This is a genomic window from Arenicella chitinivorans, from assembly GCF_014651515.1.
Taxonomy (GTDB): Bacteria; Pseudomonadota; Gammaproteobacteria; order Arenicellales; family Arenicellaceae; genus Arenicella; species Arenicella chitinivorans.
Genome location: NZ_BMXA01000009.1, coordinates 1 through 57,671 on the forward strand (window position 1 = coordinate 1; position 57,671 = coordinate 57,671).

36 protein-coding genes (1 of these 36 running past the window's edge) are annotated in these 57,671 nt (G+C 49.7%); 20 read left to right on the top strand and 16 right to left on the bottom strand.

The window, feature by feature from the left end; translation table 11 throughout:
* Positions 1 to 378: 378 nt before the first annotated feature.
* Complete coding sequence (locus IE055_RS16665) at positions 379 to 1,347, bottom strand: transposase (RefSeq protein WP_189402827.1); 969 nt, start codon at positions 1,345 to 1,347, stop codon at positions 379 to 381.
* A gap of 254 nt (positions 1,348 to 1,601) precedes the next feature.
* Here IE055_RS16665 and IE055_RS16670 point away from each other — a divergent pair, with 254 nt between their 5' ends.
* Complete coding sequence (locus IE055_RS16670; protein WP_189402828.1) at positions 1,602 to 2,696, top strand: CNNM domain-containing protein; 1,095 nt, start codon at positions 1,602 to 1,604, stop codon at positions 2,694 to 2,696.
* On the opposite strand, the gene IE055_RS18125 is transcribed toward IE055_RS16670, so the two are convergent.
* Positions 2,643 to 3,089 carry an NYN domain-containing protein gene (locus tag IE055_RS18125; RefSeq protein ID WP_373299251.1) on the bottom strand — a complete coding sequence of 149 codons (447 nt, stop codon included), beginning with the start codon at positions 3,087 to 3,089 and terminating at the stop codon, positions 2,643 to 2,645. The genes IE055_RS16670 and IE055_RS18125 overlap by 54 nt on opposite strands.
* 119 nt (positions 3,090 to 3,208) lie before the next feature.
* Between IE055_RS18125 and IE055_RS16675 the strand changes: the two genes are divergently transcribed.
* From IE055_RS16675 to IE055_RS16695, 5 genes are all read left to right on the top strand, one after another.
* Complete coding sequence (locus tag IE055_RS16675) at positions 3,209 to 3,823, top strand: hypothetical protein (protein WP_189402829.1); 615 nt, start codon at positions 3,209 to 3,211, stop codon at positions 3,821 to 3,823.
* 630 nt (positions 3,824 to 4,453) lie between these two features.
* The gene (locus tag IE055_RS16680; protein ID WP_189402830.1) at positions 4,454 to 8,761 is read left to right on the top strand and encodes a choice-of-anchor Q domain-containing protein; all 4,308 of its coding nucleotides are present in this window, start codon (positions 4,454 to 4,456) and stop codon (positions 8,759 to 8,761) included.
* An 18-nt stretch (positions 8,762 to 8,779) separates the two neighbouring features.
* A complete protein-coding gene (locus IE055_RS16685; protein WP_189402831.1) occupies positions 8,780 to 9,109 on the top strand; it encodes a hypothetical protein in 330 nt (109 codons plus the stop codon).
* Positions 9,110 to 9,609: 500 nt separating this feature from the next.
* Positions 9,610 to 13,980 carry a choice-of-anchor Q domain-containing protein gene (locus IE055_RS16690; RefSeq protein ID WP_189402832.1) on the top strand — a complete coding sequence of 1,457 codons (4,371 nt, stop codon included), beginning with the start codon at positions 9,610 to 9,612 and terminating at the stop codon, positions 13,978 to 13,980.
* An 18-nt stretch (positions 13,981 to 13,998) separates the two neighbouring features.
* Positions 13,999 to 14,322 carry a hypothetical protein gene (locus tag IE055_RS16695; RefSeq protein ID WP_189402833.1) on the top strand — a complete coding sequence of 108 codons (324 nt, stop codon included), beginning with the start codon at positions 13,999 to 14,001 and terminating at the stop codon, positions 14,320 to 14,322.
* Between the two features lie 504 nt (positions 14,323 to 14,826).
* Here IE055_RS16695 and IE055_RS16700 read toward each other — a convergent pair.
* Together IE055_RS16700 and IE055_RS16705 are read right to left on the bottom strand one after the other, a co-directional pair.
* Positions 14,827 to 19,764 (bottom strand): Ig-like domain-containing protein, encoded by a 4,938-nt coding sequence (locus IE055_RS16700; protein WP_189402834.1) that lies wholly within the window; start codon positions 19,762 to 19,764, stop codon positions 14,827 to 14,829.
* Positions 19,761 to 20,333 carry a hypothetical protein gene (locus IE055_RS16705; RefSeq protein WP_189402835.1) on the bottom strand — a complete coding sequence of 191 codons (573 nt, stop codon included), beginning with the start codon at positions 20,331 to 20,333 and terminating at the stop codon, positions 19,761 to 19,763. Before IE055_RS16705 ends, IE055_RS16700 begins: the two co-directional genes overlap by 4 nt.
* Positions 20,334 to 21,907: 1,574 nt before the next feature.
* Here IE055_RS16705 and IE055_RS16710 point away from each other — a divergent pair.
* The 9 genes from IE055_RS16710 to IE055_RS16750 all read left to right on the top strand — a co-directional run bounded on the left by IE055_RS16710 (position 21,908) and on the right by IE055_RS16750 (position 32,667).
* A complete protein-coding gene (locus tag IE055_RS16710; RefSeq protein ID WP_189402836.1) occupies positions 21,908 to 22,444 on the top strand; it encodes a MarR family winged helix-turn-helix transcriptional regulator in 537 nt (178 codons plus the stop codon).
* Between the two features lie 564 nt (positions 22,445 to 23,008).
* Complete coding sequence (locus tag IE055_RS16715; RefSeq protein ID WP_189402837.1) at positions 23,009 to 24,256, top strand: cytochrome P450; 1,248 nt, start codon at positions 23,009 to 23,011, stop codon at positions 24,254 to 24,256.
* 181 nt (positions 24,257 to 24,437) lie between these two features.
* Entirely contained in the window at positions 24,438 to 26,885 is a 2,448-nt protein-coding gene (locus IE055_RS16720; RefSeq protein WP_189402838.1) for a TonB-dependent receptor, read from the top strand.
* Between the two features lie 133 nt (positions 26,886 to 27,018).
* Positions 27,019 to 27,435 (top strand): nuclear transport factor 2 family protein, encoded by a 417-nt coding sequence (locus tag IE055_RS16725; RefSeq protein ID WP_189402839.1) that lies wholly within the window; start codon positions 27,019 to 27,021, stop codon positions 27,433 to 27,435.
* 42 nt (positions 27,436 to 27,477) lie between these two features.
* Positions 27,478 to 29,124, top strand: a complete 1,647-nt coding sequence (locus IE055_RS16730; protein WP_189402840.1) for a long-chain fatty acid--CoA ligase — start codon at positions 27,478 to 27,480, stop codon at positions 29,122 to 29,124.
* Entirely contained in the window at positions 29,121 to 30,575 is a 1,455-nt protein-coding gene (locus IE055_RS16735) for a coniferyl aldehyde dehydrogenase (protein WP_229794342.1), read from the top strand. Before IE055_RS16730 ends, IE055_RS16735 begins: the two co-directional genes overlap by 4 nt.
* 53 nt (positions 30,576 to 30,628) lie before the next feature.
* Complete coding sequence (locus tag IE055_RS16740; protein WP_189402841.1) at positions 30,629 to 31,012, top strand: hypothetical protein; 384 nt, start codon at positions 30,629 to 30,631, stop codon at positions 31,010 to 31,012.
* A 46-nt stretch (positions 31,013 to 31,058) separates the two neighbouring features.
* A complete protein-coding gene (locus IE055_RS16745) occupies positions 31,059 to 31,379 on the top strand; it encodes a 2Fe-2S iron-sulfur cluster-binding protein (protein WP_189402842.1) in 321 nt (106 codons plus the stop codon).
* A gap of 49 nt (positions 31,380 to 31,428) precedes the next feature.
* Positions 31,429 to 32,667 carry an NAD(P)/FAD-dependent oxidoreductase gene (locus IE055_RS16750; protein ID WP_189402843.1) on the top strand — a complete coding sequence of 413 codons (1,239 nt, stop codon included), beginning with the start codon at positions 31,429 to 31,431 and terminating at the stop codon, positions 32,665 to 32,667.
* Between the two features lie 318 nt (positions 32,668 to 32,985).
* Here IE055_RS16750 and IE055_RS16755 read toward each other — a convergent pair whose 3' ends face one another.
* Entirely contained in the window at positions 32,986 to 33,912 is a 927-nt protein-coding gene (locus IE055_RS16755; protein ID WP_189402844.1) for an alpha/beta fold hydrolase, read from the bottom strand.
* A 167-nt stretch (positions 33,913 to 34,079) separates the two neighbouring features.
* Between IE055_RS16755 and IE055_RS16760 the strand changes: the two genes are divergently transcribed.
* The 3 genes from IE055_RS16760 to IE055_RS16770 are packed head-to-tail and all read left to right on the top strand — an operon-like array spanning position 34,080 to position 35,975.
* Positions 34,080 to 34,508: a tautomerase family protein gene (locus tag IE055_RS16760; protein WP_189402845.1), complete on the top strand. Its 429-nt coding sequence runs from the start codon at positions 34,080 to 34,082 to the stop codon at positions 34,506 to 34,508.
* A 42-nt stretch (positions 34,509 to 34,550) separates the two neighbouring features.
* On the top strand, positions 34,551 to 35,348 hold the full coding sequence (locus IE055_RS16765) for an SDR family NAD(P)-dependent oxidoreductase (RefSeq protein WP_189402846.1): 798 nt from the start codon (positions 34,551 to 34,553) through the stop codon (positions 35,346 to 35,348).
* A 33-nt stretch (positions 35,349 to 35,381) separates the two neighbouring features.
* Positions 35,382 to 35,975, top strand: coding sequence for a TetR/AcrR family transcriptional regulator (locus IE055_RS16770; protein ID WP_189402847.1), 594 nt, complete (start codon positions 35,382 to 35,384; stop codon positions 35,973 to 35,975).
* A 150-nt stretch (positions 35,976 to 36,125) separates the two neighbouring features.
* On the opposite strand, the gene IE055_RS16775 is transcribed toward IE055_RS16770, so the two are convergent.
* Positions 36,126 to 37,493, bottom strand: coding sequence for a hypothetical protein (locus tag IE055_RS16775; protein WP_189402848.1), 1,368 nt, complete (start codon positions 37,491 to 37,493; stop codon positions 36,126 to 36,128).
* 246 nt (positions 37,494 to 37,739) lie between these two features.
* Here IE055_RS16775 and IE055_RS16780 point away from each other — a divergent pair, with 246 nt between their 5' ends.
* Positions 37,740 to 38,384 carry a TIGR02466 family protein gene (locus IE055_RS16780; protein WP_189402849.1) on the top strand — a complete coding sequence of 215 codons (645 nt, stop codon included), beginning with the start codon at positions 37,740 to 37,742 and terminating at the stop codon, positions 38,382 to 38,384.
* A gap of 199 nt (positions 38,385 to 38,583) precedes the next feature.
* On the opposite strand, the gene IE055_RS16785 is transcribed toward IE055_RS16780, so the two are convergent.
* The 3 genes from IE055_RS16785 to IE055_RS16795 all read right to left on the bottom strand — a co-directional run bounded on the left by IE055_RS16785 (position 38,584) and on the right by IE055_RS16795 (position 41,853).
* On the bottom strand, positions 38,584 to 39,645 hold the full coding sequence (locus tag IE055_RS16785; RefSeq protein ID WP_189402850.1) for a DUF6807 domain-containing protein: 1,062 nt from the start codon (positions 39,643 to 39,645) through the stop codon (positions 38,584 to 38,586).
* A gap of 164 nt (positions 39,646 to 39,809) precedes the next feature.
* On the bottom strand, positions 39,810 to 41,045 hold the full coding sequence (locus IE055_RS16790) for a hypothetical protein (protein ID WP_189402851.1): 1,236 nt from the start codon (positions 41,043 to 41,045) through the stop codon (positions 39,810 to 39,812).
* 58 nt (positions 41,046 to 41,103) lie between these two features.
* A complete protein-coding gene (locus IE055_RS16795) occupies positions 41,104 to 41,853 on the bottom strand; it encodes a JmjC domain-containing protein (protein ID WP_189402852.1) in 750 nt (249 codons plus the stop codon).
* Positions 41,854 to 42,052: 199 nt separating this feature from the next.
* Between IE055_RS16795 and IE055_RS16800 the strand changes: the two genes are divergently transcribed.
* Positions 42,053 to 43,474 carry an MBL fold metallo-hydrolase RNA specificity domain-containing protein gene (locus IE055_RS16800; RefSeq protein WP_189402853.1) on the top strand — a complete coding sequence of 474 codons (1,422 nt, stop codon included), beginning with the start codon at positions 42,053 to 42,055 and terminating at the stop codon, positions 43,472 to 43,474.
* Positions 43,475 to 43,513: 39 nt separating this feature from the next.
* Here the strand turns inward: IE055_RS16800 and IE055_RS16805 are convergent, their stop codons facing one another.
* From IE055_RS16805 to IE055_RS16835, 7 genes are all read right to left on the bottom strand, one after another.
* The gene (locus IE055_RS16805) at positions 43,514 to 44,827 is read right to left on the bottom strand and encodes an aminotransferase class V-fold PLP-dependent enzyme (RefSeq protein WP_189402854.1); all 1,314 of its coding nucleotides are present in this window, start codon (positions 44,825 to 44,827) and stop codon (positions 43,514 to 43,516) included.
* Positions 44,828 to 44,900: 73 nt separating this feature from the next.
* On the bottom strand, positions 44,901 to 45,662 hold the full coding sequence (locus tag IE055_RS16810) for a DUF2182 domain-containing protein (RefSeq protein ID WP_189402855.1): 762 nt from the start codon (positions 45,660 to 45,662) through the stop codon (positions 44,901 to 44,903).
* Positions 45,659 to 47,194 (bottom strand): tyrosinase family protein, encoded by a 1,536-nt coding sequence (locus tag IE055_RS16815; protein WP_189402856.1) that lies wholly within the window; start codon positions 47,192 to 47,194, stop codon positions 45,659 to 45,661. The genes IE055_RS16810 and IE055_RS16815 overlap by 4 nt, the downstream gene beginning before the upstream one ends.
* A gap of 282 nt (positions 47,195 to 47,476) precedes the next feature.
* Positions 47,477 to 52,261: a beta strand repeat-containing protein gene (locus IE055_RS16820; protein WP_189402857.1), complete on the bottom strand. Its 4,785-nt coding sequence runs from the start codon at positions 52,259 to 52,261 to the stop codon at positions 47,477 to 47,479.
* A 258-nt stretch (positions 52,262 to 52,519) separates the two neighbouring features.
* Positions 52,520 to 54,508: a BCCT family transporter gene (locus tag IE055_RS16825; RefSeq protein WP_189402858.1), complete on the bottom strand. Its 1,989-nt coding sequence runs from the start codon at positions 54,506 to 54,508 to the stop codon at positions 52,520 to 52,522.
* A 21-nt stretch (positions 54,509 to 54,529) separates the two neighbouring features.
* Positions 54,530 to 56,455, bottom strand: coding sequence for a tetratricopeptide repeat-containing sulfotransferase family protein (locus tag IE055_RS16830; RefSeq protein ID WP_189402918.1), 1,926 nt, complete (start codon positions 56,453 to 56,455; stop codon positions 54,530 to 54,532).
* 127 nt (positions 56,456 to 56,582) lie between these two features.
* Positions 56,583 to 57,671, bottom strand: the final stretch of a protein-coding gene (locus IE055_RS16835; RefSeq protein WP_189402859.1) for a TonB-dependent receptor. Its footprint extends 1,497 nt past the window's final position; the window shows 1,089 of its 2,586 coding nt (coding positions 1,498-2,586); its start codon lies beyond the right edge, outside the window — the gene reads right to left on this strand; its stop codon occupies positions 56,583 to 56,585.

Consider the following 57,671-nt stretch of genomic DNA (forward strand, 5'->3'; position numbering starts at 1 on the left):
TTCGGCTTGCCATAACCGCGCTGAGCTTCGATATCCGCCTGTCTCATAAGGCGCAACACTCGGTCTCCACACAAAACACACAAAAGGACACCCATCATAAGAATGACTTGAAAACACGTCTCCAGTCCCAACTTATCGCGCGAGCTTGATCAAGCTGCTTTGGGTAGATTTAGCACTTAAACCACACAAAAGGACACCCATCATAAGAATGACTTGAAAACACGTCTCCAGTCCCAACTTATCGCGCGAGCTTGATCAAGCTGCTTTGGGTAGATTTAGCACTTAAACAGCAGAGTTGCGGTCTTAGACAACAATTTCCATATTCAAGACGAGCGAAGGCCTCGCTTTAAGCGATCCGGTCGACTATTTGTGGATGCCTCAGCCTAACAGCTGGCGATGGTTAACCGTCGAGGGGATTCGTTGATAGTGTTTGTCGGAACATACCTGCCTGACGATGTGCTCTGAACCGACCCAATGCTGGAACTGGGTCTCAAATTGGGTCGTGAGCACTTGCCAGGCATCGGAATTCAGACCGAGTCGCTCTAGAATAGGCGGCAGCTCCGATGCAATCGCGCCACGTTTGTCTTGCCTCATAATTCGGCCCGTCCAGTCGACAAGTTCGATATAGTCGGCTAACTTGAATGGCAGTCCGTTTCCATCGGCTCTGATGCCGGTGAAGTCTTCTAGATTCCTTTGGGTAGCCTGGCTATTGAGTGAATCAATCCGGGCTTTGATACTGGTGTGATTCGATGTTTCAGGCGTTTTCGCCATCTTGGCTCGAATCGGGTTGAGATCAACGTACGCCATACAAGACAACAACGCGCGCTCATCCAGTAACGCTTGGCTCTTGAATCGCCCCTCCCAAAACCGGCCGGTGCAGTCGTCTTCTTTGTTCGCCTCACGCGCGATGAATTCATTCACGATGCGCATATACCACGAGATATCGCATAGCCTGGACCGCCACGTTTCGACGTCTTCCAACAAACGCTCATAGAGCACTGGATCAAGCGCATCCCCGTTCATAAAGCGTTGCGAAAGCACGCTTCCGGCGAACAATGAATGCCAACGACGAATCACCTCACGGTCCGACCACGCCTCGGCCAACTCGGGTTGAACTCGCAATACCACGTGGTAGTGGTTACTCATCACGGCGTACGCACACAGTTTGATGGCGAATGCGTTAGCGGTCTCATGCAATTTATCTTCGAGCCATTGACGCCGATGTTCATAGCTGGTGCCTGAGTATCGATCGACACCACATAAATAGGCACGCCGAACGCAACGCGCTACACAGTGGTAATACGGTGTGTCGGCCAACGACACAAGAGTGCTTCTTGGTAAGGTCATAACCATCCTTGTTTATTCATCCTTGAATAACTTTATTCTGTCAGGGAAGCGGGTTTATGACAAGATTGACAAGATGGTTATGATGGGTGTCCCAGAAAGACCTGATGATTACCGCACTTGCATCACTAACAAAATTTCAGCAATACAAAGATTTGATATGATGCATGGCAGCGTTCCGTTCATTGCCGCCATATTTTTGACAGTAGTCACTCCCCAGCGTTGAGTCAAACCCCCAAACTGAATAGAGTCACATAATGTATTCGCTATTAATCACTTTCTTCGTTCTTGCGATTTTCTTTTCTTTCTTGTGCTCACTATGGGAGGCGGTGCTGCTTAGTATTACGCCGACCTACGCTCGTATTCAACAACAAAAAGGCACGGCTACTGGCAAGTATCTCAACGCGTTTAAGCAGGACATTGATCGTCCGTTATCCGCTATTTTGACGCTGAATACGATTGCTCATACGGTAGGTGCAATTGGCGTCGGCGAGCAAGCTGCGGCAATATGGGCTGAAAGTAATCCACTGATTACTCGTTTGGTCGTGCCGGCCGCCATGACTCTGGCTGTTTTATTATTATCTGAGATTGTGCCCAAGACTATCGGCGCACTCTACTGGCGCAAGCTGGCAGGCTTTACCGTTGCTTCGCTACGATTTCTGCTGGTTGTATTAGCGCCGCTGGTGTGGATGAGCCAGCTGCTAACAAAGTTACTCAAGACCGATGGCCACGGCGCTGTGCTGACACGGAATGATTTTTTGGCAATGACAGAAATGGGCGCTGAGGAAGGTGTGTTGGAGGCTATCGAATCGAAGATGCTAGGTAGCATGTTGCGCTTTCAAGGGATCACCGCGAGCGACGTAATGACTCCGCGCACGGTGGTATCGGCTACGCCCGAAGAACAAAGTATTGGCGACTATTACAACTCGCGTAAAAGTACTCAGTTTTCACGTATTCCTACCTTCACGCAGAACAATAAAGATCAAATTTCTGGTTATATTTTGAAAACGGACGTGATGGAAGCGATGATCGAAGGGCGTAAAAATGATTCCATGGCAAGCTTAAAACGCGAGATCATTGCCATTGATCAAAATTTTGCATTGACTGAGCTGTTTAATACTTTGATGCAACGCACAGAACACATCGCCGTGGTACTCGATGACTTCGGCGGTATGGCCGGTATTGTCACGATGGAAGACGTGATTGAGACCATGTTGGGTATGGAAATAATCGATGAGACCGATACCGCGACCGACATGCGAGTGCTCGCGCAAGGCCTTAGGAAAAAGCGAGCCAAATTACTGGGTGCTATCGACACGGCAGTCATCGACGACAGCTTGAGTAAAGACTGACTGAGCCGGATAGCGACGGCAGATATGATTGATATAAACGCCGTAAGAAAAATATACTAAGTTTTCCCACGGCTTCAAATTGGTCTTCTTCCAGTTGCCATAAGCCTTGCGGACTGTAACCACACGGTATCGTACTACCTCGCTGAGTATGTCGTCGAATCGGCAAGCTGGCGCTTTGTCCGCGTTAATAAACAGGGCTATTTTTTGTTGGGACTCTTCCTTATTATGTCCTACGATACCAGTGCTACTGCGATTAGAGCGGTAATTTCGAAGTGTGCTAAACCGCAGGGTAGAGGCGTTGCGTGCGCGTCTAATTAGGGCTGATGGGCCGTAATGGCCTGTAATGGCAACTTCAGGTAAATCTTCTATGCTATGACTGTTGCAGCATCGCATCAACCAAGGCAACGGTATTCTGATTTAGTTAAAAGCGATGAAAACGTCTAACTAACAGGGTAGTTCGCCTGTTTTATTCAACACGGTGGTTATTTAAAATGACACATAGAACGATTAGAATGAAAACGATTGCAAGCCCCCAAAAAGCGGCACGCAAACACACAGCAAGGTACCTCAGCGCAGTGCTAAGCTTTATTATCGCGGTCCTACCTTTGGGCAGCTTCGCAGCCGATACCGTTAAAGAGAGGCGGCAGGCTTATTTACTTGAATGTTCTGAGTCGCTTGAGTCTACGGGCAGAAATAAGCGCGACTCAGGGGATATTTGTAATTGCTTGGCCAAGGCGATTACGCAGACCTTGACCGAGGAAGAGTATCGAACCTTCCGTATGGGTGACTACTCTAGGGTGTTAGGGGCGGCAGATAAAGAGGCTGAGCAATTGGCGAAGTGTGGCGAGCTAGCAAAACAAACAGGGGTCGAGAATACCGCCGCGCTAAAAGCAAGCCAAACCTATTCTAGCGCTGTTTGCACCACCTTTGGCGCAACGCTTACCTATTCATGCAAAAGGACTATCACGGGCGGACACGCTTGGTGCTTTATGCACAATAACTGGGGTTGGGACGACGGAGATATTCTCTGTACCGGTGCGCCTGCAGACTCTAGTTGTACCAGTGATACGGTCCAGTTTGGAATCATTCCAACTCTGCTACCACCTACTTGTGAGTTCAGTAAATAGTGATTAGGTTGTTGTAAGCCGCACGAACCCAAAGAGCGGTGTCTGGCGACTAACAATCAAGGTTCGCTCGAATAAAACGGGTATTTAGAAATCCTATCTATACCAACGCAGCCTGGCTGCAAATAGTCGGCGAACAGCATTGAATCCAAAATCTCTCAGCTCGTTGAGAGTTAGGCCACCGCTCGGCTTGGCGTTAGTGAGGTATTCATAGAGGTCTTGCTGATGATCTACGGCTCTGTGGTGTCGTGGGCACTCGTTGCCTGAGGTGGTGGCACCATAACCAGCAGGTAAAGATACCAATCAGTCAATCAGCCACGTAAGGTTACTTTTCGCGCGGATCACTATTTAGTGGAAGTATGAAGGCGGTTTCAATGAACAGGCACCGCAAGCTTAGTAATTTACGCGCGCAGCGAACTCGTTCTTGAGCGGTCAAATCATTGCGTAATCAGCGGCGAAAATAGGAAAGGCTTTGGTTTTTTCAGCGGGTTTTCCTTAACGAACGCTCAGACTAAAGTACGATTGCCACAACTGAAAGGTAGCCGTAGTATTACACGCATTGAAAATATTAGACAATTGGCTGCAACGCGCAAGCGTAACTAGCCATGAATCTACTACACAGCCGAAATTACCATGCCGCCATTAAACTGCATTAATAAAACCGCATTAGCTATGGCGATTGGCCATGCATTGAGCACGCCACTGCAGGCTGCCACCATTGAGGTCACATCAAACGCTGATGACGGCACCAACTGCACTTTGCGTGAGGCAATTAATACCGTCAACAGTGGCTCTGATCAAACCAACGGTTGCAATATTGATGTTACTAACGACGCCTTGGGCAGCAACGACATTATTCAATTTGCCCCCAACGTGGCGGGGCAAACCATTACGCTGGCGGGTAGCGAATTAACGGTTACCAGTAGCGTGAGCATTAACCCCAATGGCGCTAACACCGGTACCTCCACCACGATTGACGCCAACAAAGCCTCACGGGTAATGAGCGTTACTAGCGGCACCGTGCAACTCGATCATTTGGTGATTAGCGGTGGTCTCGTAGAGAATGGTGGCGGCTTGTACGCCACAGGTACGGCAAGCGTCAGTATCAGCAATAGCACGCTGTCGGGTAATTCGGCATTAGAGGGCGGCGGGTTGGTCGCCATAGATACGGCCAGCGTCAGTATCAGCAATAGCACGCTGTCGGGTAATTCCGCAGCTGGTGGCGGCGGCTTGGTCGCCCGAAACTCGTCAAGCGTCAGTATCAGCAATAGCACGCTGTCGGGTAATTCAGCCGGTTTTGATGGCGGCGGGTTGTACGCCAAAAATACAGCAAGCGTCAGTATCATCAATAGCACGCTGTCGGGTAATTCGGCTTTTTTGTGGGGCGGCGGCTTGGACGCCAAAAATACAGCAAGCGTCAGTATCAGCAATAGCACGCTGTCGGGTAATTCGGCTCGCTTTGGCGGCGGCGGATTGCAGGTCCAACACACGGCAAACGTCAGTATTAGCAATAGCATCATCGCTAATTCCGCAAGCGGTGCGTGTTTTAATGGGGGATCAGGTACAATAGCCATTGCCACCGACAGTATCGTGGATGACACAAGCTGTAGTGGCGCGTCCTTTGCTAACCCACTGCTTGAGCCATTAGCCGACAATGGCGGCCCCACGTTAACCCATGCTTTGATGAGTGGTAGCCCAGCAATTAATCGAGCCACCGGAGCGGGTGCCACCAGTACCGACCAACGCGGTTTTGCGGCGGTCGGCACGCGCGACATTGGCGCGTTTGAATTTGGTGTGATGGATCCAAATGCCAAACTAAACCTAACCGTCACCAGCACCGCCGACGACAACGGCGCTGGGTGTACCCTGCGAGAAGCAATCGCCACCACCAACGCGCGGGGTGATTTAGATAACGGGTGTTTTAATATTGGCTCACAACCTGATGATCACATTATTCAATTTGCGCCCAACGTGGCGGGGCAAACCATTACGCTGGCGGGCAGCGAATTAACGGTTACCGGTAGCGTGAGCATTAACCCCAATGGCGCTAACACCACGATTGACGCCAACCAAGCCTCACGGGTGATGAGCGTTACTAGCGGCACCGTGCAACTCGATCATTTGGTGATCAGCGGGGGCAATGCACTTAATGGCGGCGGCTTGAACGCCACAGGTACGGCAAGCGTCAGTATCATCAATAGCACGCTGTCGGGTAATTCAGCTGATGGAGGCGGCGGCGGGTTGCTCCCCCGAGAGTCGGCCAGCGTCAGTATCAGCAATAGCACGCTGTCTGGTAATTCGGCTCGCTTTGGCGGCGGCTTGACCGCAGTAGGTAGGTCAAGCGTCAGTATCATCAATAGCACGGTGTCGGGTAATTCAGCTGATAGTGATGGCGGCGGCTTGGACATCACAGCCTTGGCAAGCGTCAGTATCATCAATAGCACGGTGTCGGGTAATTCAGCTGGTTTTGATGGCGGCGGCTTGAGCGCCCAATCTATCTCAAGCGTCAGTATTATCAATAGCACGCTGTCGGGTAATTCGGCTGGTGATGACGGCGGCGGCTTGAACGCCCTATTCCATACAAGAGTCAGTATCATCAATAGCACGCTGTCGGGTAATTCGGCGAGTAATTCGCCTGGTGGTGGAGGCGGCGGCTTGCACGCCCGAGAAAGGGCAAGCTTCAATATCAGCAATAGCATCATCGCTAATTCCACAGGCGGTGCGTGTTTAAATAGGGGAACAGGCACAATAGCCATTGCCACCGACAGCATCGTGGATGACTCAAGCTGTCGTGGCGCGACCGTTGCTGACCCACTGCTCGAGCCATTAGCCGACAATGGCGGCCCCACGTTAACCCATGCTTTGATGAGTGGTAGCCCAGCAATTAATCGAGCCACCGGAGCGGGTGCCACCAACACAGATCAACGCGGTTTTGCGGCTGTTGGCACGCGCGACGTTGGCGCGTTTGAATTTGGTGTGATGGATCCAAATGCCAAACTAAACCTAACCGTCACCAGCACCGCCGACGACAACGGCGCTGGGTGTACCCTGCGAGAAGCAATCGCCACCACCAACGCGCGGGGTGATTTAGATAACGGGTGTTTTAATATTGGCTCACAACCTGATGATCACATTATTCAATTTGCCCCCAACGTGGCGGGGCAAACCATTACGCTGGCGGGCAGCGAATTAACGGTTACCGGTAGCGTGAGCATTAACCCCAATGGCGCTAGCACCACGATTGACGCCAACCAAGCCTCACGGGTAATGAGCGTTACTAGCGGCACCGTGCAACTCGATCATTTGGTGATTAGCGGTGGTAGCGCAAGCGTAGGCGCAACTCGAGGCGGCGGCTTGTACGCTGGAGACTGGTCAAGCGTCAGTATCAGCAATAGCACGCTGTCGGGTAATTCGGCTTCTGTTGGCGGCGGGTTGCACGCCCAAGACTCGGCAAGCGTCAGTATCAGCAATAGCACGCTGTCGGGTAATTCGGCTCGCTTTTACGGCGGCGGGTTGCACGCGCAAGACTCGGCAAGCGTCAGTATCAGCAATAGCACGCTGTCGGGTAATTCGGCTCATTCTCGTGGCGGCGGCTTGTACGCCGAATACTCGGCCAGCGTCAGTATCATTAATAGCACGCTGTCGGGTAATTCGGCGGTTTTTGGTGGCGGCGGGTTGGTCGCCACAGATACGGCAAGCGTCAGTATCAACAATAGCATCGTCGCTAATTCCGCAGGCGATGCGTGTGACGGTATAGGTATTATAGCGATTGCCACCGACAGTATCGTGGATGACACAAGCTGTCGTGGCGCGACCGTTGCTGACCCACTGCTTGAGCCATTAGCCGACAATGGCGGCCCCACGTTAACTCATGCCTTGTTGAGCGGTAGCCCAGCGATCAACCCTGGTTCTAGTGTCAACCCCACCAGCACCGACCAACGCGGTTTTGCGGCGGTCGGCACGCGCGATGTTGGCGCGTTTGAGGCACAGCAGCTTAGCGTGTCAGTGTCACCAGACGTCATGCCTGAAAATGGCGGCGCGAGTACCGGCACCGTCACGCGCTCAGTGTTAATTGACCGACCACTTGAGGTTAATCTTGCCAGTAGCGATCTAAGCTCAGCCATGGTGCCCACGAGCGTGGTGATTCCGGCGGGTGAGGCATCTGCCACGTTTGCGATTTCTGCGGTTGACGATACTCTGGCCGACGGCAATAGCATCAGCACCATTTCGGTGAATGCCATCGGCTATGTGGTTGGTTCCGCGACCGTAACCGTCGTTGACAATGACACGCCCAGTTTAGGGTTAACACTCAACAGCTCATCAATCAGCGAGAGCGGCATAACGGTGGCGACTGTTAGCCGCAATACTCCGACTAACACCGCGCTTAACGTCAGCTTAAGCAGCAATAACCCGACTCGACTAGTAATCCCCGCCACGGTTGAGATTCCGGTCGGCGCGGCGTTTGTTAATTTCAATATCACCGGCATCGATAACACCACACTCGATGCCGACCAATTGGTCACCATTACCGCCAGCGGCCTCGGCAGCGTAACAGCTAACTTGTTGGTGACCGACGACGATGACGATGACACAGATGGCATCGCTGATAATGCTGACAACTGCCCAAGCACGCCTAACCCGAATCAAGACGATTTTGAGGGCGACGGGATAGGCGACGCATGTGACAATGATATTGACGGTGATGGTATGTCAAACCAATACGAGCTCGACAACGGCTTAAACCCGCGTAATTCGTTCGACCGAGACGCCGATCCCGATGGTGATGGCTTTACTAATTTAGAAGAGTTTGAGTTTTCAACCGACCCGAATGTGCCGAACCCTGATGATGACAACAATGGCATTCCGGATGACGCACCAGTGGCTACGCCGCAACGCCGATTCCCACTCCCGGCTATCTTGCCGTTGTTATTAGACGAATAAAAACGAGTAACAATAATAATGAAGACCTCAAACAAACCACGCCCAGAACAAGTCATTCGCCGCCGCCGTCACCTTGTTGGTGTCTCAACCGCAGCGCTGCTATCACCATTGTGGAGCAAGCCACTGATCAACGCGGTGATTTTACCGGCTCACGCACAAACCAGTATGTGTGTTACCGATATTACGGTTGGCGGCCCGTTGGCGGGTAACGCTTCTGGTGCAACAAGCTGTCAAGCGGCGTGCGAAGCCGAAGCGAGTAGCCGCGGGGCGCTACTGTGCGACGTGCGCGAAACCGACACCGGCAACGGCAACGGCATCGATTGTGCGTGTGACCTTGATTTGAGCTAGCCGCTGCCTTACCGATGCTGGTCAACAAAACTGATCATGCAAACCAACAGAATGTAACGCCCTTGATGCATCGAGCCTTGCTGCGAAATAAGGTCCTGGTGTTGATGCTTGAGTTATAACGAAATAGAGAGAGAGAGGAATAAACCTGCAGAATAAACCTGGACAGCCATCTCTAAAGAGAGGTTTCGGGCTGCTTCAACTCGTACTTTATTGTTATTACTCTTAAGAGATTGTGAATCGCGCATGGTTACCAAATATATTGTTGCTGCCCAGGCCATTAAAAATATAAAAGGACACCCATCATAAGGTTAGGATTCAGCGGCGAAAATAGGAAAGGCTTTGGTTTTTTCAGCGGGTTTTCCTTAACGAACGCTCAGACTAAAGTACGATTGCCACAACTGAAAGGTAGCCGTAGTATTACAAGCATTGCGAATATTAGACAATTGGCTGCAACGCGCAAGCGTAACTCGCCATGAATCTACTACACAGCCGAAATTACCATGCCGCCATTAAACTGCATTAATAAAACCGCATTAGCTATGGCGATTGGCCATGCATTGAGCACGCCACTGCAGGCTGCCACCATTGAGGTCACATCAAACGCTGATGACGGCACCAACTGCACTTTGCGGGAGGCAATTAATACCGTCAACAGTGGCTCTGATCAAAGCAACGGTTGCAATATTGATGTTACTAACGACGCCTTGGGCAGCAACGACATTATTCAATTTGCCCCCAACGTGGCCGGGCAAACCATTACGCTGGCGGGTAGCGAATTAACGGTTAGCAGTAGCGTGAGCATTAACCCCAATGGCGCTAGCACCACGATTGACGCCAACAAAGCCTCACGGGTAATGAGCGTTACTAGCGGCACCGTGCAACTCGATCATTTGGTGATTAGCGGTGGTCTCGTAGAGAATGGTGGCGGCTTGTACGCCACAGGTACGGCAAGCGTCAGTATCAGCAATAGCACGCTGTCGGGTAATTCCGCATCTGATGGCGGCGGCTTGTATGCCACAGATACGTCAAGTGTCAGTATCGTCAATAGCACGCTGTCGGGTAATTCCGCAGCTGGTGGCGGCGGCTTGGTCGCCCGAAATTCGTCAAGCGTCAGTATCAGCAATAGCACGCTGTCGGGTAATTCGGCTGATTTTGGCGGCGGCTTGGACGCCCGAAACTCGTCAAGCGTCAGTATCAGCAATAGCACGCTGTCGGGTAATTCGGCTTTTTTGTGGGGCGGCGGCTTGGACGCCAAAAATACAGCAAGCGTCAGTATCAGCAATAGCACGCTGTCGGGTAATTCGGCTCTCTTTGACGGCGGCGGATTGCAGGTCCAACACACGGCAAACGTCAGTATTAGCAATAGCATCATCGCTAATTCCGCAGGCGGCGATGCGTGTGCCGGTTCAGGTATCGCGATTGCCACCGACAGCATCGTGGATGACTCAAGCTGTAGTGGCGCGACCGTTGTTGCTGACCTACTGCTTGAGCCATTAGCCGACAATGGCGGCCCCACGTTAACTCATGCCTTGTTGAGCGGTAGCCCAGCGATCAACCCTGGCTCTAGCGTCAACCCCACCAGCACCGACCAACGCGGTTTTGCGGCGGTCGGCACGCGCGACATTGGCGCGTTTGAATTTGGTGCTATGGATCCAAATGCCAGGCTAAACCTAACCGTCACCAGCACCGCCGACGACAACGGCGCTGGGTGTACCCTGCGAGAAGCAATCGCCACCACCAACGCGCGGGGTGACTTAGATAACGGGTGCTTTAATATTGGCGAACAAACCGATGATCACATTATTCAATTTGCCCCCAACGTGGCGGGGCAAACCATTACGCTGGCGGGCAGCCAATTAACGGTTACCAGTAGCGTGAGCATTAACCCCAATGGCGCTAACACCGGTACTAGCACCGCCACTACCACCACGATTGACGCCAACCAAGCCTCACGGGTGATGAGCGTTACTAGCGGCACCGTGCAACTCGATCATTTGGTGATCAGCGGGGGCAATGCACTTAATGGCGGCGGCTTGAACGCCACAGGTACGGCAAGCGTCAGTATCATCAATAGCACGCTGTCGGGTAATTTGGTTTTTAGGTATGGCGGCGGCTTGTTCGCCACAGATACGGTAAACGTCAGTATCAGTAATAGCACGCTGTCGGGTAATTCGACTTTTTCATATGGCGGCGGCTTGAACGCAGCAGGTACGTCAAGCGTCAGTATCATCAATAGCACGCTGTCGGGTAATTCGGCTGGTTTATATGGCAGCGGCTTGGACGTCCGAGACACGGCAAGCGTCAGTATCAGCAATAGCACGCTGTCGGGTAATTCGGCTGATTTTGGCGGCGGCTTGTACGCTGGAGACTCGTCAAGCGTCAGTATCATCAATAGCACGCTGTCGGGTAATTCGGCTTCTGTTGGCGGCGGCTTGGGCGCTGGAGACTCGGCCAGCGTCAGTATCAGCAATAGCACGCTGTCGGGTAATTCGGCTCTCGCTGGCGGCGGGTTGTTAGCCCCAGGCACGGCAAGCGTCAGTATTAGCAACAGCATCATCGCTAATTCCGCAGGCGGCGATGCGTGTGCCGGTTCAGGTATCGCGATTGCAACCGACAGTATCGTGGATGAATCAAGCTGTAGTGGCGCGACCGTTGTTGCTGACCTACTGCTTGAGCCATTAGCCGACAATGGCGGCCCCACGTTAACCCATGCTTTGATGAGTGGTAGCCCAGCAATTAATCGAGCCACCGGAGCGGGTGCCACCAACACAGATCAACGCGGTTTTGCGGCTGTTGGCACGCGCGACGTTGGCGCGTTTGAATTTGGTGTGATGGATCCAAATGCCAAACTAAACCTAACCGTCACCAGCACCGCCGACGACAACGGCGCTGGGTGTACCCTGCGAGAAGCAATCGCCACCACCAACGCGCGGGGTGATTTAGATAACGGGTGTTTTAATATTGGCTCACAACCTGATGATCACATTATTCAATTTGCCCCCAACGTGGCGGGGCAAACCATTACGCTGGCGGGCAGCGAATTAGCCATTACCCGCAGCGTGAGCATTAATCCCAATGGCGCTAGCACCACGATTGACGCCAACAAAGCCTCACGGGTAATGAGCGTTACTAGCGGCACCGTGCAACTCGATCATTTGGTGATTAGCGGTGGTAGCGCAAGCGTAGGCGCAACTCGAGGCGGCGGCTTGTACGCTGGAGACTGGTCAAGCGTCAGTATCAGCAATAGCACGCTGTCGGGTAATTCGGCTTCTGTTGGCGGCGGCTTGTACGCTGGAACCTTGGCAAGCGTCAGTATCAGCAATAGCACGCTGTCGGGTAATTCGGCTCGCTTTTACGGCGGCGGGTTGCACGCCCAAGACTCGGCAAACGTCAGTATCAGCAATAGCACGCTGTCGGGTAATACCGCTCGTAATAGTGGCGGCGGCTTGTACGCCGAATACTCGGCCAGCGTCAGTATCATCAATAGCACGCTGTCGGGTAATTCGGCGGTTTTTGGTGGCGGCGGGTTGGTCGCCACAGATACGGCAAGCGTCAGTATCAGCAATAGCACGCTGTCGGGTAATTCGTCTGATATTGGTGGCGGCGGGTTGTACGCTGGAGACTCGGCCAGCGTCAGTATCAACGATAGCATCGTCGCTAATTCCGCAGGCGATGCGTGTTTCGGTTCAGGTATAGCCATTGCAACCGACAGCATCGTGGATGACTCAAGCTGTCGTGGCGCGACTGTTGCTGACCCACTACTCGGCCCATTAGCCGACAATGGCGGCGCCACGTTAACTCATGCCTTGTTGAGCGGTAGCCCAGCGATCAACCCTGACTCTAGTGTCAACCCCACCAGCACCGACCAACGCGGTTTTGCGGCGGTCGGCACGCGCGACGTTGGCGCGTTTGAGGCTCAGCAGCTTAGCGTGTCAGTGTCACCAGACGTCATGCCTGAAAATGGCGGCGCGAGTACCGGCACCGTCACGCGCTCAGTGCTAATTGACCGACCACTTGAGGTTAATCTTGCCAGTAGCGACCTAAGTTCAGCCATGGTGCCCACGAGCGTGGTGATTCCGGCGGGTGAGGCATCTGCCACGTTTGCGATTTCTGCGGTTGACGATACTCTGGCCGACGGCAATAGCATCAGCACCATTTCGGTGAATGCCATCGGCTATGTGGTTGGTTCCGCGACCGTAACCGTCGTTGACAATGACACGCCCAGTTTAGGGTTAACACTCAACAGCTCATCAATCAGCGAGAGCGGCATAACGGTGGCAACTGTTAGCCGCAATACTCCGACAAACACCGCGCTTAACGTCAGCTTAAGCAGCAATAACCCGACTCGACTAGTAATCCCCGCCACGGTTGAGATTCCGGTCGGCGCGGCGTTTGTTAATTTCAATATCACCGGCATCGATAACACCACACTCGATGCCGACCAATTGGTCACCATTACCGCCAGCGGCCTCGGCAGCGTAACAGCTAACTTGTTGGTGACCGACGACGATGACGATGACGCCGATGGCATCGCTGATAATGCTGACAACTGCCCAAGCACGCCTAACCCGAATCAAGACGATTTTGAGGGCGACGGGATAGGCGACGCATGTGACAATGATATTGACGGTGATGGTATGTCAAACCAATACGAGCTCGACAACGACTTAAACCCGCGTAATTCGTTTGACCGCGACGCCGATCCCGATGGTGATGGCTTTACTAATTTAGAAGAGTTTGAGTTTTCGACCGACCCGAATGTGCCAAACCCTGATGATAATAACGATGGCATTCCGGACGACGCACCAGTGGCTACGCCGCAACGCCGATTCCCACTCCCGGCTATCTTGCCGTTGTTATTAGACGAATAAAAACGAGTAACAATAATAATGAAGACCTCAAACGAACCACGCCCAGAACAAGTCATTCGCCGCCGCCGTCACCTTATTGGTGTCTCAACCGCAGCGCTGCTATCACCATTGTGGAGCAAGCCACTGATCAACGCGGTGGTTTTACCGGCTCACGCACAAACCAGTATGTGTGTTACCGATATTACGGTTGGCGGCCCGTTGGCGGGTAACGCTTCTGGGGCAACAAGCTGTCAAGCGGCGTGCGAAGCCGAAGCGAGTAGCCGCGGGGCGCTACTTTGCGACGTGCGCGAAACCGACACCGGCAACGGCATCGATTGTGCGTGTGACCTTGATTTGAGCTAGCCGCTGCCTTACCGATGCTGGTCAACAAAACTGGTCATGCAAACCAACAGAATGTAACGCCCTTGATGCATCGAGCCTTGCTGCGAAATAAGGTCCTGGTGTTGATGCTTGAGTTATAACGAAATAGAGAGAGAGAGAGGAATAAACCTGCAGAATAAACCTGGACAGCCATCTCTAAAGAGAGGCTTCGGGCTGCTTCAACTCGTACTTTATTGTTATTACTCTTAAGAGATTGTGAATCGCGCATGGTTACCAAATATATTTTTGCTGCCCAGGCCAATTTGGTATCAAGGATCAAGTATTGAGTGGGTGTCCACGCATCCAGGTGCTCATCGTCAAATAATAACAAGAAACTCGTCAGTGATTTAATTGCCGCGCTGGCCATCCGCCAGCAGTAGTCTTGGTATCAGCATCTCGGTGTGGTATAGCGCAGGCGTGACCGAATAACCATGTGGTTATCGTCACTCGGTCACGCCAGGTGCGAACAGTAATCACTTGAAGAACTTAGTACACCTTCAATGCACCTGGGAGAGAGTCATAATACGCTAACCGAGATTCTATATAGCTTACTAAATTTGCGTAATTATTCACTACCTGTGGAAGAAGATCTGACGCAGGCGGGTTATACGATAAGCTTGGGTTCTGCTGATACATAGCCCGATAACAAATCATAGCCGCTAGAAAGTACACCGTCGGTACACCGTGTGGCGCATCATCTTCATATAATTGTTCAAACGATACACCATTCATATACGGTTCATTGGTAATAATATCGGCAATAATTGGGCCCACAGGTATAGTTCGCACGTTGTAGTCTGGACGCTGCGCGGCAATTAGGTTCTGGTACTCAACATGCCAATCATAGTAATGACCAGTACTGGTGTATTGATTGTATGTAGCGAAATCGTTGTCGCTCATCTGGTTACCGTTTTGCACCATAATGCCGAGCATCGACGGTTCAGGCCAGTGCATATACAGCATGATGTCTGTACTCGGTTCTTCTTGCTCCACAAAATCAAGTACTCGGTACGTATCGCTCAGATACTGATTTGGTGTGAGGTACTCTTGCTCAAAATTACTCGGCATAAATAGGGTATGCGTGTAATCACGCCCACCAAAGCCATCGGTTGCCCACCACGGCCACGGATTTTCGTCGGTGTTGTTAGTCGGATAATCGAACACGGCATCAGGGTTGGGCGGAATCGATGTATAACTTAGCTGACCGAATTGACCGTTACCTCCAGCAATAGTGTTACTCGCCTGAGCCAATAGACCCAACCAATAGCCGGCATTCTTTTCACCATGATTGAATAAAGAGTGGCCAAACACAAAATACGTGACTTGGTCTAGATTGCTCGCCTCCTCAAGTGTGGTCACAGACAACGCCATTGAGACAGCTGAACGGTTATCAGCCTCGTCTATTGCCATTACCGTCAATGAATAGGTGGTCGATGGATCTAACGAATTAATTGATGCGCTGGTAGTAGTACTGCTGGACACTTCTGAGCCGTTAACAAAAACTGCATAGCGGCTTACACCAACATTATCGCTGGCAGCATTCCATGAAAATGTAACCGAGTTCGAGGTCACAGTGTCAGCGTTCAAGCCCGTTGGGGCGGTCGGTGGTTGAGTATCGCTGCCAGGCGCAAAAACCTCATCGTCATCAATATACATGTCACGATCGATGGAACTAATAAAAGTAATTAAGTCGGCTTCTTGCGTGCCACTGAAGCTTTGCTGATGCGCGCCACGATCGAAAACATCACTTAATGTCGCCGCAGAACCGTCATGAAAATAGGGCGCACTTTGCCACAATTCTATGAGTGACGGTGTACGAATCGCGGTTAGTAGTCCACCGAGCCGACTACCTGAATCACTGGTGATTGTGCCCACATCGTGTGACCGTCCATCACGGAACGCATTACCACTATGACAAGACGCGCAACCGCGCTCATTGAATTCGATTTGCCCACGCAATGCAGCCGGTGTGAGTTCGCCAACATAAGTTCGATACGGCGACCGACTCACGGTTTTTTTGCCGAGACTGGCCACGTACGCCGCCAATGCATCTAAGTCAGGTGAACGGTTACTCGTGGCAAAATCGAGTGGTGACTGCCCAGTGAATGTGACGCCATCAATTAGACCCGTACCCGCATTGAGTTGCTCAATTTGCAATTCAAAATCTTGCACTTCGTCAAAGTTAGAAGACCAATGCAGATTACCAAAACGTGTTCCACTGGTGCCATTTAGCGATAGAGTGTTGCGTAAGCCTTCGCCCAGTGCCGAAATATCCCAAACACGCCCATCCCCGCCGCTGTCAACATGGCAACTCGAACAACTCATGTAGCCTTCTGGGCCCATTTCTGGCATTGACGAATGGTAGAACACTTGCTTGCCACGTAATTGCTCAGCTGTCATTAGCTCATCCGACACCGTGTTGATGGTGACCACCCGAGGATTGATGTTGCCATCGTGCAAGTACTCGGCTACGTCAATAGCCGACACGGTTCGCCCCGTAAAATCCTTCACATATAGCGTGCGCAAGGTTGTACACATACTCTGTGGTGCTGACCCTGCCGGAAACAGCGCACCGGTGTTGCGCGTGGCGTTGTCGACTTTAACTAAATTGTTACCTTGCAAAGACACAACTCGGTCTTGGCCACTTACCAAAAACGTTACTGCCGAGGGGTCAGCCGCATTATCAAAATCGATCGTTCCCTCTCGTGTGAACGGATCAACATTGGCATCTCGATTATTCACCAGGTCTAGTCGAATCAACATAGGGCGAACAGTGTTATCGTCATCCAGTGGTTCGCCACTGCGGGTCAACCCTCGATCGGTATTGGACTTAACCGCTGAGACCAGCGCTTCCTGGCCATCTGGCGTAATAACAATCCCAGACAACAAATTGGGTACACCCGATCCGTGATCAATGTCGTCTTGCACGGTCACTTTATTTACCCGAATAGTACGAGTAAGCGTCATGTCTCGACTGGTATTTACGTCATACACCTCAGCGTAATCGGTTGCCGATATTTGACGCGTTACCAGTAAGCGATTACCGGTCATGGCCATAGCATTTGGTGTGGGACCGACAAATAGTCGCGCGTCAATCGCTCGATTCGCTACGTCTATTTTTATAACTTCACCGGAACCGTAGAGCGCCACATAGAGAAACTCATCGCTGCTTAGCGACGCTATAGGTTGACTACCGTGACCAGAATCAAGGCTAAATACAGGATTGCGAGTGATCGCGTCGTAAAACACTATTTTGTCATCGCGGCGAAAAGTAATCGCGTACAGCTCACCGACCCGAGTAATTGAAGTCGGGTTTTCATAGTTTAGATACAACTCCTCGGTAACCGAACTGCTGAGCCGTTGGGTGGTTGCATCAAGCGTTGTATCAATCACCGTGACACTGTCATTATCTGGATTAACTACCCAAAGGTTGTTGTCTTCAGACTCTGGTCGACAACTTAGCTGACTGGACTGATTGGGGTAGTAAGGCGTACCAGGATAGGTTGGGGCAGGATCGTCATCACCCGGATCAACGGGGCCGCCATCGCTTACCTCCTCGCCAGTAGTAAAACTGAACGAGTACGGCAGCATAGTGTTACCCATAAAGTCTTGTATACCAACGATGTCTACTCGATAGGTTGTGTCTTCGAGAAGCTCTGAATCCGGCCAGATCGATATCGTACCGGTATGGTTTTTCTGTTGTCTAAATGAAATTTCTGTGACCACATCGCCAGCGTTATCGAGTTGCGTTACCGTTACTGCATCCACCGCCGTTTCAGTGCGTAATGTTTCTGGAATATGAAAATGAATCAAGCCGTCGATCGGGTAATTCACTTGCCCGTCAAGCGGTCTATGCCCAGACACATACGGTGCAGTGGTGTCGGGCTGGTCGGAGGTCACGAAAAAGCACATGCCTTGCTCGTTTATGTTTTCATTCCTCTGCCTGCTTTGCAGCGTATACAGTGCGCCAGTGACGATGTTGCGTATAGTGTCTCCGACGGCCAAAGTATTGCCTGCAGACTCGCCATGCGTCGTTGAAATTATCGAATGCCCGGTACCCTTATTTATGACCGGGTTAAACCCAACTCCATTTTGATTCACATGCCACTGCATGTTGGTCATCGAACCGCCGCTGTAAGTGATCTCGGAGTCTGTGACACCCCAATCATAACCACCTAGAATACCGACTTGCCCTAGCGGTCTAAAATACTGACTGCCATCACACCCATTTTGAATATCGTCAAACCTAAACACGATGTCTTGGAACTCCTGATCGCTAATCACGTCGTCGGCATAGGCTTGCTCACAGCGGTCAATATCAACCCGAAAGTGATCGACATAGGCGTACTGATCCTGAAAGTTGACGTACATCGGATCACTGGATTCATCGCCATCAGTGGGATCGTTTTTATCTTTGTCGAAATACAGCTCACAGGTGAGTTCAGGGTTTGTGGGATCGGTAAAATCAACCACGAACATAGCAGGATAGTTGCGCCGAGGTTCTGTCTCTCTCTGTCTCGCTGCCCACACCATTTTATTGGTTCCATAAGGCTCTGCCCAATAGCCACCAATCCCGACCATGTTGCCATCTGGCTCGGTAAGGCGGGGCTGAAAACTGCTTAGCAATCTTGGCTTGATGCCTTGTTTAAATCCAGCCGTATCGTAGATTGCAATGCCGGTTGAACGTTGGTCTGACGCCATCACCAACAAATTACCTAACCAAGAGCCAAAACCGGTAACACCACCACTTTCTGATAGATGGTCCCACGACACATACGGCACACCGGTCCACCATGGCTCGCTCTCAGAGTAGTCTTCAGGGTTATGATCTGGATGGCCCTCATAGACAAAGTGATCTGCATTTCGGATCGTAAGATCACCACCTGGCGCACTACCGTAATCCCAAAATGTTCTAACGAAGTAGGGGGAAAACATCATCGTGTAATTGAATGCTTCGCGCCCAAAAGTGTACAGATCTTTTGTATCTGCCTGCGCATTAGAATCAACGCCGTTTGGGTTATAAGTCATGTAGGCACCGGGGTCTTCTTCACTTCCGCCCCTGGTATATAGATAGCTCTCGCCTTCGTAAAAACGCGTTACTGTACCGTGGGCGCCAATAGGTTGGCCGCCGCCGCAGGTTTCACATGAGATCTCACGAATTAACTGCGGATCCAATAAGTTGCTAATGTCCCAAACCGTGTCTTTCCAACGCCATTCGACCCCAACAGAAGTACTTCCAGGTCCTTCCGGCAGATTGACCAATAGCGGCCCAACAATACTCAAGTTAGCGGTGCGCCCACGCTCGGTACCGCGCTTGATGATGAAATCGCCTTCTGATCCATAATCTCGGTTTGGAGGGTAGCTTGCTGCAAACGACGAGCTAGAGAAAATCAATAATACTAATATTGCTGCTGCCTTATTCATTTCAGCACCTCCACTGTGGCTGGTAAGCTGAACACACTGCTACCGTCTAACTCATAGCATTCAATCAACACTTGATAGGTTCCCGAATCGCCAACATTAGGCATATAGAACTCACCGGAATGAGAAAAAAATTGCTCGGGGCGCCTACCTTGCACGCCATATAGAACTCGGCATTCATCGGGCGACGCAGCAAGCCAGCGCAAATACAGGCTGCCCACAGTACTGTCTGTATCAACAATCACCAGCGAGTCAGCAACGGCTGGATCTGGGTCGCGATTATCACCAATTCCATCATTGTCGTCGTCAACTGATTCAGTTGGATCATCTGGAAACGCATCAAATTGGTCTGGGACGCCGTCCTTATCATGATCTGATAGTGCGTTAGTGCCGCTCGCACTCAATAACCGCAAGTGAACTGGGTCTCTGAAGCGATGGTCGTGTGTAACCGTTGACTGTGCATAGGCCGTGCCAGTTAGGAACAAAAAACTAACACAGACTTTAATCGGAATATTAGAGGAGCCGCGTTGAGCTATCGATGATCGTGGTTTACGTGCATATGTGATTTTCATAGGAATCCTTTTGTGATAACAATTTTACCCAACCTTGAGCTTGCACTCCGTAACCAAAGAATTTCAACGCCTTAAGTCTGCTGAACACATCGACAGCCGCAGTCGGATACCGGACAAATATCGAAAACTGGTGGCAAAGAAACATTATTTAGAACAAAACTCCAAGAACAGAATTTGACCAACGTATTTGGTATGGTGCTGTCCGAAAATTCTATTTACTCAGACTGGGGCTTTCAATTCCCGTTTAGGGAGTGATAGGCAAACGTCTAACTATGAGAGCTTCAACCTAACCCTCTTGGTCCATTGCGGATGCAGGTACGCACTGATGACGGCAGCAAGAAATAAACAGAAATAAATGGACTCATATGGATACCTCCATACTGTCAAGCCAAGCAGCGGCCTGACTCTCGCGCAGTGAGCCATTAGCTTGGATTAAACACGAATTGCCGACGATCAGAGGGCGAGTTGAGGATGGCTTAAGACAAGAAATAAAGAGAAATAAAAAATAAAAGGAAAAAAATAAAAGGACGCCCATCATAAGCGTGGCATCAGAAAACGTCACCAGTCCCAACTTTGCGCGCGAGATTGATCCCTTTGTGTTGTTTAAAATTGACGCCTAAGTAGTAGGGAAGGGGTTTTAGGCAGCCATTTCCAGATTCAAGACATGCGAAGGCCTCGCTTTACGCGATCCGGTCATCGACATAGGTGCCTGAGCCTAGCAGCTGGCGATGAAAACCTTCGAAGGGATTCGTTGATAGTGTTTGTCGGAACATACCTGTATAGCATAAACGGCCAGCTACCTTCGAAAGAGAGGCATCGGACTGTAGAGGAATAAACCTGGACAGCCATCTCTAAAGAGAGGTTTCGGGCTGCTTCAACTCGTACTTTAGTGTTATTACTCTTAAGAGATTGTGAATCGCGCATGGTTACCAAATATATTTTTGCTGCCCAGGCCAATTTGGTATCAAGGATCAAGTATTGAGTGGGTGTCCACGCATCCACAGGCAAGGAAAATATACTCAACTCTTTCAAACCCGTAGAGCTAACGAAATAGACATGGAACAGCTCCAAACATGGGCAGGCATTATCGAAAAATAGGCCACGAGCTTCACCTAATGGGTGTTTTCGTGGTCATCCCGAGAATTTGATCAGATTAAACACTCCAATGGTAACCATCCTGCATATACTAACGTTGTTAATCAAAAATTTTTCAGTTACCGAACAACGCTGCTGCAACAATGAAGCAAATGAAAGATCTACACACATTCTTAAGAAAAGGGGTCGAAAAAATTAGAGATGAGGGGAAGGTTCAACGCTTAAACGACTACTCCAAATCTTTAGGGTATTAAGTATGAGTTCATATTACCTAATAGTGCCTGTTTCGGACCCTCTGGTGACTGGCGTAGATAACTTCGGTGTGCAAGTTCACTGGTAAGGCCTGAGTTTACTCGACATATAAAATGCCGGACATTGATTCGTTCATTGAACATTTTCAGTAAAAAGTAAATAATCAATCATATAAAAGTAACTGCGTTAAGCATTACTGATAGATGTACCATAACTGAGGTTAGCTGATGCAAGAAGTATCCAACGAAGATGCTCCAAGAGATTTTTTGGAGCTTTTTTTCCCCATTCACTATTCCGTTGGGATGACGATAGAGGACACTCTGCGAAGTGGCGTGCTCACCCGTCAGCAAACTATTATTTTGTGGTTGATTCGAGCGAAAGGCGTTGACGGCAAAAAGATGAGCCGCAAAGAAATTGTTAAGTCGATGTCTTATTGGTTCGAATTGACTAATTCAGCAATTTCCAAGGCGTTAAGGTCGTTAGCAAAGCCGCCGTTAGGCTTCTTGTTGATTACTGAAGATCCCGCATCGGGGCGAGAGAAGATAATCCAGCTGACCCCAAAGGGGGAGAAGTTTTTATTGCAAATGGTCGAGAACGGGCGTTTATTGGTCAAGCATATAACCGATGAGCTGACCGAGGATGAGATCAAGAATGGTCTTCATTTCTTTCGTCGTGTTAGCGAAATATTCGATCGGGAAGTCGAACAAAAACGTGATTTGCCTGGGTCAATTATGATTAAACCTTCGGTTAAAAAGAAGGTCTGATGCTGTTGAAATAGCAAGCAACGTCGTAATTCATTCCGGCCTATTTAGTGGCAATAAGTCTAATTTTGCAATACTGACACTGAAATACACATAACCAAATCTTAGATGGTAGTGACACCTTGGTTGCGTTCGCAGCACGCTCACCGATTTTATACTGCTTTACCTATCGTTCAACGGAATAGGGAACTCGTTTGATGTTCCGGGTCACATGGAGTGTGGTCGAGATCTAGTCTTGCCGAGATTGCGTTCAAATAATCCACTGTATTCAGTCGCCATAGGATGAACGTTAGAGCGTAAACCCTACTCGGTGCTTCGTTCTCAAATTTTATTCTGCGCGCTACGTTCATTGATTCCTCATAAGCGAACGAAGGCCTTCAAAATTGAACTCTTACCAGCTGAGTTGAGTTTAGTTGCTTCACGTTGAGTGCTTTTTTACACCTCGGGTTGTCAGTATTTTATCGCAGAGCAATCAAATAAATATCCTAAGTTAAATAAGATGTATTGACAATAGTGTCCTATGGACATAATCTGTGGCGTGTAGATATTATGCTTTCAAGGTAAACAATGCAGAGAATCAACGACGATAACTCAGTTCAAGAAATTGATGTTCAAGGGCTTCTTAGTCCAGAGGTCATCGCTAACCCATATCCTTACTATGCGAAGCTAAGGGAACAGCCTCCGCAATTTGGACTGAAGGATTTCCCGCCCGGTACTGTCCCAGACCAAGATCAGCCTCACCCGGCTTGGGCACTGGTCAAGTACCAAGATGTTGCGTTGGCGGCCAGTGATCATGAATCGTTCTCGTCGAGAGACCCAATGCAGGAGGCTTCCTCGGCACCGACATTAATGTTGGTAAATCATGACCGTCCGCGTCATACCGAATTGCGCGGTATTGCTCAGCAAGCGTTCACTCCGAAGCGTATCGAGCAAAGCCTTGCAGGCTGGGTTAAAGAGACCGTAGTAAAAATGATTGCAGATTTGCCATCCGGCGAAATCGATTTTATGACAAGCTTTGCACCTGACCTTCCTGCTCGATTAATGACGCGCCTTATTGGGACTCCGGAAGAGGATTATGTATCGCTGCGCCGTTGGTCGAATGCTTTCATGGTCACCTCTGATTTTACCATTGAGGAACGCAATCAGTGTAATCAAGAAATCGCAGCCTATTACACAGACGCTGTGAATCAGCGCTATACGGATATCGAAGCGGGGTTGGAGACTCCCGATGATCTCATGACGGCCTTTATAAAGGCGGAGCATGAAGGTTCTAAGCTTACCCGTGAAGAAGTTGTTCGATTTTGTTTAACACTCGTGGTTGCCGGTGCGGAAACAACTGGATACTTGTTGGGCAACATCGTTTGTACATTGGCGCAGGAGCCGGAGTTTTTTGATTTACTAAAGCAAGATAGACACTTAATCCGACCGTTTATTGAAGAAAGTTTGCGTCGCGATGGGCCACCACAAAGGTTATTTCGCGTTGCCGTAAAGGACACGGATATTGGTGGCGTCACCATTAAGCAGGGCGACTGGGTGGCACTTTTTTACGCTGCCGCAAATAGAGACCCAAGTGTGTTCGAAGAGCCAGATAGGTTTGTCATTGGGCGAAGCAATATCAACAAACAGCTCACATTCGGCCGGGGAATCCACCATTGTATGGGGGCTAGAATCGCCAGGCTAGAAGCCGAAACAATGATTAATTGCTTGCTAGATTCCTGTTCTAGGATCGATTTGGGCAGCAGGCCCATGGTAAGGCAGACAGGTGGGCTACTCAATTATGGGCTCGATTCCTGCCCGGTAATTTTGGTCCCCTAGGCAATTATATTGCGGGCATATTTGAGAGTTTTTTAGCAGGTCGTTGACTGAGTTGATGATCTACTAAAAGGCCTGCTCAATCGGAGTCTTTAACATAAAAGTGTCACAGGTTAACCATGTCTTTAGGTTAGTTATAAGGTGTGATAATTCTAATAAAAGTACCAAGTGGAGGATGAATACAATGAAGTATAGGTTGCTCAAAACAATAGCTACAGCAACAGCGTGGTTTAGTAAATCATTAGTGTCAATAAGTGTAGTGAGTTTTTCTGCTGTTCTGTCCGCGCAAGATGAAGTGGTGTCGATCAATGCCTTAGAAGAAATTGTAGTTACCGCTACTCGTAGGACCAGCACCTTACAAAATGAAGGGATCACCGCATCCGCGCTTACCGCCGATGCTCTAAAAGGCAGGTCGGTGACGGCTATCGAAGATGCGTCAACTTCTTTGCCGGGAGTTCATATCGCTTCTTATCAAGGTGATACATCTATTTACATTCGCGGTATCGGGACCCCAGCGATTATCGCAGGCAATGATAGTTCAACCGCGGTTTACGTCGATGATGTTTATTATTCAAGAGCCGCAGCGGTTGGTCCCGCATTTTTTGATGTCGAGCGAGTGGAGGTTCTTAGAGGCCCGCAAGGGACGCTTTATGGGCGTAATGCCACTGGGGGCGCGGTAAATATCGTTCCCAAGAAACCTACTGAAGAATTCGAAGGCGACATTCAAGTGATTACGGGAAACTATGGTCATCTGGGAGTGTCTGGCGCGGTGAGTGGCTCATTGAGCGACGGTTTGCGTGCACGCCTAGCGCTCAAGGCAGAAAACAGAGACGGGTATACCACATTGATTCGGCCTGCAGGGTCAAGCTTACGCGACAACGAAAAAGCGGAAGATAAAAAAGACCTGTCGATGCGTTTGGCGTTAGAAGCTGACTTAGGTGAAAACACAACTCTAAGTCTGGTTGGTGATTACTATAAGGCCGATGATAAAGCGAACGTATTTCATTACTCTAGTGCCGGATATGCCGAAGAGGTCGAAAACTGGTACGCGACGCGCGAAGGATCACAGGCAGTACCATTCTTTCTGTTTAGAGAACAAGGACGAACAACCGCTTCGAAGTCCAGGGATGTGTATAGTGACGTCGACTACTGGCGTAAAACTGAAATAAAAGGATTAACCGCCAAGTTAGATTCAGATATCGGCGGTTACAACTTAAAAGTAATTGCAAACTATAAGGACACTAACCCGAGCTTACAGAACGAATTTGATCTTTCAGATGCGTTTGTAAATGTATATCAACGTGAAGAAGATCATCAACAACAGAGTCTTGAATTTCAGCTTTCAGGTGACGCAGGCGACCGTTTAAGCTGGATATTTGGTGGCTCTGCATTTCATGAAGAGAACAAGATAACCAACAATATCTTTGGCGACTTTTGGGAGCCAATTCTTATTCAGGGATTAACCGACCTACAAAGTCTCGGCGTCATACCAACGTTTCCAATTGATTTACCGCAGACGCCTCTATGTTGTGATTTGCATCTTAGCGGTCAACAAGAAACTGACGCGTGGGCCAGCTATATCGATTTCAACTACGAGCTATCTGACCAACTGACGCTGAAATTTGGTGGTCGCTACAGTTCCGAAGAACGAGATGGTTCACAGTTATTCGAATTGGCCATCCTATCACCAACGGGTGGCGAAAGTACTCGCTTTGCTCCTAATGTGGCGCTTTTTCCAGATGCGGTAAGCGACTCTAGAGACGGCGTGATACCCGATCCTTTTGGTTTCGTAGTAGCGCCGGTAAATGGCCCGGCTGAATTCTCGTCATTTACGCCGATGTTCGGCGTTGACTATAGAGCAACCGATGACGTGCTTGTTTACGCGGCAATTCAAAAAGGCTTTAAAAGCGGCGGTTACAACATTGGCAGCACCCAGAGAGACCCTTTTGAGCCAGAAGAAATCTGGTCCTATGAGGCGGGCTTAAAGTCAGAATTGGCTGACGGCAGAGTCCGCCTGAATATGGCGGCTTTCTACTACGATTATACAAACTTACAGGCGCAAGAGAGCGTTGATAATCAACCGATTATACGCAACGTGGGCAAGGCGGAAGTCAAGGGAGTCGAGTTAGAAACGGCAGCATTAGTTAGTGACTCTTTTAGAATTGACGGCTCTATTACTTACGTGGATGCACAGTTCACAGAAGGTGTTTTAACCGAGCCATTAAGACCTGCGCCACTGACTCAAGATCCGGGATCGTTTTTGGTTGATCTGGATGGAAAGCAATTACCTCGTTCACCAGAATGGAAGGTGAATGTCGGCGCGCAGTGGGATCTACCGATAAATGATAAGGGTGATTTATCTTTGAGGCTCGACTACAGCTGGCAAAGCAAAATTTACTACACGGTATTTAATATCGACGCAGCCTCTGAAGATGCTTACGGCATTGTCAATGCACGTGTGAACTGGGCACCTTCGAATTCGAATTGGAGCGTTGCGATATTCGGTAAGAACTTAAGTGATGAACTCTATTTTAGCAATATGATTTTGACCGGCACTGTCTACGGGGCCGAGTTTGTGGGTTCCTTGGGCGCACCGAGAACCTTTGGTGCGGAATTTAACTACCAGTTTTGATCCTAACCTAGAGTTGAATATTCTGCGGTACGTCGTGGCATATATTTAGCTCGACAATGACAAAACCCGCTGCTTGCGGCGGGTAAGTTTAATTATTGAGAACGAATCTCGTATCCATTTTAAGGGTGAACAAATGAGCAAAACAGCATTGCAGGCAGCACAAGAAATGTACGACACGATTTTGGCCGGTGATTTTGCTGGTCTTTATGAGCGCATGCGCGAGGACTGCGTAATTGAATTCTACGGTCCGACAACTATTCCTTATGCCGGTATCTATACTGGAAGAGATAAATGCATGGAGTTTTTTGATCATGTGCAGAATGATGTCGTGATTCATCAATTTACTCAACACGAGTACATAGCAAACGACAAACAGGTCGCCGTTGTTGGACATCTAAAGCTCGAAGCGGTTTCTACTGGACGTGTTTATGATACCGAATACGCTCACATCATTGATGTTGAAGATGGTCTATGGGTTCGCTTTCGCGATTTTGCAGATACCGCGACAGTAGCGCACGCATTTCTCGATACTCAAACCCCGCATGTATAAAACAAGAGCACTGATTCAAACGAGATTATCTTGGAGACCTCAATGCACGGTTTAATGCAAAATAGGCAGCTGCTAGTTTCGTCAATGGTACGCTACGCGCAACAATACCACTCCGATGTCGACGTTGTCACAGCGATAGGCGCAGACGCTAGTATCAGAACCAACTATGGTCAAGTCATCGCGCGAGCAGGACAATTGGCCAACAGCCTAGCAAAGCAGGGCATCAAACAAGGTGATTGCATCGGCACACTGGCGTGGAATAACCATCGACACCTGGAACTGTACTACGCCGTGCCGAGCATGGGGGCTGTACTGAATACGATCAACCCTCGTCTGCATTCCGATCAAATTCGTTATATTGTTAATCACGCGCATGATAAATACCTGTTCGTAGATCTCGATTTCTTACCATTAGTTGAAAAAGTACATGTTGATATAGCGCAGATTAAAGGCATCGTAGTACTGTGCTCAGAACAACAAATGCCTGACATCCATTGGTGTGATGCTATCTGTTATGAATCGCTCATAGCGCAAGAATCGGCTGACTTTGACTGGCCCGAGTTCGATGAAGATACCGCCGCAAGCTTATGCTATACGTCAGGCACGACCGGCGACCCGAAAGGTGTTCTGTACAGTCATCGAAGTCTGGTTCTTCATTCTATTGCGACGTGTATGAAAGATTGCATGAACATTGGTGCTGAGGATGTCATTATGCCCATTGTTCCGATGTTCCACGTTAATGCTTGGGGCATTCCTTATTCCGCGGCTATTGCCGGTAGCAAACTGGTTTTACCTGGTTCAGATATGTCGGGTAAAAATGTCTATCGTCTTTTAAATGAAGAACATTGTACGCTGACGCTCGGGGTGCCCACAATATGGCAATTACTCGTCGACTACGCTGCAACTTTGCCGCTGAATGAAACATCACGTTTACCAATCAGGGAGTTTGTTATTGGTGGATCTGCGGCCTCTGAGCAATTGATAACATCCTTAGAAAGCCTGTTTGACGCCACCGTTCTTCACGTATGGGGAATGACAGAAACTAGTCCCATGGGTACCGTTAGCCGCCCATCTCCAAAACACCGACGCCTCTCTAAAGAAGAGCTGTTGGCGATTAAGCTCAAGCAGGGTAAGCCACCATTCGGCGTTGAGGCGAAAATTGTTGATGATGATGGCATTGAGTTACCCTGGAATGGTGACACCTGCGGGCAACTTTTGGTGCGCGGTCCTTGGGTTGCTAAAGCTTACTATCGAAAAGAAGATATGCGTGTATTGAGTGATGATGGTTTTTTTAACACCGGCGATATTTCTACTATCAGCGCAGACGGCTGGATGAATATTGTTGATCGTGCCAAAGACGTTATCAAATCAGGTGGCGAATGGATTTCCTCTATTGACCTTGAGAATGTGGCGGCCGCACACCCTGATATTAGCCAAGCAGCGGTAATTGGTATACACCACCCAAAATGGCAAGAAAGGCCTTTACTCGTATGTGTAGCAAGCGAAGGTGCAAATCCAAATAAAAACGATGTGCTGTCCTTTATGAAGGACAAAATTGCTAAATGGTGGCTGCCGAACGACGTGGTGTTTGTGGATGAATTGCCCTATAACGCGACCGGCAAAATACATAAAAAGAATTTGCGAGAATCATTCAACGATTATCGTTTTCCAGCTGGAGCAGTAAAGTGACGACACCAGCGATAGCAGATGCCTTGGCGATGGATATGAACAAAGCACTTCAACGCCAGAAGCAGGCTAACCTCAAAGCTGCCTATGCTCCGGCAAGCGTACGCGAAGACCGTCTTGATAGGCTGATCGACCTGATTACTCGATTCGAGGAGCCCATCTGTGAAGCCTTGATGTCTGACTATGGGTACCGCTCTATAGACCAAATTCGGTTCGCGGAAGTAGTGACCACACTCAAACCCCTGAAAACGGCTAAACGAAAATTACAGCGGTGGATGAGGCCTGAGCGTCGTACAACTGGACTGCCATTTAATTTGGCCGGTGGGCGTTCTGAGGTGATTTATCAGCCGCTCGGATCAGTTGGCATAATTAGTCCTTGGAATTTTCCTATAAACCTGACGTTCTCGCCCTTAGCTGGAGTGATTGCCGCGGGCAACCGAGCCATGATTAAGCCTTCAGAATTGACACCGGCGACCTCCAGTTTGATGGATCAGATGATCAAAGAGTCTTTTGATCCAGAAGAAATTACGGTGGTTACTGGTGGCCCGGAAACCGGAAAAGCATTTAGCCAGCTTCCCTTTGACCATCTTATCTACACCGGTGGGGAGGCGGTTGCCAAACACATTATGCGCGCAGCCGCTGAAAATTTAGTACCCCTGACCCTGGAGCTTGGCGGTAAGTCGCCCGTGGTAATAAGTGATAGTGCGAAACTACCACTTGCCGCAAAGCGTATCTTATTTGGCAAACTCTTCAACGCTGGTCAAATCTGCTTAGCTCCGGACACTGTTTTTGTGCCCGAAAAACGATTGGAAGAATTCATTAAGCAAATGAAGCTGGCGGCGCACGAAATTTTTCCGCAAGAAAAAAAACACCACGACTACGTGGCTGTGATTAATGCAAACCATGCAGGGCGAATAAATGGCTACCTTGCCAACGCGGTTAATAACGGTGCGGACGTTATTTCTCTTGGTCCAACGGATTGTAACCAAGCAGAGTTAGAACAAGGTCTAAATAATATAGTCCCCATTACCTTGGTGGTTAACCCCAACGAGGAAGCGGACATAAACAAGGACGAAATTTTTGGCCCCTTGCTATTGGTTAAAACCTACAGTGATTTTGATCACGTTATTGACCACATTAACCTGAATCCGAAACCTCTGGCGCTTTATTACTTTGGCCGTAATAAAAATGAGCAACAACGACTGTTGCTTGAAACCAGCTCGGGAGGCATGACGATTAATGACGTAATTATGCATTACACCATCGATGATTTGCCTTTTGGCGGCGTTGGTGCCAGCGGCATGGGCGCTTATCATGGGTTTGATGGCTTTAAGCAATTTTCACATGCGCGTTCTGTTTACCGTCAATCTCCATTTGATGTCGGTGCAATGTTGCGACCTCCCTACGAAGCCAAGTTCAAGGTGATGAACAAGTTACTGAGATTAATCAGCTAATCATGAATATAAACTTTACTTAATTCGATCATATTTCAGTAGGGAACTACGGCATGACATATAGAAACTTTGTGCGTCGCACGGCAGTAATAGATTTTGGGTTGTTTGTTGTTCTCGCTTTGCCATATGTCAGTATTTATGTTCTTGGATTACTTTTCTCTTTAGGGGAGAGGTTGGGTGATCTTAGAGCTCTGCCTGAGCTCAGCGATCCGTTCGTCATGTTGTCGATCAATTTGATTGGTGTATTTGGTCTATTCACTGTGTGGTTAAGGGGGCAAGGGACATTGGAAAACGTTGGGCCTGCGATCGGAGTTCTGAAGATTTTTGCAGCGGGTCTATTTGCTTTTTCCGTATTTAGTGGGGCACCACTGATCTTATTGGTGTTTACGCTCACTGACGCCATCACTGGTATGCGATTACTGCTTAAACGCAACTGACACGAATCGATAAAATTAAGAACTTAGAACGAGATAGGAATAGGGTATGCCTCTTATAAAATATGTCGAACATAATGGCACTGAACATCAAATTCAGGTGAGCAACGGCCAATCGGTAATGGAAGGCGCGATCGACAATATGGTCGATGGCATCGCCGGCGAGTGCGGAGGTAGCTGCAGTTGCGCAACCTGTCATTGTTACGTACACGAAGATTGGGTTGCAAAGGTAGGAGGTCCAAACGAGATTGAGGAAGGTGTGTTGGAGTGTGCTGCCGATCCTAGGGCGAACAGTCGATTGAGTTGCCAGATAACGGTGACTGATGAGCTTGATGGGTTAGTGATTCTGTTACCAGAGTCGCAGTACTAGGCTTGCCTGCTGGTTCGACAATTATAAACTACCTTAATCCGCTGTCTAAATGCTTAAAAACACCAAGCAAGCCATTATCATAGGTGGTAGCCACGCCGCCGCTCAACTTTCAATTTCACTACGACAAGAGCGCTGGGAAGGTGAGATTCTGGTCGTCAGTGATGATTCACAATTCCCTTATCATCGACCGCCGCTGTCTAAAGATTATCTAAGTGGCGACACCAGCGCTGAGCAGTTGTTTATTCGTCCCGCCTCAGTGTATCGAGACAAGCAGATCGAGTTTCTGCTGAACACTCGAGTAGAGAAAATTGATCGCATCAATAAATCCGTCACCTTATCTAACGGCGAAGCACGTCAATACGACAAGCTTGCTTTGTGCACCGGTGCGCGGACGAGACAATTAGCGATTCCTGGCGTGGCGCTAAACGGTGTTCATTACTTGAGAGACCTAACCGATGCAGAAGCCATAAAGCAGGCCATACAGTCCAACGGCAAAGCCGTGATTATCGGCGGTGGTTATATCGGTTTAGAGACGGCGGCGCTTTTGCGTAAAATCGGTATAGACGTGTGTGTCCTCGAGGCCATGGGTCGAGTTCTTCAGCGCGTGACGGCTGAGGAGGTATCCGCCTTCTACCACAGAGTTCATACTGAAGAGGGCGTTGAAATCAAGACCGGTGTGTTCGCGACCGAAATTGTTGGTAATGATTGTGTCGAAGGTGTCGTTTGCAGTAATGGAGAACAGATCGATGCTAATTTAGTAATTATAGGTGTTGGTGTTATACCCAATACTGAACTTGCTGAAGGCATCGGCTTAGACGTCGACGATGGTGTCATCGTCAATGAGTTTGCACAGACTAGCGATGAGCATATCGTGGCATCGGGAGACTGCGCAGCCCATCTTAATTTGATCTATGGACGCCGTATTCGTTTAGAGTCCGTTCCCAATGCTATTGAGCAATCGAAAACTGCAGCTGCCTCGATGTGTGATAGGGAGAAAGTCTACAATGCCTTACCTTGGTTCTGGTCAAATCAATATGATCTTCGACTCCAAATTGCAGGCTTAAATCAGGGTTTCGACCGAGTGGTATTCCGTGGTGATGTCGAATCCAGTCGCAGTTTTGTAGCGTGGTACCTAAAACAAGGCTCGATTGTTGCTGCCGACTGTGTGAATCGTCCAGCAGAGTTCATATTGGCCAAAAAATTGATTTCAAGCGAGAAACAATTGCCTATCGCAGACCTCGCAAACGACAGTATCGACGCGAAAACTCTGCTGTTGGCGCTCGCCTAATGCCGTGCCGCAAGGAGAGGAGCGCTTTTTAAGCGACAATTTTGTTGTAACCGCTTCTTTATCTCGCGTGTTTACCGCATCAGCCCTTGTTCGGTGTAGGCGATAGCTTCAACACTGATTATAACGGATTAATCACGTTGACCCGGCGCAGCATCAAAAGAGGTCGGTGACGGAATTCCCGCAAACCAGCGACACATTTTGGTGCGCCAGTCAGAGCCAACTCTCCCTAATGATTTTAGGGCCACAAGTCAGCGAAGGAGCTCGCAGACTTTACGACTACGAGGCGCTCTCTATGCATGAGCGCCTCGATTTTAAATCTTACTCACGACGCAAGAACTGATTTACGTGGTCTGAGAATTGATCGGCATATTGAAACAAGAATGCATGTCCGGCATCAGGGTAGATCACCAGATTACTGTTGGGTATTTGGCGATGAAGTACCATTGAGTTAGTCACTGGAAAAGCTATATCAGAGTCGCCATTGGCAATTAAGACGGGAAGGTCGATTCCGGCAAGTTGCTCGTACCAATTCCCTTTATTGGCCATGTATGCACGCGCGCCGATCGCCTGAGGCATAATAATTTCGGGGCTTGTTTTCGTCTCAACTCCACGTTGATGGACTTGCTCAAAGCGTTCTTGTGATTCTTGAGCGGCCTTTACGCCAACAACCGTTGTCGTGTAGAAAAGGTAAGCCATATCGGCCGCGGAGTTCTGCGGCTTTGTTGCGACCGCGGTCCATTCATCGGGTGCTAAGTGAACACTTTTGTCGCCAGCTGGTGGGGTCGTTCCAGCCAAAATGAGTTTGTTTACGCGGTTAGGGTGCTTTATTGCTAACACCTGGGCTGTCATGCCACCCAGAGACCAGCCAAGAATATTTGCTTGCTCGATCTTTAACGCGTCCATAAAGCTGACGACAAAATCAGCAGCACCACCCAGGGTATTGGGGATTTCTCCTTCGCTTGTCCCCACACCGAGGCTGTCAAATATGACAACTTGGTTTGACGCAGACAATGCGGCTAAAAGTGCTGGATCCCAATCGGCTAAGCTACCACGAAAACGCTGTAACAAGATCAGGGGCGTGCCTTGGCCAATTATTTTGTAACTAATCTTTGATCCATTGACCACAATAGTATTGGGTTGTATTTGGTTGCTGGACTCCCCAATACGCGTTGGATTTGCGGTGCTTGCGCAACTGGATAAGCCTAGAATAAACAGTATACAAGCGGCCATTCGTATTTTTCTCATACATCGATTCATTTCCACAATTCAGCCTCCTAAGGCGTTCTTTGACTAATCTTCAAGCATAATATTGCAGGTGTAATACTATTGCAATAGGATGCGAAGTCTTTTATATTGCATGTGTAATATAAAACCATTAACGTCTACAAAACTTTAAAAAGAGGAACATTACGATGCCATTATGGAACTTTTACCACCCAGTTGATGCATACACGCCTGAGGATAAAAAAGCGCTCGCAGAGAAGGTCACCGAGATCTACGCGCGGTTTATGCCAAAATTTTACGTTGGGGTCGTATTTCAAGAAATCGAAGCAGAGTCGTTCTATATAGGCGGCGAGCCTCGAGATAATTTTGTTCGTATATGGATTGACCATATTGCGCGAGATTTTCCTGACGAGGAGGCGAGTACGCGATTCATCAATGCGGTCAATCAAGTGATCGCGCCTTGGGTCAAAGATCGAGGTCTTGATTGGGAGTTTCATGTCGATGAAACCCCTTTTTCGATGTGGTCGATTCAAGGTTATTTCCCACCGCGAGAGGGCACAAAGGACGAGGCTCGCTGGATAGCGGAGAATAAGGCGTCACCTCGGACCAACAGCTAAACGCTCGTTGCCATAAACCTAAATTTCAAATAGGAAAAAAATATGCGTAATTCAAATAAAGACGGGCTCGCGGTGGTTACGGGTGCGTCTTCTGGTATTGGCGCTGTTTATGCCGATCGGCTGGCAGCACTCGGTCACCCATTATTGCTAATCGCCAGAAGAGCGAATCGTCTAGAGGCATTGGCCGCGCAACTACAAAATCAGCACAACATCGATGTCGAAACGCTGGCGCTCGATCTCACCAGTGCCGATGATCTGCGGACGTTAGAGGAAAGACTCGAGTCGGATAACGTGGAAGTGTTAGTTAACAATGCAGGCGGTGGTGGGCTGGGTCCTTTGTCTTCCACTAATGGCGATAAGATGGAGGCTCTAGTTCGACTGAACATTGTCGCTGCGACGCGTCTTTCTCAAGCCGCGCTTGGTGGCTTTCGTCAACGGGGCAAGGGCACTTTGATTAACCTCGGATCCATCATCGCATTTTGGCCAAGTGCGACGGCGGCGGTATACAGTGGCACAAAGAACTATATTCTCAACTTTACACGCAGTGTTGCCATGGAATTTGAAGACACCGACATTCGCATTCAAGTTGTCATGCCTGGCCCAGTTCGGACCGAGTTCTTTTCGTCGCAAGGGATGAGTGATTCCGTATTCCCAGACGAGTATTATATTACAGCAGATCAACTGGTTGACGCGGCGCTGGCTGGACTCGAACAAGGTGAAATAGTTACCAATCCGACCATGGAAGACCCTAAAATATGGGAAGATATGGAACGTGCTCGCGCTAATTATTTTGCATCCGTCAGCTCTGGCAAGGTCGCGTCGCGCTATTTATCAACTTAGAATTAACGCACTTTTACGTGCTTAGTAAAATGTATGAGATATCAGGAAACACATCGAGAAGAGACACGGCGTAGGCTGATATCTCAAGCATCCATTCGGCTCCGCCGAGATGGACTTAATGCCGTGGGGCTGCGAACCTTGGTCGCGGATGCCGGTGTCACTCATGGCGCCTTCTACGCGCACTTCTCATCTAAGAGTAAACTGGTCGAGGCCGCCATCGAGGAAGCGCTAAACGAAACCTGTCAATTGCTGGCTGAAGAGGTAAGACATGCTGCGCCTGACAACCAGCTCGAGGCGTTTGTGTCGGCCTATCTTAGTGAACAACATTGGAAGTCACTCGACCATGGTTGTATTGTGGCGGCACTCGCCCCAGAGATTGCGCGCGAAGATGCTGCGCTGCGGCAAGCCCTGACGCGAGGCAGCGAGCCTATATTCTCTCTATTACAGAATCTGCTTCCCAGCGGTGGTGATTCAGCGAGCAGGGCTGCACGCGCAGCAACCATATTCGCAGGAATGGTCGGCGCATTGCAATTGGCTCGTTTGCACAAGGATCCAGAGACCGTTAAGCCAATGCTAGCTGCCGCACGAGGCAATGCCATGGTCGCTGCCGCGCAAACTTGGACGTGAAAATGATCCACCGCTAACCGCCAGTATTGCTCCAAGCCAGCATTCGGGTCAGGTTTTGACCCGATTCATCAACAGGGTGTGCGTTGGGAGTTGTTCTTCTGACGTCACCTGTTTGTCAAAAGGCAGGCCACACTACGAATATGTGATTAACTAGGGGGCCGGTTTCAACAACAGTGTTAAAAAAATATTGTCATAATCTGCGTCGCTTTGGAAAAGGTGCGAGGCCACACTCGATCGGCTTAGTTCATACCCTGCTGGTCTAGAGATATATTGCGTTGCATTTTCCCAAGCTGCTGAACAATTGTTGCACTTTACCCGGATGGTCCAGCCGAGAGTACTGCTGTCGGTGGGAACACCGATTTCAAAAGGAATCATTGCGTCGCCAGCCTCTGGATAGTAGTAGAATGAGAATACCGTAGGGAAATCAAAACCGGATGTGGCTTGTTCCACTGAAACGACTATTTGCTCTTCGCCGCTTGCAACTTCAGTGCCGGGAAAGTCGATACCGCCCGAATAGCTGTCGGCCGGTTCAAGTGTGATAGGTACATTCACGCTTGTATTCACGTCATAGCTGGTCGCGCCAAAAAAGTCCGTGGTCCCCGTCGTGTTGCTCCAGAATCCACCGGTCGTAACGTCAATCTCAGCACACCCTTTGAGACATTCGTATTCTAGGTCTCGTGTGACACCATCGCCACTAATCAGAAACGGAAATTCATAGTCAACTTCGGTCTCGCCGGCAGGAATCGTGACTTTTGCCGAACTGGTTTGAAGGCTCGAGCCACCGAAGTCAATCGCTACCGGGAAGGTCCTAATGTCAACTTCCAGACCGCCTGCTGGCGCCACAACACCGCTAGGTAGCCTGAGTTTTCCGAACACTTTGGCTGTCTCTGGTGCAGTGGTTGTTTGATCATCAACTAAAAGTAAGCCCAAGATTGATGGAATGACTTGAATCGCGCTCGCTTGAGAGTCGGTTGACTCGTTGCTTGTATCAAAGCATCTCCACGGTTTAACGTTGTTCCCTGACTCGATTCGGAAATGATCGAATAAGACTTCAGAGATGGGGCCGCTGGAATGGTCGAAGATAATAGCCCACTGGAAAGACCCGACGTTGCGAGTAAGATAATACGAACGAGTACACCACTGATTATTTGTGTCCTCGAGTTGCTTGGTAATTAACCCTTGCGGGGAACCGAAGATCAAATCAAGCGTTTCCACTTTGGCGGCGTTGAACTTGTTGTACTTGTAGTCAAAAGTGATTGTGACAAAGTCATCAACGAAATACCCGCCTGTTACCCCACCATTTTGATCTTGGCTCGGTAGTACTTGAAGCGAAGAAACACCAAAGGTGACGTCGTCGCGTCGTGTTTGGTATCGATCCGAAAATGGTTGGTAGGTGGCTAAATCTAATATTTTGGCAATAAGGTCGTTTTCGAACTGCGCCGCACTGGGCATGGAGAATCCAAGCCAAAACAGCGCGATGAAATACACGCACGAGGCCCGCGAAGAACATGAAAACATAATGAAGTTCCTAATGCTTGTCAGTCGTTTGACTGGATTTAGATGACGATCCCAACGTGGCGCGCGAGTCTAACAACTTTCCGCGTGAAAGCAAATCAGTACGGATCAGTTGACTCGAGACCATTTGAAACCAACACGGCCGCCACCTTTGGTTCTGGGTGTGATGACTTTCAAGCGCTTTAGATTAGGTTTCGAAATCAGCTACACTAGCTGAACTCTGCCAAAACCAACTATTTTCAACGCCGCATGACCTTGACTAAAGAATTATTTTTTCCAACCCCGATTTACTTCATTGATGTCGAGGACGCAGAGGCGTTAAACGCATTTTTAAAGACGCGTATTTATAGTTGGCGTGAGCAGGATGCCACTGGTGTGCAGCGCTCCAATGTGCGTCAAGTTGGTGCGTGGCATAGTACCACGACGATGTCGTCGCGCCCGGAGTTTGCGTCGTTTGTGGATCTCGTGTCAGCGCAAGTTCAGCAGGTTTTTGGGGATCAATTGTACGCAGCAGATTCACATCCTTTTTGCTTGAACATGTGGGCAAATATTAATCCACGGCAAGGTTACAACCGAAGTCATGTGCACCCAGGATCATTATGGAGTGGTGTGTACTACGTGCAGGCACCAGAGAATTGTGGACAGCTTATTTTTCAGGATCCGCGTGCACAGGTTTCGGTGATGGCACCATCACTGAACGAGTCTCGTGAGCGTGGCGCGGAGCATTGGCCTGAGGTGTATCATCGAGCAGTGGAGGGCAGGTTGATTCTGTTCCCGTCATGGTTACGTCATGAAGTCGAACCCAATATGTCGCCATTAACTAGCCCAGACAGTGATCGAGTCAGCATTAGCTTCAATTACGGTCAGCAATTAGTGCGGAGCAAAGGTGGTTAATACACCGGCCACCACACGTGATTTATCCAACTTGCGTGGCCAACCTCGTCACCGGCAGACACTAGTGTCTCCAAAACCTACAGATAGCACGAATTGGTTGCTTAGGCATACCGGTTACAAACGCTCCATGTTACACATACAAAAGTTCAAAATGTCGTGACCACACTAGGATTACTGGGCATGATGAGCCAAGGTTGAGTCACCAGGGCATCCCGACAAACTCCTCAAACCACGTGTTGATGGTTGCGTCGTCCAAAGTAAGACCACTGGTAATGATAAGCTGATTTCTAAACGTTCGTTGTTCAGACTTATTAAGTCTAAAGTTGAGGTTTTCTTTCCCTTCGGTGTAAACGCCACTGCCGAGGTTGTTAACCGCGAACAGTCCGTAGTCGCGAGCCATCCAATGTGGCGGATGATTAATATTTTCTGGAGAATCAAAAATTAGAATGCTGATTGGTTCACGCTCTACGAAGCCGCTTAGCTTCATCCAGCTGGCACGTTTACCCCATACTTCCGGGTAACCCTCTAGCCCTCGACTGTTTAAATACCGTCCGCTGACCTGCGAATTATCAAGCAACGCTTCGTTGGTCTCTTTAAGGTTGAGGTCTAACAGTATCGCTGGTTTGGCGCTGGCGATTTCGAGTTCTCGCGCAACGCGAATTGCAAACAATCCCTCTTTGGAATCATGGAATACAATATCTTGGTTGGACGCGGTTACTGTCGTGGTATGCGTAAGGACACGGCGGTGTATATCGCCACTAAACTCATAGTGAGTTGTCTCTTCAAGCAGTACTTGGCCATTGTCATCAATCCAATCTTTGGCAACCACCAGCGTGCCGACAGCGCCGGAGCTCGATTCCAGTACGGATTTATGCTTAATCTGACCATATCGAACACCGGGTTTAGGCGGCGTACGACCGGCGTTCCAAAAATCAATTCCATTAACGTCACCATGATTGAACCAAATACCAAAATGGTGCGTGTGATCAATGCGTTCTCCGGCTCTGGGTGCGATCGGAAAGCCGCGCGTAATGGTTTGGCCACTGGCACTGAGTACAGGGAACAACACTGGTTTCTTAAGCTCAGTACCGTCGTACACATAAGAAGTAAAATAGGCCCCGTTTACGACCACATCCACCTTTTGCTCAGACTGATTGTGCGTGATCAGCACTTGCGCATTTAGCGGACCGCACAGGCCGCACAGAAATAGGGCGGTGAACATACCGCTAACACAAAATTTCAACCTGAGTATACGACTCATAGCATAGGTCTTTCTAGACCTAACTTCGGCTTGCTAAATAGGGTAGTTCGACAGACATCAGCGCAGACTGCATTTTAGAAAAACAGAGCACAAAGGCGTATGTTTGCACATTGCGGCCGGTAGCTCGATATTTCAGGTCTCGTGGTGCTCGTTCCACCGCGCACTTAAACGGTTGGATCGGACTCATAAAAGGTGACGATAATGCTCGCGTCTTCGCCGGGTTTTCCGAGCGTGTCTACCACGGCCACTTCACCAACTTCACCGGCGCGGCCACCTCGCCCGCCCGCCGCTCCAGCGCCACCTTCGCCGTAGACAAGTGTGGATCCGGAGAGCGCGCCTTCGGTGTACAAATAGTTTGCACCACCAGCTCCGCCACCACCGCTGCCACCGCTACCAGCGCCACCGCCGCCGCCGGCTCCAAAAAAACCCGCACTTTGATGACCAGCGCCGCCGCCACCGCCAGCACCGCCGGTATCAAATACAGATTCGGCACTCGTATTGCTTGCACCAAGTCCACCAACAGTGCCTTCTCCTGCATCACCGGTAAGCCCTGGGACGTTGCCTGCGCCGCGTCCACCCAAGGAGTCTTGGGAGGTGTAAGGAAACCCTTCGTTGTAGACTACGTTGCCACCGGCACCACCAGAAAAGAAGTTCGGTTTACCATTCTCGCCCCCTCGATCAATCGATTCGTTATCGTAAGTGCCGCCTTGGCCACCTTTGCCGCCAGAAAAATTACCGCTCTCTCCGACGTAACCACCGCCAGCGCCGCCACCGCCGCCTGCGACAACATAGGGTTCGGTATTTCGCCACACAGCAGCATAGCCGCCACCGCCACCTCCGGACGTGCCGCCGTAATTAAATTCAGAAGGGTTTACGAAAACTGTTCCACCACCATCACCGCCGTCAAAATCCCCGCCAGGGGCAGTGTCACCGGGTTCGGTTGCAATTCCGCCGCCGCGACCAACTCGTGCAGTCAGCACGTCACTGTCGGAAAACTGTGAGCCGATATCATAGATCGCCCGAACTGCACCGCCGTAACCACCGGATGCGCCAGCGGCTAATTCAGAAGCCTCGGTTGTCAGAGATGGTGCGCCAGCACCACCGGCTCCGTTGGCGACAATTTCAATAAAATTGGCATTAGCAGGAATACAAATTTCTTGCGGTGTGTCGGCTGCTGCTGCCGGCGAATAGGTGTCAGCAGACGAGAGCTGCGTCGGACACTCGCCATCATCATCAAGAAGCAAGGAAATAACGGAAGGTAGGGCGTCGGTATTGGCTTGCGCTGACTTTACGAAAGTAACTGCACCGGAGCCGGTAACCACCACTTGCTTGAGAAACTTGCGCCGTTGGTCACGCTCAGATTCGCTTAACTCAATGTTATTGTCTTTTTTCTTGGTCACCGCAATTCTCCTGTTTGCTTGGGAGCATTCATGGGGGAGCTCCATTAACGTAAGTAGATCAATCCATTCTAACGAAAAGGTCAGTAAATGGAATGCGACTTCGGTCCATTTTTTGTGCGTTTTTCAACGTATAGAAGGGAATACTGATCGAAATTCGGGGGCCAGAGACCTGAACCACTCTATGAAAGGTGCCGGGAGGCATGTACAACAGGCTGCCTTGTTTGAGCGTAAACTCAGATGCAACGCTCAAATATTCCTGCGTTTGCTCTTGGGTCATGGCACGCATGTGACTCGGAATCTCTTGTTTTGGTTCAAAAATTTGCCATACCGCGTCACCATGCGATTGCAACAAAATTTTGTGCTGCGGCAGATCGCGGTGCACGTTATAGGAGTTTCCGCTCTCGTTGGTGGACACATACAGGTGGACATCTGCGTGCATGCTCTGGTCGCCGAAAAAATCTTCCAATTCGGTGCATAAGCGGGCGATTCCGGGCGTGATTTGCGACGAATTAGGCATCATGAAACTGAAACCATCACGGAGATCTTGAGTAAACGCGGCTTTTTTGAGTGCGGCCGGTGTCCAGGCACAATTCGAGTCTAAGTTCGGCGCGCGTGCGCCATCTTTGATTACTTGCACGAATTGGTTGGCATTGCAGCCATCGTTTAAGCGGCGTTCGATGTCGTCTGGGCTGACCAATCCGTCAAATTTAGTGGGCTCACCTTCAACAACCAGACATTTACCTTGGTCGAAATGCTGGCGAAACTCGGCCAGTGAAAGCGGCTGAAAGATTGCTTCAAACAATTGCATAACGTACAACGTTCCTAGCGACGTAACTCATGAAACGCTAAGCATACTCAATTGCGATCTCGAACACACCACGGGATTCCCCGATTCTTGGCGAAACATATCGTTTTGTATTCTTGCTAAGAATCCAGATTAATTTGAGCTGGATCAAGGTGGTGGCAATTCGTTTTGGTATGGTGTTAGCCCATATTCGAGGTTTGCTATGACACAACTTACACATTCACACTTAGGTAAAATCACCTTTCTTGGCGCAGCCCTTGAAGTTACCGGCTCTTGCCATCTTTTAGAGGTTAATGATCTGCGCATTTTGCTGGATTGCGGAATGCACCAGGGCGGCTCGGCATTTCGTCGCAACAGTGGTGAATTTGACTTCGATCCGTCCAGTATCGATATGGTGGTGCTGTCGCACGCACATTTGGATCATTCCGGCGCACTACCGTTATTGGTAGCGCAGGGGTTCAGCGGACCAATTTTCTGTACCGAAGGTACCAGCAAACTGTTGCCCATTTTGCTCGAAGATGCCTTTCATTTGTATGAACGGGATGTGTTTCATCGCAACACACGCCTAAAGCGTGCTGGAAAACAAATGCTGGAATTGCAATACCATCTCAGTGACGTCGAGCAGGTACTATCCTTAGTGAAAACCAGTCGGTATCAACAGCCAGTTCAAATTGGTGATGGGACTCAGCTGCAGTTTTACGATGCGGGCCACATTCTTGGGTCATCTATCGTTGAGCTATTCGTCACGCAGGGAGAGGTTAGCAAGACTCTGGTGTTCTCCGGTGACCTAGGTAACCCCGACACATCGTTGATGTATGATCCCGTCAAACTCAAGCAGGCCGATATTGTGTTGATGGAGTCGACCTATGGGGATCGAAATCATCGAAGTCACACAGCAACGTTGGCCGAGTTTGAGGGGATTATCGAGGCAGCGGGCTGCGAAGACGGCAATATTCTGATCCCAGCGTTTGCGGTCGGCCGTACCCAGGAGCTATTGTTTGCCCTAGGTTGCCTTTACCAAGAAGGCAAATTAGACGGTTGGCAGGTATTTTTGGATAGCCCTATGGCGAAAGCCGTCACCGATGTCTACAACCAGTGCTTATCACGATTGGATCGCAAAGATACAGCCGTGATGCGGCAGTACGGTAGTTTGTCGCTCCAAGCGTTTCTGCCGTGTTTAACCGTGTCTGAATCGGTAGAGGACTCTATCCTGATCAACGACAGGAAGTCTAAGGCAATCATCATTGCCGGTAGCGGGATGTGTACCGGAGGACGAATACGGCATCACTTTAAACAGCGCATTTGGCGGCAAAATACGCATATTATTTTTGTTGGCTTCCAAGCCGCTGGCACGATTGGACGAAAGTTAGTTGAGGGCGAAAAACGGATGAAGTTTTTTGGCGAGGAGATGGTAATCAATGCACAGGTACACACAGTCGGAGGTTTCTCGGCACACGCGGGCCAGGATGAGTTAGTCGAATGGGCGAATGCGTTTACAGGGAAACCAAAGTTTTGCCTCGTCCACGGCGAGCAAAAAGCCGTTGTGGCGCTCAGGGATGCGTTGCTAACTCGCGCCGATATCGATGCAGAGATCGCCGTGAAAGGCGCGAGTGTCTACTTTTGACGTGACTGGTTTAGCAACTTATTTAAAACGTATTTTGCTTCAAGCCAGCGACGCAATTTGTGCCAAAGCCTGATCAATCTCGGTCTCATTATTCAACAGGCTCGGGGCAAATCGGGCATAGCTTTGTCGATAGGGCGTACTGCTCATGATGATGCCTTTGCGATGCATTTGTTTGACTACCGCTTCCGGCGCAAGCCCCTCCACATCGAAGCAGACGAGACCGGACGACAATTCTGACGACATCGGCGTGTAAAGCTTGACGTGCGGCATGTTTGCTAACCCCTCCTTGGTCTGACTATTTAATTGGTGAATGCGCCGTTGAACATGGGCTTTGCCAAGCTGCAAATGCAAGTTAAACGCGGCTGGTAGTGCCCACCGATGTTCAAACGAGTGAAACCCGCCCGGTGACATATGTTCACCGATGGCCACTTGATCTAACGTGGAGTTACCTAACCACACATCGTAAGACCGACTGAAGCTGGGAATTACTGCTTCTGAACGGGCCCAAGCTTTGTCGTTCCCCCAAACCAAGCCGGTACCGCGTGGTCCAAATATCCATTTGTGTGTGCCTGCGATAAAGAAATCGCAGCCGAGCTCACTGATGTCTTGGTCTTCAATTCCGAAACCGTGCACGCCATCCACGCAAAACAAAATTTGGTCTTGCGCTGCACGTTTTGCGTTTAGCTTTTGAATGACGTCCGCCATGGCGCGAATCGGTAGTTTCACGCCCGTGGAAGAGTGTACCCAGGTGACGGCAACCACGCTGGTTTTAGCAGAGATGCCTTGTCTTAGCCGTGTCAATATCGTGTCGAGATCAGCCTGTGATGGCGCATCGTATAAACTAATTTGACGGACGTTTGCGCCGGTGCGAGCGGCGCGGTGCGCCAACGACATGTCGGTGGAGTAATGGTCGTGTGTTGTCTGTACAATTTCTTGCCCTGGCGCAAGCTTAAGCCCGCTATAAACCATTGCTAAGCCCATTGTGGTGCTGTCGGTCAGAGCAATTTGTGACCCAGTGCCCCCCATGTAGCGGGCAGCGGCGTCGGCGATTTCGGCGTCGATCGTTTGATAATGCGCGTGCCAATAATCTGCTGGATTGTTATCAAATTCTCGTCGATGGTGTTCAATCGCAGCCGTTACTGGACGTGGATGCGATGCCAGTAAAAAGGTTGCAAGTTGAATGTAGTCACGTGTCAGCGGAAAGAGGTCCCGTAAAGCACTCCAGTCTGCCGGATCGATCGGGTCGGAAGCATCTAAGTGTCCGCTGCCAGCATCGCCAGCGTGTGCCGAACCAGCAGCTAGGGTGGCACCAAAGGCCACGCCTGAGATGCCTAAGAATTTGCGTCGTTGCATGGTTTCTCCTCGCTTACACAGTGTCGTTTGTTTGACAATAGACTATTAAAAGCGAGAGGTAAAGCAGACTATGCTATGGCGCGACAAGACGACGTAGTTTGCGGCTCGGAACCAATCGCCATTCCCAAGCTGGCTTGGTTGGCACCTGCATACTCTCAGTCAGCATGATAAAAGTGAGTAGCAGCATCACTGGCTGATGTGCCACCACAAAGACCGTTGACAGCAGCATGAGTGCCCAACATGAGCCGACACACCAGAAACCATGCCAAAGACCAAAGCGCACAGCATCAAGATAGCTTCCAATCCCGTACGCGCGCAGCGCTGGATGCAGATGGTTGCGATTCAAGCACTGTTGCTTAGACGGTGAACATTGCCATACTAGGGCAAGCGTCAGTACAAGCATGATCAGCCCGGCTGGTGTGTCACTGAACGCCTGTCTAAGCGCCCGTGCGCCGAACAACAACAACGTGCCAGCGAGTATCCAGAGGTAAAGATATGTCATTAAAAACAAGGCTATCAGCGCAGCACGTTTATTGCGGAAACTTCGCTGTGCAAGGTGTGTGAGCGGGGCGATTAAGGTGGGGAACATCATTGCGACAATCATAATTGCCCAACCAAACATGCTTGCACCGGTGAGCAGCGTCAGTGGCGACGTAAAACCAGACTGCGCGATCAAAACACCATTAATACACATCGCACCGGCGAGTGATTCGGTGGCGCCTGTAAATTCGACCGGATCGGTTCGTGACCATAGGGTCAAATATACCCAAGCTACCGCACTCAAGCACAACACGCCGCAGCTAATGCGGCGGCGTGTCTGGATGACATCAGTCATGAGCTGCTTTCGCGGTATACACCAATCCGACCAACGCTAATTTCTTCGCCGTTTGTAATCGACTTATCGGGTTGAATACGAACATCCAGTGAATCGGCGCCGAGACCTTGCTCAAGATGCAGCGCATCGATTATCTCAGTAATATCCAACTCTAGGTCCAGTCCAGAGCCGCCGTGTTCGCCTTCTTTGAGGCTTGCTCGTCGTAATCCAAACAAGGCGATACTGCCTGCCAACTTGCCGTTGACATAGACTATAAGTTTATTCGCATCGCGCTTGCCACGAACATTTTCCAGTTGTAAATAGGTGCGATCTGGAGCTTGATCAACCGCGGCGCTCGCTAGGGTTTTCAGCAGTGTATTTTTGACGGCGGGATTGAGCTTGACCGCGGCTCGAACACCAGCGCTGCCAATGGTAAGCGTGTGGTCGTGCGCGCCAAGTAGTTCTGAGTCAGGTTTGTTGGTATCAGATGCCATTGTTGTTACCTCTGCGTGGTTAATACCAAATCTGGCAAGCCGTTTTTGCACGGGTGACAGCACGTCGGTCGTGTCGATATCGGCGCTGAGTCCTTCGTAAGTATAGTCAACCTTACTCATGGCATCGACTTCCTGCGGCGTAAATACCCAAGCGGTTGAACCCGGTTTGGGCATGACGAATTCTCGATTACCGGTCGCGGCAGGGCCCTTAAGCCATCTCGCAGATGTTGGGTTTTTATTGCCGTTTGCATTCCAAACAGCCCATAGGCGATCAATATTGCAATGATGCAGGTAAAAAATCGGGTCTAAGGCTGCCAGGCCTGGATCAGACATCAGGCCCCCAATACCATTCCCTGGTGCATCTCCACCAACGTCAACATGCACTTGATTGTGCGGATTGTTTTCCAGATTACCGGATTGGCCACCACCATGCCAGAAATCGGTCTCTGGGCCACCAAAGCCGGGGCGTGGTGTGTTTGGGCTGCTGCCGGTGTAGACATCATTCGTTAGACAATCCTGATTAACAGGCGGAATCTCGACGTAAATATTTCCGTCGCTCTTTGGGCCGAAACGTGCAGTAACAAAAAGAGGGTTATCTTCGCCATCCGGTAACGTCTGTTCAGTAAACGCAGGCGGAATGTGATACTCATTTCCAGGCCCCAGGTAATTCCAATAGGGCAGCGACCAAGATTGCGGTCCGCCAAGACTTACAATCGCCTCACGCAACTGCAATTCAAGTGCAATGAGATACCCTCGGTGCCAAGGCAAAAAATACCATGATTGATGCTGACATTGGTTCCAGTATTGTTTTAATACATCGCTTGAGGGCAGCGGTGATGTCGGTACGCTAGGCGCAGGTGGGATGTAAGCCCAACCTGGGTAGCCGGACTCTGTTCCGGACACATATTCGCCATGAATGGCGGCAAAAAACCACCAGCTGTTTGGGTCGTCTAGCGTGCGGGATTGCATAACCCCCACACCTTTTGCGTACCAATATAAATCTTGATTATCGAAAGTACCGTTGGAATTCCACGCGTTAGAACGAGTGTACGCTGTCATTGTTTATCCTTCCTGCTTCCTAGCAATTGAGTTCAGTTTGAGAGGGATGACTCGCTGGACATGCGATACGTAAAAACAAGTCGTCGTGCCTAGTGCTGGATCGGAATCCATCCGTATCCCCCCGAATACCAATGCGACATCAAATTCAGATGCCGCCAATCCACAATAGGTCATAGTCGGCTCACGCCTCAATTGGACTAATGTCTAATTTTCCAGTGCAATAAAAAGCCGCCGAAACCCAATGATTTCGACGGCTGAATTTAGAACTAAAGGTTATTGCGATTAGATGGGCGTGTTATCCAGCAACAATTGGAACAGAATGCTTGGAATTGAATTGCGACGGCGCTGATCTACTTCATCTGGCACGCCATTTCCGTCGACATCGGCATCCGGTGAGTTCGGGTCTGTTCCAAACTGAAATTCCTGCAGATTGGTAAACCCGTCGTTGTCGTTATCGGCTTGCTGATCGAACGAGTTGAATGGGTCGAGACCATTGGCATTCTCGAAAGCGTCTGGCATTCCATCACCATCATCGTCGTCATCGCAAACATTGCCAATGTCGTCTGAATCTAAGTCGGCCTGATTCGCGTTCGGCGTGCGAGGACAGTTATCAACCGCGTTCAAGACGCCATCATTGTCTGTGTCGTCGTCTACCAGCAAGCTCGCATTGGCAGGGCCGCTGTTGCCCGACGAAGAAGTTAGATCTCCGGAGGTATTAACGAAATTTCCCCCAACTGAGGACGTTACAGCAATCTGTAGCGTACAGATGGCACCATCGGTGACGGTGCCATCGGTCAGGCTGATCGTACTGCTGCCGGATGTTGCAGTGACTGTGCCGCTACAGGTATTGATAAGATTAGCTGGTGTTGCAATCACTAAGCCTGTCGGCATGACATCGGTAAACGCGAGTGACGTGGCCGCGACTGGGCTGGCGCCGTTGTCGATCGTGAACACCAAGGTAGATACCTCGTCTGTATTGATCGCACTTGGCGTGAACGCTTTGCTAAATAACAGCGATGGCGGCACAACAACCAGGTCTTTTGTCGCCGCGTCGGCGGCGTAATCGCCACTCGCCGTTAAGGTGCTTGTTGTGTTCCGATAACTACCGGGGAAAGTGGAGACAGGAACCGTTATGGTCACCTCAATTGTACATGTGGATTGCGCAGCAACTGAGGCATCTCGCACTGCTATGTTTGATGCTGCTGTCACAGACGGAGTGCCGCAGTTGCTTACAATTGCTGTACCGTCGGCAGCTAGCCCGGTCACAACGGCATCCAAGTCATCAGTGAACGCCAAACCGCTGATCGCCACTGTTTCTCGGTTCTCAATGACAAACGTCAAGGTCGTAGTCTCTCCAGCCTGCGGTGCCGGTGAGCCAAATACTTTAGTAAATCCAATATCTCGTACTGTGAGCGTGGCGGTGGCAGTGCCACTATTGCCTAACGACGAGGTGAGATCACCGGATGTATTTAAGTACGTGCCTGCGACAGCAGCCGAAACTTCAACTGAGACAGTACAACTTGAACTGGCTGATACCGTGCCACCCGAATAGGTGACTACCGCACCTCCAGCAAGTGCGGTGATCGTTCCACCGGTACAGCTGGTAGAAACATTCGGCGTTGCAGCGACTACCATGCCTGTCGGCAGGTTATCAGTGAAATCGATGCTGCTCGCGGAAAAGGTACTGCCCGAATTATCGATTGTGAATTGAAGCACACTGGGGATCCCAACCGACACAAACTCCGGGGAGAATGTCTTGTTAAAACTCGGTACCAGGGTGACCGTCACGTCGTCTGTGGCTTCTTGCGCAATCACTAGACCATTCGAGGTTAACGGAGACGTGGTATTTTGAATCTCAACTTCACTCTCTATGAGGGGTAATTGAAAGTCCACTGTAAAACTACATGTGCCACCGTTTGCTGCGACAGAGCCACCAGAAAACGCCAGAAAACTCGTTCCTGTCAGGGATGATCCAGGGCCGCATACGTCGATTAACGGCGTATTGGTTGCCACTAATCCAGTCAAAACATCATTTAGATCATCCGTAAAACTAAGCTGGTTCACCGGGTCAGTAGCGTGGTTATTGGTGATGGTAAATGTCATCGCCCCAGAACCGCCACTGATGAAAAATGGCTCAGCGAAGCTCTTGCTAAACGTGACATCATAGTCGGTAACGGTAATTCTGGCTGACGCAGGCTCTCCGTTGACAGCCAACCCTGACACCGTGCCAGATACGTCTGACGTAGTGTTGGTAAAATTACCCGTTCCAACGAGAGGCGGCACACCAAGATTGATGGTGAGGGTACAGCTGCTGTTGGCCAACAATGTACCGTCAGAAACTTCTAGAACCCCGTTCATCGACGTGGCAAAAGAGTAGGGGGCATCTTCACATGTGCTCATGGCCGCATCCACACCTTCGAATGTGAAGCCCGGCAAATGTGTGTTGATGTCATCTGAAAAGGCAACTGACTGAACATCTTGAGTTGTACTCAAATTGCTAACCATAAACTGCATTTGTACAGGTGAATCCAGCTGTACGGTCTGATTAGAAAAAGACTTCTGCAACTGAATAAACGTCGAGTCCACCAATAACAGATCCCGTGCAGGCAGAGCCGTGACGTTACTCCCATCAATCGTTGCCGTTAACATCGACGTTTGACTCAGATAACTGCCGTTTGGCGTTGCAGCAGGGGTTGAAACAGTCACTTCGATGTTGCAACTGCTATCAGGCGCTAGCGTTCCACCCGAAAAAAACAACAGGGTAGTGCCTGACAAGGTACCGCCACACCCATTCGTTTGTGGTGGAAGCGTAAAAGTCAAACCAGGGATGACGTTGCCTAAAGCGAACCCAAATGACATGTTAGATGCCGCATTGACGTCGTCGTTGTTGGTCACTGTAAAACGCAGTGTACTGGAGCCTCCGGCGATTACAGGGTCGTCCAAGTAAATCTTGCTGAATACAAGTGGGGAAATCGCAATTGTGGCGCTGGCCGGCGACGATTGTACAGATTCTCCATTCAACGTCGCAGAGAGATTTGTGGTGCTGTTGGTATACACACCATGGCTAGTCTCGGGGGGAACATCAAGCGTAACAGCAAAGGTGCAGCTCTCGCCAATCGTAAGTTCGCCATCGGTTAAGGTCAATACGCCATTAACGTGCGTCAGCGAGGAGCCTTCGCCGCATGCAGGACCTGTGGGCAAGGTTATACCGAGACCGGTTATCCCCAGATTATTTAAATCATCTTCAAAAGTGATGGCCTCCGCATCAGGACCAGATTCACCAGGATGGTTGATCGTATATTCTAAGGTGGTCGACTCACCGGCAGAGATCGTTTCATCAGTAAATGCTTTCTGCAGCCGTGGTGCAGCCAAGATCTGCATGCTAACAGCTGCTGGCGGCGCACCAATGGGATTGGCAGTTAGTACAGATGAAACGTTACTGTAAATACCCGTCGGGGTTGATAACGGAATATTGAAATTAAGAACGATTTCGCAGCTTTCTCCCGACGCAAGACTCGCATTGGAGACATTGAGGTTCGAAACTCCACTTACTTCGTTGAAAAAAATCACAGAACTTGCCCCGCAGTCCCCACTCTGGGGTATCGGCGCCACCCGGTTGGAAGTAATACTTGGAAGGAAAGCACCAACCGCATCGGTAAACGAGATGTCGGTGAGGGGATTATTCGGGTCTGTATTGGTGATTTTATAAACTAAGCTATTCGAATCGCCTGGTATTACCTGTGTTTGAGTGAGGCTCTTAGTAAACAAAGGCGCATACTGTACTTGCAGCGTGTCTGTGGCGATATTCCCTACCACAGCACTACCATCTAACTGCGCACTTACTGGGCTGGTTGCGACACTGTAACTACCAGGGGTCGCATTCGAGGGCGAGGTGAACTGTGCAGTTATTCGGCAATTCGCAGTGGCTGCGACGGAGACAGCTGATAGAGATAGGGTACTGCTTCCTGCCCCAGACACGATACCGCCACAGGTGTTGGATACCACGTTATCAAACACGATGCCGGCGATTCCAGGTGCTACGTTCAGGTCAGAGCTAAATGCGACGTCGATGGCTGCGGTGTTTCGCGTAGTGTTACGAATGACGTATTCGACAACACCACTAGCGCCGGGAGCAAGTGGGTCGTCCAGAAACTGTACGGTTAATGAAACTGGCGTGATACTGACTTCGAGGATATTAACCGCCATACCGACTGCGTTATTAACACCACCACCTAAGGTTGTCACGAGCAAATCATCAGACACATTCAAGTAAGTTCCAGGGCTGGTGACAAGTACGTCAATCGCGATCTCGCAAGTCTCCCCGCTCTCAAGAAATGGTGGTTGAACTGAAGCCGTAGTGCTGTAAGAAAATGTGTTACTGCCTGGTGTTGCGGACACAAATGGGCTGACTCCCTGACAGGTCGTCGCTAAATTGCTTGGTGAGGCGATCACCATACCATCCGGCAATGTATCTCTTAAGTTGATGGCGGCAACATCTTCGATACCGTTTAAATTGTCTATTAGAAATGTCAGGCGGGACTTCGTCTCCGCAGCAAGTGGCACGGAGGCGGGCGAAAAATATTTGGAAAATGACGGGAGTTGATCACTGATTGATAAACCAACTGATTGAGACATGGAAAATCCAGCACTGGTACTGACTGTGGTCTCTGGAAGGGTGTATTGGCCAGGGATTCCAGAAATGTAAACTTCAAATGTGCAGGTTCCGTTGGCGCCAAGCTGATAATCGACAGCGGAAAACTGATTACCACCAGGGGACGCACTCAGACTCGATGACTGGGTGGCAGCACACGAAGTCTCCATCACCACAGGAGCACTGATCACAACACCTGCCGGGAAAGAATCTGTAAAACCAATCTCGGTGATTGGTGTTGCAGTGTTATTGATGACCGTATAATTAACGGTGGTAATTCCGTTCGCGCTGGGAGTCGTATTAGAAACCTGTTTGTTAAAGGTAACCGGGGTTTGCGCAAATACAGCCCCGCTCCAAAGTAGTGTGGATAAAACAGCGAAAAACGTTAATGCGTTAACGTTAAGAATCCTACTCACACGTCGACTTGATGTGCATTTCATTGCGGTCCCCTGAGACTTGTTTTTCATTGTCCGGCGATTTTTATTATTAACCTGACATTTCTAGTTTGTCCCCGAACACTCGGAATTCAGGGGAGTGACTACAACTATATGTCTGACCCGATACTATTTTTATTTTAGCACTGATTTTTTACTACTGGCCTTTAGTCTGAAAAAAAAACGCGAATCTCTAAGAATGTGGCAATCAAAAACGAGCGATGTCAATGGACGCATGTACTATAGTGAGTCGAGGAATCGTAGGTGGTTCGCGTATCGACCAATGATGTCCATACGAATTTGAGCCTTAGTCCAACCCATGACACAGTAGCCTTGGCCGCCCTCGCTTAGGTGGACTTCGGCCTGAACCATACTCTCAATCGAATTCAGTTCTGAATCAGAGTTGGTTTTTTGTCCACTGGAATTCACTTCGGCGCAGATCACGCGATAAACAAAGTTCACCTGGTTACTTTGGAGTACAACGAGCGAGATCTCGCCGCTTTCACTTATCTGATCCTTGATCTGGCATTCAACGCCGTGTGATTGAACTTCGTGTGCAAAGTCATTCATCGCCGGTTTAACATTGGCTTTGAGGAATCGTTTTACGTCGCTAGGCTCCGGAAAACTCAACAAACCGTTGATCTGATCACGCCAATCTTCGGTCTGCGCTTGCATAATCCCAGGCGGTAAGTTTACTTCGACCTCTCGTTTTGAAACATCGGCTCTCAATGCTTTGAAAAAACCATAAATAGCCCATAGTAGCGCTGCTGAGAAGGGGAGTGCCCCAGCAATTGAGGCTGTTTGCAAAGCCGAGAGCCCACCAGCATACAACAGTACGGTCGTCACTAATGCGATTGCAATAGTCCATAGCACACGCTGCGGGATCGCGGTATTGGTGGCACCTTTTGAGGACAACATGTTCAAAACCAACGCACCGCTGTCTGCTGATGTCACAAAGAATACCACCACCATCAGCAATGAAATTCCTGACAGTAGTGACGACATAGGCAGGCTCTCAAGAAAATTGAACAAAGCGACCGCTTGATCTTGCTGTACGATTTCACCAAGGTTAGCCATCTCACCGGTACTTATCAGGTCGATCGCGCTGTTTCCGAATGCGCTCATCCAAAAGAGGTTGAAGACGCAAGGAACCAACATGGCACCAAACACAAACTCCCGAATTGTTCGCCCCTTCGAAATACGAGCAATAAAAATGCCGACAAAAGGCGCCCACGAGAGCCACCAGCCCCAATAGAGAATTGTCCAACCACCGAGCCAGTCAGTTGGATCATAAGCGTATAGGTTGAACGTTTTGGATACAATCTCTGACAAATAATCGCCAATGTTTTGCATAAACGTTTGAAAAATCAGAATTGTTGGGCCTGCGAGCACCACGCCTATGAGAAGCAATGCAGCGAGCGTCATATTGAACTCAGACAGACGCTTGATCCCTGCATCCAGACCCATGATGACAGACACGGTTGCCAGCGCCATTGTGCCAATAATGAGTAAGACTTGTACCTGCGGACTGATCGGTACACCGAACAAATGTCCCAAGCCTGAGTTTATTTGGATGACGCCCAGGCCTAGACTCGTTGCGATACCGCAGATTGTTCCTAAAATCGCAAAGACATCAACTGCGGTACCCCAAGGTCCATAGATGCGCTCGCCGATTAATGGGTAGAGTGCTGATCGCAAGGTAAGCGGCAAACCGTGCCGGTGTGCAAAATAGCCTAATATCAGCGCCACAATTGCGTAAATTGACCAGGCGTGTAAGCCCCAGTGGAAAAAAGTCAGGCGCATGGCTTCGCGTGCGGCTTCTATGGTTGCACCGTCGCCTTTGGGCGGAGACATAAAGTGCATCACCGGCTCGGCCACACCGTAAAACATTAAGCCAATCCCCATGCCGGCGGAGAACAACATTGCAAACCAAGACAGGTTGGAGTATTCGGGCTCGGAGTGATCTAACCCTAACTTAATATCGCCGGCTCGGGAAAACCCGAGAAACGTCACGCACACCAAAATAATGGCCGCCACCAATACATAGTACCAACTCGCATACTGAACGATTCCGGCCTGCAAACTGGCGAATAGCTTGCCGCTGTGTTCTGGATTTAGCCCGGCGTAGCCAACTAAACAACCAAGCATCGCCAGGGAGATAGTAAAGACTGGCTTGTCGACCGATAAGCCCAGTAGGGTGTTTTTGTGACTTGATTCTTTGTTATTCATCTTGCGGTATTTATCAACTGTCTACGTGTTTTCGAGTGCGTGAACCAAAGGATCTAGCCAAGGCGCATAGTGCCGCCATTGGTCAAGGCCATCAGTGTTAATGGGGCGACGTACTTGTTCTGAACTGGCTGTGCGTACAGCACGTTGAGTAGCATGAAAGTCCAAACAGGCGGTTTCAAAAGGGAGACCACAATAGTGCAGGATACGACGTACTTGGCCTTCGAGATCGTTAACCACGTCTTCGTATTGCACATGCAATATTGAATCCGGAAATACCCGTCGCCAATGCGTCATCAGTTCCTCATAGTCACGGTAATAGCGGCCGATGTCGTGCAAACTGTAGCTAAATTCTTGGCCTTCAGCGAATAATTGTTTAAAACCGCTGAAGCAACACGCCATGGGGTCTCGACGAGCATCAATAATTTTGGCATTGGGCAGAATGGCTTTGATTAGTCCAATATGACGAAAATTATTTGGCATCTTGTCGATGAAGTAGTGCGCGCCCGCTCGGTGTACCCGCGTGTCGTCTAAGTACTGTTGACCAAAAGCGACCCGTTGCTCCTCGGTCAGTGTTGCGAGCACAGCGGGGTAGTGCGATTCGTTGCTTAGTCTGTCCCCACGTCGCAGGCTGTGCGCAAGAGCCAGTATATTAGGAAGCTCAAGCGTGCCATCCACTTGGCTATGTGATGACAGAATTTGTTCTAACAAGGTGGACCCTGAACGTGGCAACCCAACGATAAAAATGGGGTCTGCTGCCGGACATCCGCCGCGGGCAATACGGTCAGCATAGCTTGCATTGCAAACATGTTGTATCGCACGAAACTCGTCTGCCATTTGCTGTGCATCATAACGGCTTTGAAGTCGTTTTAGTTCATTGCCTTTTGCGTAGTGCCTAAATGAGGCTTCGTATTCATCGCGATCTTCATGGGCTTTGCCCAGTGCAAAATGCAGATAAATCTGATCTGCCGAAACCAACAATGGATCGGATTGTAATGATTGCATGGCGTTGAAGTCATCGCGCGTGAACCGCACGGTCTTCAAATTAGCCAGAGAGTACCAAGCCTCGCAATGGCGTGAATTGGCGGCGAGTGCACGTCGGTAGTTGTCTACCGCCGCAGCTTGATTACCCATGGTTTTGAATGCATGACCTTGAGACGTCAGGGTGGCGGGTTCGTCGGGTAGCGCTTGCAACACGCGATCAAAGTTTTCGATTGCGGTCGGGTAATCACCAACCTGCATGCTTTCGATGGCAAACAATGAACGAAACTGCGGATTACTCGGGAATCGCTCCGTTAGGGAACGTGCTTGCTCTAAGGCGCGTTGGTGTTTTTGACGTTTGCGTAGAACCTGAATGTAATCAACGGTGACCTCGACATGACCTTGATCCAATTGCAATGCGCTTTCAAGTAAGAATTCCGCGTCTTCCAATATCCCGAGTCGAACACCAATGTCCGCTAATTGGCGCATGCCTTCGACGTGCGTTGGGTTTGTCTGTAAAAACCGACGGCATAATTGCTCCGCTTTGAGCAATTTACCTTGCGCACGCAATTCGATTACGTGCAGTAACGGTGTCGGCAATGCGGCAATTCTTTTGGTTTGTAGGGCTACCGATTCAGCCTGGGCGTTGAGCTTTAGTTGTGCTAATAACTTGATTTGTGCGCGCCAGCTCGGGATGAGTGCCGGATTTAGTTGCGTCGCGCGGGCGTACGCTTCCAGCGCTCGCCGCGGTTCCCCTACGGCGACCAATAAGTGCCCTTGTTCCTGCATGCCGCGACTATGGTCCGGCGACAATCGCTTCAAGGAGCCGAGCGATTCAAGCGCGGCATCATAATTTGCGAGGTAACGACAGCATACCGCGGTCAGATAGTGTAATTCGGGATCATCAGGCGATTCCTCCAAAAGTGCTGCAAGTGAGGCTCGTGCGGCTTCGAATTCGCCTGCACGCATATGCACTTCAATGTCGCTGAGCTTGGAGCTTTTGGTATTGAGCGTATTCAATGCGGAGTACTCAAAATAGAGAATGCCCCAAAACTCGGGGCATTCTAATCAATTTGGCTGTCAGTTTGTTATTAGTCTAAAAGCTGTATGAAAATCGAATACCGGTTGTGCGGGGTCGAGCATAAGAAACACGATGACGATCATTAACGAAGTTACGTGACAATTCGGCACGTTCGTCAGTTAGGTTATCAATATACACTTCAGCTGACCATTTTTCGGTGGAAACGCCAGCCGTGACACCGAACATGGTCCAGCTATCGATCTGCGCACGGTTAATCGTAATGATATCCGAGTAGGACTTATCTGAATGGGCGACATGTGGCATAACGTGCGCCACTTTATCCCCGTCGAGGTTCCACTCGTAACGTGCCAGCAAATTTGCCTGAAAGCCAGGTGCAAACGCCAATTCATCACCTTGGCGAACATCATTGGTTGGCGTCAGTACCTCAGTGATTTCAGAATCGAGCACCGATGCGGCACCGCGCACGGTCAGGCCAGCCAGATCGGGAAGCCAGATGAACTCAGTTTCAAGTCCGGTTACTTCAGCATTAGCCGCGTTATCGGAGAAGAACAGATTGGTGATACTTGGATCTAAGATGGTGGTTTGGAGGTTTTCGATTTGCACATGAAAAACACTACCGTTGAGACGTAAAGCACCAGCCATTAAGTCAGTTTTCCAACCCAATTCATAATTTACAACTTCGTCGGTATCCAGCGCGTATGGCACGCTGAAAGTGCCCGCTGGATTCGACGCGCCACCCGGTCGATTCAACAGACCAGGGCGAAACCCTTCGGAAATTGTGGCGTAATAGAGTTGATTCGCGTCTGGTGTCCAATTACCGGTTAATTTGAAGATTGTGCCGTCGGTTTTGGCTTTGTCCGGCGCATTCAGTGCGGCGATAACCACTGCTGGCGTGTTCTCGTCGACGGTGTCCGCCGTATACGTGATCTGCGCGCTCGGATCACAGGTGCCGCGGAAGGTTATCTGTCCGTCGCCGTTATAAAGATCGCTAATGTCCGTGCCAAATGCATCTACGTCATCTTGAAACAGATTGCAGAACGACGAGTTGGCACTGCCTTCAAAATCAACTTCGATGTCGTAGTATCGCGCACCAACGGTTAGTGCAAATTGATCGGATACGTCCCAAGTTACCTCACCAAAAGC

Excerpts from the sequence above, each read along its gene's own strand:
- IE055_RS16665 (WP_189402827.1), bottom strand. The coding sequence starts at position 1,347 with ATGACCTTACCAAGAAGCACTCTTGTGTCGTTGGCCGACACACCGTAT.
- IE055_RS16670 (WP_189402828.1), top strand. The coding sequence starts at position 1,602 with ATGTATTCGCTATTAATCACTTTCTTCGTTCTTGCGATTTTCTTTTCT.
- IE055_RS18125 (WP_373299251.1), bottom strand. The coding sequence starts at position 3,089 with ATGCGATGCTGCAACAGTCATAGCATAGAAGATTTACCTGAAGTTGCC.
- IE055_RS16675 (WP_189402829.1), top strand. The coding sequence starts at position 3,209 with ATGAAAACGATTGCAAGCCCCCAAAAAGCGGCACGCAAACACACAGCA.
- IE055_RS16680 (WP_189402830.1), top strand. The coding sequence starts at position 4,454 with ATGCCGCCATTAAACTGCATTAATAAAACCGCATTAGCTATGGCGATT.
- IE055_RS16685 (WP_189402831.1), top strand. The coding sequence starts at position 8,780 with ATGAAGACCTCAAACAAACCACGCCCAGAACAAGTCATTCGCCGCCGC.
- IE055_RS16690 (WP_189402832.1), top strand. The coding sequence starts at position 9,610 with ATGCCGCCATTAAACTGCATTAATAAAACCGCATTAGCTATGGCGATT.
- IE055_RS16695 (WP_189402833.1), top strand. The coding sequence starts at position 13,999 with ATGAAGACCTCAAACGAACCACGCCCAGAACAAGTCATTCGCCGCCGC.
- IE055_RS16700 (WP_189402834.1), bottom strand. The coding sequence starts at position 19,764 with ATGAATAAGGCAGCAGCAATATTAGTATTATTGATTTTCTCTAGCTCG.
- IE055_RS16705 (WP_189402835.1), bottom strand. The coding sequence starts at position 20,333 with ATGAAAATCACATATGCACGTAAACCACGATCATCGATAGCTCAACGC.
- IE055_RS16710 (WP_189402836.1), top strand. The coding sequence starts at position 21,908 with ATGCAAGAAGTATCCAACGAAGATGCTCCAAGAGATTTTTTGGAGCTT.
- IE055_RS16715 (WP_189402837.1), top strand. The coding sequence starts at position 23,009 with ATGCAGAGAATCAACGACGATAACTCAGTTCAAGAAATTGATGTTCAA.
- IE055_RS16720 (WP_189402838.1), top strand. The coding sequence starts at position 24,438 with ATGAAGTATAGGTTGCTCAAAACAATAGCTACAGCAACAGCGTGGTTT.
- IE055_RS16725 (WP_189402839.1), top strand. The coding sequence starts at position 27,019 with ATGAGCAAAACAGCATTGCAGGCAGCACAAGAAATGTACGACACGATT.
- IE055_RS16730 (WP_189402840.1), top strand. The coding sequence starts at position 27,478 with ATGCACGGTTTAATGCAAAATAGGCAGCTGCTAGTTTCGTCAATGGTA.
- IE055_RS16740 (WP_189402841.1), top strand. The coding sequence starts at position 30,629 with ATGACATATAGAAACTTTGTGCGTCGCACGGCAGTAATAGATTTTGGG.
- IE055_RS16745 (WP_189402842.1), top strand. The coding sequence starts at position 31,059 with ATGCCTCTTATAAAATATGTCGAACATAATGGCACTGAACATCAAATT.
- IE055_RS16750 (WP_189402843.1), top strand. The coding sequence starts at position 31,429 with ATGCTTAAAAACACCAAGCAAGCCATTATCATAGGTGGTAGCCACGCC.
- IE055_RS16755 (WP_189402844.1), bottom strand. The coding sequence starts at position 33,912 with ATGAGAAAAATACGAATGGCCGCTTGTATACTGTTTATTCTAGGCTTA.
- IE055_RS16760 (WP_189402845.1), top strand. The coding sequence starts at position 34,080 with ATGCCATTATGGAACTTTTACCACCCAGTTGATGCATACACGCCTGAG.
- IE055_RS16765 (WP_189402846.1), top strand. The coding sequence starts at position 34,551 with ATGCGTAATTCAAATAAAGACGGGCTCGCGGTGGTTACGGGTGCGTCT.
- IE055_RS16770 (WP_189402847.1), top strand. The coding sequence starts at position 35,382 with ATGAGATATCAGGAAACACATCGAGAAGAGACACGGCGTAGGCTGATA.
- IE055_RS16775 (WP_189402848.1), bottom strand. The coding sequence starts at position 37,493 with ATGTTTTCATGTTCTTCGCGGGCCTCGTGCGTGTATTTCATCGCGCTG.
- IE055_RS16780 (WP_189402849.1), top strand. The coding sequence starts at position 37,740 with ATGACCTTGACTAAAGAATTATTTTTTCCAACCCCGATTTACTTCATT.
- IE055_RS16785 (WP_189402850.1), bottom strand. The coding sequence starts at position 39,645 with ATGAGTCGTATACTCAGGTTGAAATTTTGTGTTAGCGGTATGTTCACC.
- IE055_RS16795 (WP_189402852.1), bottom strand. The coding sequence starts at position 41,853 with ATGCAATTGTTTGAAGCAATCTTTCAGCCGCTTTCACTGGCCGAGTTT.
- IE055_RS16800 (WP_189402853.1), top strand. The coding sequence starts at position 42,053 with ATGACACAACTTACACATTCACACTTAGGTAAAATCACCTTTCTTGGC.
- IE055_RS16805 (WP_189402854.1), bottom strand. The coding sequence starts at position 44,827 with ATGCAACGACGCAAATTCTTAGGCATCTCAGGCGTGGCCTTTGGTGCC.
- IE055_RS16810 (WP_189402855.1), bottom strand. The coding sequence starts at position 45,662 with ATGACTGATGTCATCCAGACACGCCGCCGCATTAGCTGCGGCGTGTTG.
- IE055_RS16815 (WP_189402856.1), bottom strand. The coding sequence starts at position 47,194 with ATGACAGCGTACACTCGTTCTAACGCGTGGAATTCCAACGGTACTTTC.
- IE055_RS16825 (WP_189402858.1), bottom strand. The coding sequence starts at position 54,508 with ATGAATAACAAAGAATCAAGTCACAAAAACACCCTACTGGGCTTATCG.
- IE055_RS16830 (WP_189402918.1), bottom strand. The coding sequence starts at position 56,455 with ATGCGTGCAGGCGAATTCGAAGCCGCACGAGCCTCACTTGCAGCACTT.